Source organism: Pseudomonas sp. MT3, assembly GCF_054720805.1.
This window is the reverse complement of record NZ_JBTVPY010000020.1, coordinates 57672-115241: the sequence shown is the minus strand read 5'-3', so window position 1 is coordinate 115241 and position 57570 is coordinate 57672. Positions and strand designations below refer to the sequence as shown.

Below are 57570 nucleotides of genomic sequence, written 5' to 3'. Positions count from 1 at the left end.
CACAACTGGGTATCCGCTGGCAACGTGTAATGCCCGTTCGCTTACGACGCGACAGCGGCATTGTGTGCCTTCGAGCGGGCAAAAAGAAACCGCCCCGGAGGGCGGTTTCTTCTACAGCATCACTCGCGATTGCGGGTCAGCAGCGCCGGACGCTCGGTCTTGCGGCGCGGTTCCAGTTCTTCCAACTGCTCGGCGGTAGGGAAGCGGTCGGTGCGGAGCAGGTCGCGCTTGTTGATCACCACCGGCTGACGGGTCGGCTTGGCGGCGCCGTATTCGCTCGGCTCGCGCAGCGGGGCGTCGTTCATGCGCGAGGCCGGTGCCTTGCCGCCGCGCTTGCGCTGGCCCTGCTTGCCCTGGCTGCCACCCTGGCCCTGGCCGCGAGCGCCGCCGGGCTTCTTGGCAGCCTTGCCCTGGCCTTGCCCCTGCCCCTGGCCACGGTTCTGGCTTTGGCCCTGACCCTGACCGCCGCCCTGACCACGGCTGCGCTGCTGTTGGCCTTGCCCCTGGCTCTGTCCTTGGCCTTGGCCGCCACGGCGACGCTGGCCGCGCGGTTGGTCCTTGTCCGGGAACGGGCTGACGTAGTCGGCACGATTGCCGAAGTTGTCGAAATCGTCGTCGAGGAACTCTTCCGGATCGCGATCCGGATCGACCTTCGGTGCGCGCGCCTGCTGCTTGGGCTGTTGTTGCTGGCGGCCCTGGCTCTGTTGGCGCGGTTGGGCGTTGGCATTGGGCTGGGCATCGCCGCCCTGGCCATCACCTTTCTTCTTGCCCCGGCCGCCACGGCGGCGGCGCTTGCCGGCCGGCTTGTCGCCTTCGGCGGCTTCGACTGCGGCAGGAGCGGCGTTGTGTTGCTCTTCGGCCTGCGGCTGCTGGGGTTTGTCCCTGGTGCGCTCCTTGCGCTCGCCACGCTTGGCCTTGTCCTTGCGCGGCTGGCGCTGCGGCGCCTCCTTCGGCTCGGGCTGCTGGACTTCCGGCAGCACGGCGTCAGGGTCGAAGCCCTGCATGTCGCCGTCGGGGATGCGCTGCTTGGTCAGGCGTTCGATGGCCTTGAGCAGCTTGTCCTCGTCCGGCGCCACCAGCGAGATGGCTTCACCGCTACGCCCGGCGCGGCCGGTACGACCGATGCGGTGGACGTAGTCTTCCTCGACGTTGGGCAGTTCATAGTTGACCACGTGGGGCAACTGGTCGATGTCCAGGCCGCGGGCGGCGATGTCGGTGGCGACCAGGATACGCACGTCGTTGGCCTTGAAGTCGGCCAGGGCCTTGGTGCGCGCATTCTGGCTCTTGTTGCCGTGGATCGCGGCGGCCGGCAGGCCGTGCTTGGAGAGGTACTCGGCGAGGCGGTTGGCGCCGTGCTTGGTGCGGGTGAACACCAGCACCTGTTCCCAGGCGCCCACGGTCACCAGGTGCGCCAGCAGGACGCGCTTCTGTACGGCGGGGATGCGGAACACGCGCTGTTCGATGCGTTCGACGGTGGTGTTCGGCGGGGTGACCTCGATGCGCTCCGGGTTGTGCAGGAGCTTGTTGGTGAGGTCGATGATGTCTTTCGAGAAGGTCGCCGAGAACAGCAGGTTCTGGCGCTTGGCCGGCAGCTTGGCGAGGACCTTCTTGACGTCGTGGATGAAGCCCATGTCGAGCATGCGGTCGGCTTCGTCGAGGACGAGGATTTCCACGCGGGACAGGTCGACGCTGCCCTGACCGATCAGATCGAGCAGGCGGCCGGGGCAGGCGACCAGGACATCGACGCCCTTGGACATGGCCTGGACCTGGGGATTCATGCCGACGCCGCCGAAGATGCAGGCGCTTTTCAGGGGCAGGTCGCGGGCGTAGACCTTGAAGCTGTCATGCACCTGGGCGGCCAGTTCGCGAGTCGGGGTCAGTACCAGCACGCGCGCCTGGCGCGGGCCGTGGCGGTGTTCGCGGTCGGGGTGGCCTTCGGGAAACAGGCGCTCGAGCACCGGGAGGGCGAAGCCGCCGGTCTTGCCGGTGCCGGTCTGGGCGGCAACCATCAGGTCGCGGCCCTGGAGCACGGCGGGGATGGCGCGTTCCTGGACGGGGGTGGGGCGCGCGTAGCCGGCGGCTTCAACGGCGCCAGCCAGGGCCTCGGAGAGACCGAGGGAGGAAAAGGACATGCGGGGTTCCTGTAGGCCGGCGACCTGCCGGCTCAAGGGCGCGTGATTTCAAGCTCGGGGCGAGCGCTCAGCCGGTGGCTGGAAGCACCCCGTCCACGATACGCCGGCGTTGCGCTGGCCGGGATCGCGGACGGTAAGCCCGGAGCAATGATCCTCAGCGGGGGAGCTTGAGGTTGTTCCAGAGCGCCAGGCTGGGGTCAGCCTGGTTCAGGGTGTAGAAATGCAGACCGGGTGCGCCGCCTTCGAGGAGGCGTTCGCACATGTCGGTGATGACCTGCTCACCAAAGGCCTGGATGCTGGCGATGTCGTCGCCGTAGGCTTCCAGCTGCTTGCGAATCCAGCGGGGGATTTCCGCGCCACAGGCGTCGGAGAAGCGGGCCAGTTTGGTGTAGTTGGTGATCGGCATGATACCCGGTACGACCGGAATGCTGACACCGAGTTTCTCCGCACGCTCGACAAAATGGAAGTAGCTGTCGGCGTTGAAGAAGTATTGTGTGATGGCAGAGTCGGCGCCGGCTTTGACCTTGCGCACGAAATTCGCCAGATCATCCTCGAAATTACGTGCCTGCGGGTGAACTTCCGGATAGGCGGCAACTTCGATGTGGAAGTGATCACCGGTTTCGGCGCGGATGAATTCCACCAGTTCGTTGGCGTAGCGCAGCTCGCCGCTGGCCATACCCATGCCCGAGGGCAGGTCGCCGCGCAGGGCGACGATGCGGCGGATGCCGGCGTCCTTGTAGTGGGCGAGCAGGGCGCGCAGTTCGGCCTTGGTGTCGCCGACGCAGGACAGGTGCGGGGCGGTGGGTACCTGCACGTCGCCGTCGAGCTGCAGCACGGTGGTCAGGGTGCGGTCGCGGGTCGAGCCGCCGGCCCCGTAGGTGCAGGAGAAAAAGTCGGGCTTGTACGTGGCCAGCTGGCGCGCGGTGGCCAGCAGTTTTTCATGGCCGGCTTCGGTCTTGGCGGGGAAGAACTCGAAGCTGAAACGGCGTTCTTGGGACATAGGAGAAGGTTCTCTTCTCAGCTTCAAGCTGCAAGCTCCAAGCTGCAAGCAGGAGCGACCTGGCTTGCAGCTTGCGGCTTATCGCTTGCAGCTGCTGTTAGTAACGGTAGGTGTCCGGCTTGAACGGGCCTTCCACGGTCACGCCGATGTAATCGGCCTGCTGCTTGGTCAGCTGGGTGACGACGCCACCGAAGCCCTTGACCATCTCCAGGGCGACTTCCTCGTCGAGCTTCTTGGGCAGTACTTCGACGGTCAGGCGCTGGGCTTTCTTCTCGGCGGAGAGGTCGGCGTACTTCTGCTCGAACAGGAAGATCTGCGCCAGCACCTGGTTGGCGAAGGAGCCGTCCATGATGCGGCTTGGGTGGCCGGTGGCGTTGCCCAGGTTCACCAGGCGGCCTTCGGCCAGCAGGATCAGGTAGTCGTCGTTGGCCGGATCGAAGTCGCCGGCGCCGGTGCGGTGGATCTTGTGCACCTGCGGCTTGACCTCTTCCCAGGCCCAGTTCTTGCGCATGAAGGCGGTGTCGATCTCGTTGTCGAAGTGACCGATGTTGCACACCACGGCGCGCTTCTTCAGCGCTTTCAGCATGCCGGCGTCGCAGACGTTGACGTTGCCGGTGGTGGTGACGATCAGGTCGATCCTGCCCAGCAGGGCGGCGTCAACGCTGGCTTCGGTGCCGTCGTTCAGGCCGTTCTTGTACGGGGAGACCAGCTCGAAGCCGTCCATGCAGGCCTGCATGGCGCAGATCGGGTCGACTTCGGAAACCTTCACGATCATGCCTTCCTGGCGCAGGGACTGGGCGGAGCCCTTGCCCACGTCGCCGTAGCCGATCACCAGGGCCTGCTTGCCCGACAGCAGGTGGTCGGTGCCGCGCTTGATGGCGTCGTTCAGGCTGTGACGGCAGCCGTACTTGTTGTCGTTCTTGCTCTTGGTCACGGCGTCGTTGACGTTGATCGCCGGGACTTTCAGGGTGCCGGCCTTGAGCATGTCGAGCAGGCGGTGCACGCCGGTGGTGGTCTCTTCGGTGACGCCGTGGATGCGCTCGAGCATCTGCGGGTATTTCTTGTGCAGGATCTCGGTCAGGTCACCGCCGTCGTCCAGCACCATGTTGGCGTCCCACGGCTGGCCATCTTTCAGGATGGTCTGCTCGATGCACCACTCGTACTCCTGCTCGGTCTCGCCTTTCCAGGCGAAGACCGGGATACCGGCGGCGGCGATGGCGGCGGCGGCCTGGTCCTGGGTGGAGAAGATGTTGCAGGACGACCAGCGCACTTCGGCGCCCAGCGCGGTCAGGGTCTCGATCAGCACGCCGGTCTGGATGGTCATGTGGATGCAACCGAGGATCTTCGCGCCTTTCAGCGGCTGGCTGGCGGCGTACTTGCGGCGCAGGCCCATCAGAGCCGGCATTTCGGACTCGGCGATGATCAGCTCGCGGCGGCCCCAGGCGGCCAGGGAAATGTCGGCGACTTTGAAGTCGGTGAAACCGGCAGGCGTCATGACAGCGCTCATGAAGAGTTCTCCATTCGTTTGTGTGCGAATGGGCGCCGTTGGTGCGTTGACAGGGCGGGGAAACGGCCCTGTGAGCGCGCTCCGTTCGAGCCTGACAGGTGGAGCCTGATTCGGATCTGCTCGGGCGGCGCAGAAAAAACTCTGCGGCCTACAAGATCCGAAACAGGCGCTAGCCTGCTGCAGCGCCCCTCGAACGGAAGGCGGGAGCGGCCGGACGGCCGCTTGAAGGGGCGATTATAGCGGCGTCGGCGGGATCGCCCAAGCCTGGCGTTGGCCATTGATCTGCTAAGAAGGGGAACTGCTCGATCCCACACACCGGCGGACGCTCCTGCGCCCGAGCACAGATCGTACGCGGCCACAAACCTGCAGGAGCCAGATTGCTCGCGAAGCTCCTTTCGCCAGCAAGCTGGCTCCTGCAGGGATCGGCGTCGGGGGAAACAAAAAAATACGCCACGGGGCCGTGACTACCCGTGGCGCAAGAACCGGCCTTGGGAAAGCCGGGCTGATCGTTCGCAAGGGGGCGAACAGTCTGTCAGATCACTTTGCTTTCCCGCAGTTTCACTTGCGCGGCACCGTCGAGCCCGAGCACGCCTTCGAGAATTTCCGCCGTGTGCTGGCCGAGGGTCGGCGGGGCGTTGCGGTATTCAACCGGCGTTTCGGACAGGCGGATCGGGCTGGCCACCTGCGGCACGCTGCCGGCCAGCGGATGCGGCAGGTCCACGCGCAACTGGCGGGCGATCACCTGCGGGTCGGCGAAGACCTGCGACAGGTCGTTGATCGGGCCGCACGGCACGCTGGCGCGCTCGAGGATCTCGATCCATTCGGCGGTGGTGCGCATCACGGTGGACTGGCGGATCAGCGGGATCAGCACGTCGCGGTTGGCGACCCGCGCCTTGTTGGTGGCGAAGCGCTCGTCGTCGGCCCACTCGGGGTGGCCGGCCAGTTCGGCGAACTTGCGGAACTGCCCGTCGTTGCCGACGGTGAGGATGAAGTCGCCATCCGCGGTCGGGAAGTCCTGGTACGGCACGATGTTCGGGTGCGCGTTGCCCAGCCGGCGCGGCGGGATGCCGGTGGTCAGGTAGTTCAGGGTCTGGTTGGCCAGGCAGGCGACCTGTACGTCGAGCAGGGCCATGTCGATGTGCTGGCCGATGCCGCTGACGTCGCGATGGGCGAGGGCGGCGAGCACGGCGGTGGCGGAGTACAGGCCGGTGAGGATGTCGGTCAGCGCCACGCCGACCTTCACCGGACCCGCGCCTTCCTCATGCTCGGAGCGGCCGGTGACGCTCATCAGGCCGCCGAGGGCCTGGATCATGAAGTCGTAGCCCGGGCGCTTGGCGTAGGGCCCGCTCTGGCCGAAGCCGGTGATCGAGCAGTAGATCAGCTTCGGGTTGATCTGCTTCAGCGATTCGTAATCCAGGCCATAGGCCTTGAGGCCGCCGACCTTGAAGTTTTCCAGCACCACGTCGGATTTCGCCGCCAGTTCGCGGACGATGCGTTGGCCTTCCGGCTGGGTGAAGTCGACGGTGACGGACTTCTTGTTGCGGTTGGCCGACAGGAAGTAGGCCGCCTCGCTGGTGTCGCGCCCGTCGGCGTCCTTGAGGAACGGCGGGCCCCAGTGGCGGGTGTCGTCGCCGACTTCCGGGCGCTCGATCTTGATCACCTCGGCGCCGAGGTCGGCGAGGATCTGCCCGGCCCAGGGGCCGGCGAGTACGCGGGAGAGGTCGAGGACGCGGATATGGGAAAGGGCACCGGACATCGCGGGATTCCTTTGCTGGGTGACGAGCACTTTGTAGGAGCGAGCTTGCTCGCGAAGCCGGTGATTCACCGATCGCCAGCAAGCTGGCTCCTACAGGCGGGGCATTGGCTTTAGAAGAAGGCCTGGATGCCGGTCTGGGCGCGGCCGAGAATCAGTGCGTGGACGTCGTGAGTACCTTCATAGGTGTTCACCACTTCCAGGTTGACCAGGTGGCGGGCTACGCCGAACTCGTCGGAGATGCCGTTGCCGCCCAGCATGTCGCGGGCCATGCGGGCGATGTCCAGGGCCTTGCCGCAGCTGTTGCGCTTCATGATCGAGGTGATTTCGACGGCGGCGGTGCCTTCGTCCTTCATCCGGCCCAGGCGCAGGCAGCCTTGCAGGGCGAGGGTGATCTCGGTCTGCATGTCGGCCAGCTTCTTCTGGATCAACTGGTTGGCGGCCAGCGGGCGGCCGAACTGCTTGCGGTCCAGGGTGTACTGGCGAGCGGTGTGCCAGCAGGCTTCGGCGGCGCCCAGGGCGCCCCAAGAGATGCCGTAGCGGGCGGAGTTCAGGCAGGTGAACGGGCCGCGCAGGCCGCGCACTTCGGGGAAGGCGTTCTCTTCGGGGACGAACACGTTGTCCATCACGATCTCGCCGGTGATGGAGGCGCGCAGGCCGACCTTGCCGTGGATCGCCGGTGCGGACAGGCCTTCCCAGCCCTTCTCGAGGACGAAGCCGCGGATCTGGCCTTCGTCATCCTTGGCCCAGACCACGAAGACGTCGGCGATCGGGCTGTTGGTGATCCACATCTTGTTGCCGGTCAGGCGGTAGCCGCCGTCGACCTTGCGGGCGCGGGTGATCAGCGAGCCCGGATCGGAGCCGTGGTTCGGTTCGGTCAGGCCGAAGCAGCCGATATATTCGCCGCTGGCCAGTTTCGGCAGGTATTTCTGCTTGGTGGCTTCGTTGCCGAACTCGTTGATCGGCACCATCACCAGGGAGGACTGCACGCTCATCATGGAGCGGTAGCCGGAGTCGACACGCTCGACTTCACGGGCGATCAGGCCGTAGCACACATAGTTCAGGCCGCTGCCGCCGTATTCGGTGGGGATGGTCGCGCCGAGCAGGCCGGTCTCGCCCATCTCGCGGAAGATCGCCGGGTCGGTCTGCTCGTGGCGGAAGGCTTCCAGCACGCGGGTGGCCAGCTTGTCCTGGGCGAACTGGTAGGCGCTGTCGCGCACCATGCGCTCTTCTTCGGTGAGTTGCTGATCCAGCAGCAGCGGATCTTCCCAGTTGAAGCTTGCTTTGGTGGCCATTGGAGAACCTCGAACAGACAATGAAGGACCCGACAAGTCTAGGCGGGTGCGGTGTGGGCCATCCTAGTCAGCCGTCGGGAAGCCGGGCAACCGACTAATTCGCACGCTGTTGTGCTATTTTGTCACTCCGTAATTGCATGATTGATGTGCTGCTCCACGCTTATGCCTATGTTTAAGGCATTCGCAGCGAATCCTGTGCATCACGATATTCCGAAGAGGCATTCGATGCGACGCAAGATTCCGACCACCGCGGCGTTGGTCGCCTTCGAATCCGCCGCCCGCCACGAGAGTTTCACCAAGGCCGCCGACGAGCTGTCGCTGACCCAGAGCGCCATTTGCCGGCAGATCGCCGCGCTGGAGGAGTTCCTCGGTGTCGAGCTGTTCCGCCGCTCGCGGCGCGGGGTGAAGCTGACCGAGGCGGGGCTCAACTACAGCCGCCGCGTCGCCCAGCGCCTGGATGCCGTGGAGCGCGACACCCTGGCGGTGATGGGCCAGCAGGGCGGCGGTACGCTGGAACTGGCGGTGGTGCCGACCTTCGCCACCCAGTGGCTGCTGCCGCGGCTGAAGGACTTCAAGCGCCTGCACCCGGAAATCACGGTCAACCTGACCAACCGCACCCGGCCCTTCCTCTTCGCCGACACCGAGTTCGACGCCGCGCTGTATTTCGGCGATGGCGCGTGGTCCGGTACGGTGGCCAACTTCCTCATGCACGAGAACCCGGTGCCGGTGTGCAGCCCGGAGCTGCTGGGCGGGCGCATGGCGCTGTCGGCGGCGCAGATCGCCGAGTTGCCGCTGATGCAGCAGACCACCCGGCCCTACGCCTGGCGCCAGTGGTTCGGGTCGCTGGGCATGAGCGTGGCGCACGACATGAGCGGCACCCGCTACGAGCTGTTCTCCATGCTCGCCCAGGCGGCGATGCACGGCATGGGCGTGGCGCTGATCCCGCCGATGCTGATCCAGCACGAGCTGGCCGATGGAAGACTGATCGTGCCGATGCAACATGCCTATTTGAGCGAAAATGCCTATTACCTGATGATTCCCGAGCGCAAGGTGGAATCGGCGACCCTGGGCGCTTTCCGCGACTGGCTGGTCGACGAGGCGGCCAGGTACCGAGCCGAAGCCGGCCTCGGCTGAACATCTGCTGCGCGTCGGCATAACTGCGTTGGAAACAGTCTCGGGCGCGAGTCCGATGAAAATACTCATTTACAGAACGTAAACTCCGCTTTTTCAGCCTGTTTGATTCGCTGGCGCTCACCCTTCGGGCCAGCCTTCGGCTGTTACTCCCGCTGGTCGTTGCGCCTTGTTCTGCTCTAGCTCGCAAGATGTTGAAGAGGCTCTGAGTCATGGCAAGGTGCCTGGCGCCGGCCGGGTCCAGACTTGCATAGTCGGCGGGGCTTTCCCCGTCATCGCGCCCACAAGGCGCAACCTCCAAGGAGTTCACATGAATTTCCACACCCGCAAATGGGTAAAACCCGAAGACCTCAACCCGAACGGCACCCTGTTCGGCGGTAGCCTTCTGAAGTGGATCGACGAAGAAGCGGCGATCTACGCCATCGTCCAGTTGGGCAACCAGCGCGTGGTCACCAAGTTCATCTCCGAGATCAACTTCGTCAGTTCCGCGCGCCAGGGCGACATCATCGAGCTGGGCATCACCGCCACCGAGTTCGGCCGCACCTCGATCACCCTGACCTGCGAAGTGCGCAACAAGATCACCCGCAAGAGCATCCTCACGGTGGACAAGATGGTCTTCGTCAACATCGGTCCCGACGGCCAGCCGGCGCCCCACGGCCGCACCGAGATCAAGTACATCAAGGACCAGTTCAAGGACGACGCCATTCCGCAGCCCTGAGCGGTTCCGGCATCTTTCCCTGCGGGCCCGGAGCGCGGCGAAAACCTTTGCATTTGCGTCGATACGATGTGAGCCTGTGCCCGCCCACGGCGGGCCCGGGCCGACGCAGCCTCCCCGCCGCTCCAGCAGGACCTGTATCTGCAAAACAATGACCGGGGAGAGACCATGCACACCACCTTCGCCTCCGCGCTGCGCCACCTGGCCGTGGCCACCTGCGCCAGCCTGTTGCTGGCCGGCGCCGCGCACGCCGCGCCGATCAAGGCCGACACCAAACCCGAGGCCGGCACCTTCAAGATGGGCATGCAGCCCTGGCTGGGCTACGGCCAGTGGTATGTCGCCGAGCAGACCGGCGCCTTCAAGGCCAACGGCCTGGAGCAGGTCGAGCTGGTCAACTTCACCGAAGACAAGGACATGAACGCCGCCCTGGCCAGCGGCCAGATCGACGGTGGCAACCTCGCCACCCACACCGCGATGGCAATGGTCGCCGCCGGCCTGCCGGTGAAGATCGTCCTGCTGCTGGACCAGAGCACCAGCGCCGATGCGCTGATCGTCGACCCGTCGATCAAGACCCTGGCCGACCTCAAGGGCAAGCAGGTCGCCTACGAAGAAGGCACCACCAGCGACATCCTCCTGCACAGCGCCCTGCGCAAGGCCGGCCTGACCATCGCCGACGTGCAGCCGGTGCCGATGCCCGCCGCCAACGCCGGCAGCGCGTTGATTGCAGGGCAAGTCCCGGCCGCCGTGACCTACGAGCCTTACCTGTCCGCCGCCAAGCAGCAGAACCCCAAGGTCAACCTGCTGTACAAGGGCTCGGATGATCCGGGCATCATCAGCGACGTGTTCGTGGTGCGCGATGAGGTCCTGAAGGAGCGTCCTGGCCAGGTGCTGGCGCTGATCAAGAGCTGGGAAGCCGGTCTTGCGCACTACAACGAGAAGGGCGCCGAAGGCCGCGCCGCTATCGCCAAGGGCGTGGGCGCCGACGAGTCCGAGCTGACCAGTGCCTTCGACGGCGTGCACTTCTACTCGGTGAAGGAAAACCAGGCCGAGCTGAAGGGCGCCTTCCAGAAGGGTTCCTTCGAGCACATCCAGAAGGCCGCCAGCGAAGCCGGCATCCTCCAGCAGCCGGTCACCCCGGCGCAGGCCATCGACGCGCGCTTCGTCGAGGCGCTCTGATCCTCTGAAACACCCTGCGCGCCGGCCCTGAGCCGGCGCGCGTCTTTCTCCGTTCGACGAGCCCGACATGAAAGCCCGCAAATCCAACCCGCTGTTCACCATCGGCAAGCCGATCGCGCAGCGCCACTTCCTGCTCATCGGCGGCGCCGTGTTCGTCCTGCTGGCGCTGCTCTGGTGGCTGGCCGGGGCGAGCGGGGCGGTACCGAAGATATTCCTGCCGGCGCCCGGCGACGTCTGGGCGCGCATGCTCAAGCTGGCCGCCGACGGCACCCTCTGGTCGGACCTGAAGGTCAGCGTGTACCGCATCGCCGTGGCCTTCCTGGTGTCCTCGGCGATGTCCATCGTGATCGGCGTGTTCGCCGGCTGCTACGGCTTCTGGAAGGCCGCCACCGAGCCGCTGGTGGACTTCGTGCGCTACATGCCGGTGGTCGCCTTCGTCCCGCTGACCATCCTCTGGGCCGGCACCAGCGACTTCCAGAAATTCCTCATCATCTGGATCGGCACCTTCTTCCAGCAGGTGCTGATGGTGATGGACGCGATCAAGCGGGTGCCGGCGGACTTCGTCGGCCTGGGCCGCACCCTCGGCATGCCGGATCGCCGCATCCTCCTGAAGATCGTCCTGCCCAGCGCGTTGCCGGGCATCTGGGATGCCCTGCGGATCAGTCTTGGTTGGGCCTGGACCTGGCTGGTGCTGGCCGAACTGGTGGCCGCGACCTCGGGCCTGGGCTACCGCATCACCGTGTCCCAGCGCTTCTTCCAGACCGACACCATCATCGGCTACATCCTTCTGCTGGGCTTCCTCGGGCTGGTCACCGACCAGGCCATGCGCGCCGGCGAGAAGGTCCTGTTCCGCTACAACCGGAGGCGCAGCTGATGGCGACCCTGGAAATCTCCGGCCTGAACAAGAGCTTCGCGGTCGGCAAGGAGCGCCGCGAGGTGCTGTGCAACATCGACCTGACCCTGGCGGACAACGAGTTCGTCTCCATCGTCGGCACCTCGGGCTGCGGCAAGAGCACGCTGCTGTCCATCGCCGCTGGCCTTGAGGAGTTCGACAGCGGCAGCGTGAAGGTGGATGGTGTGCCGATCGCAGGTCCCGGCCTGGACCGTGGCGTGGTGTTCCAGTCCTACACCCTGCTGCCGTGGCTCACCGCGCGGCAGAACGTCGAGTTCGCCCTGAAGGCGGCCGGCCTGTCCCGCGCGCAGTGCCGCGAGATCGCCGACGAGCACCTGGCGCTGGTGAAGCTGACGAAGTTCGCCGAGGCCTATCCGAACGAGTTGTCCGGCGGCATGAAGCAGCGCGTGGCGATTGCCCGTGCGCTGTCCTACCGGCCGAAGATCCTGCTGATGGACGAGCCCTTCGGTGCGCTGGATGCGATGACCCGCCACCAGATGCAGGAACTGCTCACGCGCATCTGGGAAACCCACCGGCTGACGGTGATGTTCGTCACCCATGACGTGGAAGAGGCGGTTTATCTGTCCGACCGCATCGTGGTGATGGGCCTGGGCCCTGGGCGGATCAAGACCACCTTCGACGTGAAGCTCGGTCGTCCGCGCCACGAGGACATGGCCGCCAGCGCCGAGTTCATCGACCTGCAGCGCCAGGTGCTGCGTTCGATCCGCGAGGAAGAACAGGGCGTCGCCGCCCTGTAATTCTCAAGCGTGCATGGGCTTACCAGCGGCCGGAGGCACCGCCGCCGCCGCTGGAGCCACCGCCGCCACGGAAGCCACCGCCTCCGCCGCCCCCACGCCCACCGCCGCCACGGCCGATCGAGCTGATGATCATCAGCAGCAGTTGCAGTACGCCCGAGGTCAGCCACATCGGCGGCAGGAAGAAGATGTACAGCACCAGCGGAATCGAGAAGGAACCGATCATCTGTTGCTGCAGGGCTTCGGGGTTGGCTTCGCTGAACAGCAGTACCGCCGAGGCGACGCCGCCGACCAGCGCGCTGCACAGCAGGTAGCGGCCCATGCTGCGCTGGCGCAGCCACTGCACCGGGAACAGCAGGCAGAGCAGCGGCACACCGATCAGCAGGGCGAGCAGGCCGAGCAGGCGCGCGGGCGGGATTTCCCCGGCGGCGCTGGCGTTACGGTTGGAGTAGGCGTCGCTGTAGCCCGTCACCGGGCCCGTCTGCGGCAACTGGTCCGCTGTGCTCTCATCGGGTTCGGCAGGGGCCGCCGCTGGCGGTTCAATCAGCGCGACCAGGCTGTCCACGCCGGCCTGGATGCCGCCGGCGAAGTCGCCGGTCTTGAAGTGCGGGACTATGGTGTCGCGGATGATGCGCCCGGCCTGCACGTCGGTGATGGTGCCTTCCAGGCCGTAGCCGACTTCGATGCGCAGCGTGCGGTCGTTCTTGGCGACCACCAGCAGCACGCCGTCGTCCACGCCCTTGCGGCCCAGCTTCCACTGTTCGAAGGCGCGGACCGCGTAGTCCTCGATGCTGTCCTCGCCGGTGCTGGGGATCAGCAGCACGGCGATTTGCGCGCCCTTGCGCTGCTCCAGGCCGGCGAGCTGGCTTTCCAGCTGTGCGCGCTGGCCCGCGTCGAGGGTCTGGGTGAGGTCGGTGACGCGGGCGCTGAGTGGCGGGATGGCGACCGGCGCCGCCTGCAGCACGGCCGCCCAGCACAGCAGCAGGGCGGCCAGCAGCCAGCGCGGCAGGGTCATTGCGCGGGCTGCGCCGGCGCGTTGCCGAAGTCCACTTTAGGCGCGGTGGAGATGGCGGCTTCGTTCTCCACGCTGAAGTTGGCCTTGGGCTGGTAGCCGAAGATCTTCGCGGTGATCACCTGGGGGAACTGGCGAATCATCACGTTGTACTCCTGCACGGCCTTCACGTAGCGGCCACGGGCGACGGTGATGCGGTTCTCGGTGCCTTCGAGCTGGGTCAGCAGGTCCTTGAACAGGCCGTCGGCCTTGAGCTGCGGGTAGTTCTCGGTGACCACCAGCAGGCGCGAGAGCGCCGAGCTGAGCTCGCCCTGGGCTTGCTGGAAGCGCTTCACGGCGGCCTCGTCGCCGAGCTGGTCGGCGTTGAGCGTGGTGCTGCCAACCTTGGCGCGGGCCTCGGTCACCTGGGTCAGTACCGCGGCTTCATGGGAGGCGTAGCCCTTTACGGTGCTGACCAGGTTGGGAATCAGGTCCGCGCGGCGCTGGTACTGGTTGAGCACTTCCGACCAGGCGGCCTTCACCTGTTCGTCGCCGGCCTGCATGGCGTTGTAGCCGCAGCCGGAAAGAAGGGAGACGAGAATATAAGCAGTCAGGAATTTGAACAGGCGTGGCATAGCAGGTGCTCGTGCTGGCGAAAAGCCCCAGTCTAGGCCAGTTCCGGCTGAAGAGTCAGATGGAAATGTCCGAAACAGCTGGCGCTTGCCGGCCACGGGGTCGCTCGGGGTAGAATCGAGCTGGTCTATACCAGGAGTTCGTTTTCGTGCTCGCCACTACCCTGGTGCTGCTGGCCGCCCTGCTGCACGCCACCTGGAACACCCTCGTCAAATTCAGCAATGACCGCCTGCTGGTGGTGGCCTGCATGGACATGGTCGGCCTGATCGCCGGACTGGCCCTGCTGCCCTGGATCGAGATTCCGCCCGCCGAGGTCTGGCCCTGGCTACTGGCTGCCGTGTCGCTGCAGTTGGTCTACCGGGTACTGCTGATCCAGGCCTACAAGGTCGGCGACCTCGGTCTCGTCTACCCGCTGATGCGCGGCCTGTCGCCGCTGGTGGTGCTGGCGCTGACCCTGTACTTCGGCGGCGAGCACCTGACCGACAAGCAGATCCTCGGCATCCTGCTGATCCCGGTCGGCATGCTGTTCCTGCTCAAGGGCGGCGGTGGCGCGCGGCTGCCGTGGATTGCCTATCCCGTCGTGCTGCTGATGGGGCTGTGCATCGGCAGCTACACCTGGACCGACGGCAACGCGCTGAAGCTCTGGCCCAAGCCGCTGGACTACCTGGTCTGGCTGTCGCTGCTGTCCGGTCTGCCATTCCCGCTGGTGGCGCTGGTCGGGCGAACGCGAGCCTTCGCCAGGTTCTGGATCAACGACTGGAAGCTCGGCCTGAGCGTCGGCTTCTGCGTGCTGCTCAGCTACGGGCTGGTGCTCTGGGCCATGCAACTGGGTTCCATCGCCGAGGCTGCCGCGTTGCGCGAAACCAGCGTGCTGCTGGTGGTGCTGTTCGGCATGCGCTTCCTCAAGGAGCCCTTCGGCCTGCCGCGCCTGGCGGCGTGCAGTCTGGTGCTGGCGGGCATGCTGGTGATGAAGCTGTGAGGATTGGCCCGCGCTACGGGGCGTATCGCCCAGCCGGTCAAGGACGCGGCGTGGGACGATGACCTAAGCTGCGTGCTTCCTCCCCCGACGAGACATTTGCCATGCCCATTGCCTTCTGGTGCGTCCTGATCGCGATCTTCCTGCCCTACGTCGGTACCAGCCTCGCCAAGTTCACCGGTGGCGGCTTCGGCCCCCGGCAGAACCACGACCCGCGCACCTTCCTCGCCACCCTGGAGGGCTACCGCAAGCGCGCCAACGCCTTCCAGATGAACAGCTTCGAGGTCACCCCGGCCTTCGCCGCGGCGGTGATCATCGCCTACCTGGTGAACAACGCCGAGCCTGCCACCATCGACCGCCTGGCCATTGCCTGGGTTACCAGCCGCCTGCTTTACCTGATCTTCTACATCGCCGACCTGGCGCTGCTGCGCTCGCTGGTGTGGTTCCTCGGCATGGGCCTGATCATCGCGATCTTCGTCGTTTCGGCCTGACCTGGGTGCGCCTGAACGGCGGCTGAACGAAAGGTACGCGGCTGCGGCGGATGGCCGCAGTCGCTCCGGCGTGGTCTGGATCATTCGGACATCGGGGCGGATAATCCGGCGCTTCCGTGTCTGGCCGTCCTACAAGAGTCCCCCATGAAGTTGAAGACCCTGCTCGTTCTGCTGCTCGCTGGCGCGGCGCTCGCCGGTTGCCATCGCCTGGATCCCAACTCGCCGGAGTACAAGCGTCAGGCGGTGTTCAAGGAGATGCTCAAGACCAGCGAGGACATGGGCGGCATGCTGCGCGGGCGGATTCCCTTCGACGCGGACAAGTTCCGCGCGAATTCGACCAAGCTCGGCGAGCTGGCCGACAAGCCCTGGCAGTATTTCCCCACCACCCAGCCGCCGGCGGACAAGGTGGAAAGCGACGACACCCGCGCCAAGGCCGAAATCTGGCAGCGTCAGCTGGAGTTCCAGGCCGACGCCAAGACCTTCGAGCAGGCCGTCCGCGCCCTCGGCGACAATACCCGCAACGCCGCGCCGACGCCCGAGGGCGTACGCAAGGACTTCGCCGCGGTGGAAGACGCCTGCGAAGCCTGCCACAAGAAATTCCGCGCACTCTGACGCGGCATTTCCGGTAGGAGCAGCTGTCTTCTACCGGGTTAATCCCCGCCTGCGCTTCCCTCACCCCGCCCTCTCCCTCAGGGGTGAAGGGCCTTTGACCTTGTAGGAGCGAGCTTGCTCGCGAACCACCTCGCAACGCGAGCAAGCTCGTTCCTACCCGTATTGGTTCACTCCTCCAGTTCGCGCTTGGCCTGCTCCAGCTCCGCGCGTGCTTCGGCCAGCTTGTTCTTGCGCGTGTCGACCTTCTCGGCGTTGCCCTGGTTCAGGGCCTTGCGCAAGTCCTTCTCGCGCTGGGCGACTTCCTTCTCGGCCTCCAGCACGCGCTGCTTGCGTTCCTGCGTCAGGCTGCCATCGGTGCAGTAGGTCTTCACCTTTTCCAGGGCGGTCTGCAGACCGGCGACCCGGTTGCGGTTGCCCTGGGCCTTGGCTTCTTCGAGCTGGCGCTCGATAGCGTCCTGCTTGGCGGCACAGCCGGTCAGCGGCCTGGACGCCTCGCCGGCGAGCAGTGGCGAGGCACAGCCGAGAGCGAGAAGGGCGGCCATCAGAGCAGAGCTTCGGAACATTTTCGGAATCCTTGGTTACCAAACACTAAGACGTTCGTATGCGACGGCTAGAGTGTGTCATGGAGTGGCGTCGCGAGGGATGTCCTGGAACATGGTCGACGTTCACGAAGCCCGCAAGGCGGGCGAGGAGAGGCGGGATGCGTATGGCGATTCGCGTCGTGCAGGGACTCATCGCGTTGCTCGTGCTGGCACTGCTGGTCGGGGCCTGGTGGTACCTGCCGGGAGAGTTGCGGCAACGCCCCGCGCTGGGGGGAACCAGCGAGGATTCCTCGATCCGCGTAGGCGAACGGCGCCGCAGCTACGTGCTCTATGCGCCGCGCCAGCTCGCCGAGCGCCCGGCATTGCTGGTGGTGCTGCACGGCTCCCGGAGCAACGGCGAGCGGATGCGCCGCGACAGCGGCTATCGCTTCGATGCGCTGGCGGATCGCGACGGTTTCCTGGTGCTCTACCCCGATGGGGTCGAGGGGCACTGGAACGATTGCCGAAAAGCCGCGGCCTACAGCGCGCGGCGCCTGAATATCGATGACGTCGGCTTCCTCTCGATCATGATCGAGCGCCTGCAGCGCGCGCGCGGGGTCGACCCCGCGCGCGTCTTCGTCGTCGGCTACTCCAATGGCGGGCAGATGGCGCTGCGCATGGCGGCCGAGGCTGCCGACAAGGTCGACGGCGTGGCGGCGATTGCCGCCAGCCTGCCGAGTGCGGACAACGATGCCTGCCGGCCCGCGCAGCAGCCCAAGGCGACCTTGCTGATGAATGGCACGCGTGACCCGATCAATCCCTACGCCGGCGGTGTGGTGACGCTGTTCGGCTTCGGCAACCGGGGCAGGGTGCTGTCGGCGGAGGAATCCGCGCTGGCGCTGGCGCGCCGCAATGGCCAGAGCGGTGAGCCCAGCCGGGACCGGTTGACCTCGATCGGGCCGGTCTGGACGGAGCGGCAACGCTGGAACGCCGCCGGCTCGGCGCCGGTGGAGCTGGTGACGGTGCACGGCGGCGGACATCTGCTGTCGCAGTCGGTGTATCGACCGCCGCGTCTGTTCGGGCGGGCTGACCCGGAGCTGGATGGTCCGGCGGAGATCTGGCGGTTCTTCAGCGAACTGCCGCACTGAGAGTCAGAGGTCGATCACCCAGCAGGGATCGAAGCCGCTGTCCTCCCCCGGATAGGCGCCGGGATTGGCCACGACCCGGGCATTGCCGATGCGGTAGTCCTGGCGCTCGTGGACATGCCCATGCACCCACAGGTCGCAACGCTCCACCAGGGGGGCGAGGTTCGAGGCGAAGGCCGGCGACAGGCTGTCGCCGACGTAGGGCTCGGGAATCGAGCGTCCGCAGGGCGCGTGATGGGTGACCACCACGGTGCGGCCGGCAAAGGGCTGCGCCAGTTTCGCCGCCAGCCATTCGCAGGAGGCTTCGCAAAGGTCCCGGCTCATTTCCGGGGTAAAGGGCTGGGTGAAGTAATCCACGCAGCGGAAGTCCGGCATCAGCAGCAGCGCCTGCTCCACGGCAAGCTGCGCCCCACGTTCGCCATAGAGCTGGAAGTCGGTCCACAGGGTGGCGCCGAGCACGCGCACATCGCCGAGGACCACGGCGTCGTTTTCCAGGAAATGGATATCCAGCGCGCGCGCCAGGTTGCGCATGGCCTGGGTCAGTTCCGGCAGGTCGGAGTGGTAGAACTCGTGGTTGCCGGCGACGTAGACGATCTCCGTCTCGGGAAATGCCTCGCGGGCCCAGTGCAGCCCCTGCAGGTGCTCATGGATATCGCCGGCGAGGATCACCAGGTCGGCGGCCGCCTCGGGCAGTTCGCGGCCGCCGGGGAAGTGTTCGTGGTGGAGGTCGGAGAGGATACGCAGGCGCATGGTCGGTCACGGGGTATCGGTGGGGTGTTCATTCTGCGCGCGGCGTGTCGCTATTGCCCAGTCCTTGACCTGGGTCATGGCATGGCCGGCCAGGCAGAAATTGTCCTGCCAAATTAAGGGATGATTCAGAGGAATCCTTCAGTTTCCGCCTGGAAAAGCAGTCTGGGAGGACCCCATGAAACTCATCTGGATCATCCTGGCCGCCGTCGCGGCGGCCTTCGGCCTGGCCCTGTTCCTCGACCCTCCGTCCACCCTGGACATCTGGGTCATCCGCAAGCAGGCGATTCTCTTCACAGGCGTCGCGGCATTCGCCCTGATGTCGCTGATCATGCTGCTGGCGGTGCGCCCGGCCTGGCTGGAGCGGCCGCTGGACGGGCTGGACCGCATGTACCAGGCGCACAAGTGGGCGGGTATTCTCGCCATCGTGCTGGGGCTTGCGCACTACCTGATGGAGCTGGGCGGGCCGTTGCTGGCGAAGTTCATCGCCAAGCCGGCCAAGGGGCCACGGGTGGAGACCTTCCTCGACGTCTTCCGCGGTTCGGCCAAGGACCTGGGCGAATGGTCCGCCTGGCTGCTGGCGGTGATGCTGGTGATCACGCTCTGGCAGCGTTTCCCCTACCGCCTGTGGCGCTACGTGCACAAAACCCTCGCGGTGGTCTACCTGGTGCTGGCCTTCCACGGCGTGGTGCTGGCGCCGGCGGGTTACTGGTCGCAGCCGATCGGTTGGCTGGTGGCGCTCTGTGCGCTCGTGGGCAGCGTCTGCGCGGTCTGGTCCCTGAGCGGGCGGATCGGCCGCAAGCACACCCATGAGGGGGTCGTGGTGGCGGTCGAGCGTCCCGGCGAACGCATGCTCGAGGTCACCTGCAAGCTGAAGGGGCGCTGGCGGCATCGCGCCGGGCAGTTCGCCTTCCTGACCTGCGATCGGCTGGAAGGGCAGCATCCCTTCACCCTGTCCTGCGCCGACCGGGGTGATGGCGAGGTGCGCTTCAGCATCAAGGCGCTGGGGGACTACACGCAGCGCCTGCAGGACAGTCTGCGGGTCGGCGACCCGGTGAGCGTGGAGGGGCCCTATGGTCGCTTCGATTTCCGCCGCGACAAGGGCGGGCGCCAGGTGTGGATCGCCGGCGGGATCGGCATCACACCGTTCCTGGCCTGGCTCGAGTCCCTGCAGGAGCGGTGCGACGACTGCCCCGAGGTGACGCTGCTGTACTGTGTGCGTTCCCCTTCCGACGCCATCTACGCGGGGCGTTTGCGCGAGTTGTGCGCGAAGCTGCCACGCATTGACCTGCGCGTGCATTACAGCGAAAGCGAAGGCTATTTGCAGGCCGCCGACCTCGAACTGCAACCCGGACCGCAAGGCCGCTGGCCGAGCGTCTGGTTCTGCGGCCCGCAGGGCTTGGCCGAGCTGCTGCGGCGCGACCTGCGCCGCCAGGGCATGCCGCGCAACCGCTTCCACCAGGAAGCCTTCCAGATGCGCTGAGGCACCTGGTGGCCTGTGTGGCTAATTCGGCACTCGAACTTCAATTGCCGAATTAACCGTACAGGCCACTAGAAACCGGCGATGCCGACGTCGTGCAGTTGCTGTTGCAGCTGCACGACGTCCGTTGTGTGGAAGAACCGCTCCAGTTGTGCGCCGCGAACCGTACCGATCCCAGGGCGGGCCTGCCATTGCTCCGCACTGCGTTGGGCCAGGGCGGCCCAGTCTTCGTCGGGCGGCAGGGCGTCGGCGGAGGGGACGCCGAGGGCGCGCAGCCAGGTCGCGAAGGGCCGCTGGCGCGCCAGTTGGAACTGCCGGTGCAGGTTCGCCGCACTGCGCTCGCCCAGGCCGGGCACCGCGAGCAATTGCCCGGGGGTCAGGAGTAGCCAGTCGAGCAGCCCCGCCAGCAGCCCGGCCTCGTCGAGCTGCCGCCAGGTCCCCGGTCCCACTCCGGAGAGTGCGAGCCCTCCCTTGCCGCTCAGCCACTCCAGCCGGGCAAGGAACTGCTGCCGGCAATCGGGCGTTGCGTGCCAGCAGGTCAGGGCGCTGTACTGCCCGTCCAGCGGTGCGGCAACGTCGGTGCGCGTGGGCGAGCGCCAGACCACACCGTCCAGGCGCGGGATGGTCAGGCCGGCGAGGGTGACGGCGACCTGGTCGCCGGGACGGACGTCGAGGTTGCGCCAGCGCTTCAGGGAACCGCTGCTGACGCGCTGGATACTACGTCCGTCCAGTTCCACCGGCGCCAGGTGCAGCACCGGCGTGACCCGACCACTGCGTCCGACCTTGAACTCCACCCGGCGAACTTCGGCCAACGCCTGTTGATACGGGTACTTCCAGGCCACCGCCCAGCCCGGTGCCTGTGCGCTCCAGCTGCGGCCCGGAGGGCGGCGGCCCTGACGAATGACGATGCCGTCGCTGGCGAAGGGCAGCGGCTGCTTGTACCAGCGTTCGCGCCAGGCTTCGATCTCGGCGAATCCGCTGACGGGCTCCGTCCGCTCGGCGCTGTCGGAAAAGCCCAATTGCCGCAGACGCTGCTGGCGCGCCGGCATGTCCAGAGGACCGTCGGGAAGCTCCCAGACGAACAGGCCGATCCGCTCGCCCTCGCTGCCGAGCGACTTGCGCGCCATCAGCCCGGCAACCTTGCCGCGCGCCCCCAGGCCGCCCTGGCGGGCCTGCACGTGGTCCGGCAGGCGCCAGTACAACTCGCCCTGCAGCACCAGCCGGCCGTGTTCACCGGGTAACTGCCGGGGAATCGCGGGCACCTGCCGGGCATTGGCCGTCCAGTCCTGTCCCGCGAGGCCATCGCCACGGCTGATCGCCTGGTGCAGCCGCCCCTCCTGGTAGACCAGGGTGACCGCAACGCCATCGACCTTGGGCTGCACCCAGAGGTCGCTGCGGTTCGTCAGCCACGCGCGCACGGCGGCGGCATTGGGGAGCTTGTCGAGCCCGGTGTGGGGGACCGGGTGGCGGACGTCGCCGGCGCTGCTGGCCAGGGGCGCATCCGTGGCTGTGGGGGTTTGCGGATGACAGGACTGCCACTGCCGCAGCCGCTCGCGGGCCTGGTCGTACAGCTCGTCCGCGACAGGAGAGGTCCCCTGCCGGTGATAGGCGTCGTCCCACTGCGCCAGTTGGGCTTGCAGGGCATGTATCTCGTCGCGTGTCCGTTCGGTACAGGCGTAGGTGGCAAGCGGCGGGCAAAGCAGTAGGGCGAGGATCAGGCGTGGCATGGCGAGCGTCCGTGCTGCGGGGGAGTCCGTCAGCCTAGAAGCGGCTCGTGGTGGGCGACGCCGAGGTGGGCGCGGATTATTCGGCGTGGTGTGTCGGACGCTGGAAATGAGTTCGCCCGCGGGTGCAGGGCTTTTCAGACGTTGGGGGGTGGCGCCAACCGGCGTCTTGTGTCGTGCCGTGCGCTTCGCGAGCAAGCTCGCTTACAGGGAAACGCCAGATTGCGTTTCGCAGGAGCGGACTCCGTCCGCGATAGGCCTCCCAGCAGAAACGAAAAAGCCCCGCCGAGGCGGGGCTTTTTCTGCTACCGGACCTTACAGGCCGGCGGCGTCACGCAGGGCGGCGGCCTTGTCGGTGCGCTCCCAGGTGAAGGCGGTGAAGGTGTCTTCGCCGTAGGTCATTTCGAACGGGTTGCGACCGAAGTGGCCGTAGGCCGCGGTCGGCTGGTACATCGGGTGCAGCAGGTCGAGCATCGTGGTGATCGCGTACGGACGCAGGTCGAAGTGCTCGCGGACCAGCTGGACGATCTTCTCGTCGCTGATCTTGCCGGTACCGAAGGTGTTGACCGAGATGGAGGTCGGTTGGGCCACGCCGATGGCGTAGGACACCTGGATCTCGCAACGCTCGGCCAGGCCGGCGGCAACGATGTTCTTGGCCACGTAGCGACCGGCGTAGGCAGCGGAGCGGTCGACCTTGGACGGGTCCTTGCCGGAGAACGCGCCGCCGCCGTGACGGGCCATGCCGCCGTAGGAGTCGACGATGATCTTGCGGCCGGTCAGGCCGCAGTCGCCCACCGGGCCGCCGATCACGAAGTTGCCGGTCGGGTTGATGTGGAACTGGGTGTCCTTGTGCAGCAGCTCGGCCGGCAGCACGTGCTTGATGATCAGCTCCATCACGCCTTCGCGCAGGTCCTTGTAGCTGACCTCCGGGTTGTGCTGGGTGGACAGGACGATGGCGTCGATGCCGACGACCTTGCCGCCTTCGTAGCGGCAGGTGACCTGGGATTTCGCATCCGGGCGCAGCCACGGCAGCAGGCCGGACTTGCGGGCTTCGGCCTGGCGCTCCACCAGCCGGTGGGAGAAGCAGATCGGCGCGGGCATCAGCACGTCGGTTTCGTTGCTGGCGTAGCCGAACATCAGGCCCTGGTCGCCAGCGCCCTGGTCTTCCGGCTTGGCGCGGTCGACGCCCTGGTTGATGTCCACCGACTGCTTGCCGATGATGTTCAGCACGCCGCAGGTGGCGCCGTCGAAGCCGACTTCGGAGCTGTTGTAGCCGATGTCGATGATGACCTTGCGCACCAGCTCTTCCAGGTCGACCCAGGCGGAGGTGGTGACTTCGCCGGCGATGATCGCCACACCGGTCTTCACCAGGGTTTCGCAGGCCACGCGGGCGTACTTGTCCTTGGCGATGATGGCGTCGAGCACCGCATCGGAAATCTGGTCCGCGATCTTGTCCGGATGGCCTTCGGAGACGGATTCAGAGGTGAAGATCGAGTATTCGCTCATCTAACGGTTCCTATCATTTACCGGTGGGTGAGGACGCTTCGCGAATCCGGTTTGGCGAAGTGCCGTACCTGGATCTGAAAGCCATTACGTAAACCAATGTACAAACTTTCGCCGGGCGCGAGCCCCGCGGAATCGGCCCAACGGGCCAGGTCGTCCTGTTCGAACCCCAGCCAGAGATCGCCACAGGCCTCCCTGGCCCAACTCTGGTCGTGGCTGCAGAGCTCCGTCACCAGCAGGCTGCCACCGGGTTTCACCAGGTTCGCCAGCTGTTTCAGCGCTTCCGCCGGCGCCGCGAAATGATGCAGCACCATGTTCAGCACCACGCAGTCCGCCGCGTCGTCGGCGTCCTGCAGGGCATCGGCCAGCCGCAGCCGGACGTTGTTCAAACCTTCGCTGGCGCAACGTTGCCGCGCCATGTCGAGCATCGCCTCGCTGTTGTCCAGCGCGGTGACCTCATTGAAGCGCCGGGCCAGCTCGGGGAGGAATCCGCCGTCGCCGGGACCGACTTCCAGCGCCGTGGCACCGGGGGCGAAGCTCAGCGCGTCGAGCAGCGCCAGTACGCTTTCGCGGTATTGCGGAAGGCCCGCGATCAGGTCCTGCGTGGCCTGGAACTTCTCCGCGCTGCGGGCGAAGTAGTCGCGGCTCACGGCGGCGCGCTGGGCGTGCACGCTGACAATGCGCTCGCTGACATCCTCCGGCAGCTCCAGGCCGTCGACCTCTTCGAGCAGCGCGCCGTGCAGCGTGCCGCCAAGGCTCTCGGCCTGGGGCAGGGCGCGGCGATAGAAGATCGCGTTGCCTTCGCGGCGGGTGGCCACCAGGCCGGCCTGGGCCAGCACCTTCAAGTGGTGGCTCATGCCCGACTGGCGGGTGCCGAAGATATGCGCCAGTTCCAGCACGCCGAACGAGTCGTTGGTCAGGGCGCGCAGCACGTTCAGCCGCAGCGGATCGCCGCCGGCCTTGCACAGGGCGGCCAGCTGGTCGCAGTCGTCGTGGCGGATTTCGGGCAGGCGCAGGCTCATAGGTCGCGCAGTCTAGTCGTGGCTTGCAGGGTGGGGCAATAGCTGTATCAAAAAGTTTTGATATTGACGGATGAGCGGTTTTTGATCAGTTGCCCGGCCCGCTCGGATGCTCTGCATCAGGCTTCTGCCGATCTGTCATTGCCCCACGGGGCCCGGCTGGGCGAAAATACCGGCCTTTTTTCATTCCCTTCGAAGTTTCGAAGCAGCCCCCGCAGGAGATTCAGCGATGCCCAGCCGTCGTGAGCGAGCCAATGCCATCCGCGCACTGAGCATGGACGCCGTGCAGAAAGCCAACAGCGGCCATCCAGGCGCCCCGATGGGCATGGCGGATATCGCCGAAGTGCTCTGGCGCGACTACCTCAAGCACAACCCGGGCAACCCGCAATGGGCCGATCGCGACCGCTTCGTGCTGTCCAACGGCCACGGCTCGATGCTGATCTACTCGCTGCTGCACCTCACCGGCTACGACGTCACCGTCGATGACCTGAAGAATTTCCGCCAGCTCAACTCGCGCACCCCGGGCCACCCGGAATACGGCTACACCGCCGGCGTCGAGACCACCACCGGCCCGCTGGGCCAGGGCATCGCCAACGCCGTGGGCATGGCGCTGGCCGAGAAGGTGCTGGCTGCGCAGTTCAACCGCGACGGTCATGCCATCGTCGACCACTACACCTACGCCTTCCTGGGCGACGGCTGCATGATGGAGGGCATCTCCCACGAGGTGGCTTCGCTGGCCGGCACCCTGCGCCTGAACAAGCTGGTCGCCTTCTACGACGACAACGGCATCTCCATCGACGGCGAAGTCGAAGGCTGGTTCACCGACGACACTCCCAAGCGCTTCGAAGCCTACGGCTGGCAGGTGATCCGCAATGTCGACGGGCATGACGCCGACGAGATCAAGACCGCCATCGAAACCGCCCGCAAGAGCGACGCCCCGACCCTGATCTGCTGCAAGACCGTGATCGGCTTCGGTTCGCCGAACAAGCAGGGCAAGGAAGAGTGCCACGGCGCTCCGCTGGGCAACGACGAAATCGCCGCCACCCGCGCCGCGCTGGGCTGGAACCACGGTCCCTTCGAAGTCCCGGCCGAGATCTACGCCGAGTGGAGCGCCAAGGAAGCCGGCGCCAGCCACGAGAGCGAATGGAACCAGCGCTTCGCCGCCTACCAGGCCGCGCACCCGGAACTGGCTGCCGAGTTCCTGCGCCGTGTCGCCGGCGAGCTGCCGGCCGACTTCGCCGAGAAGGCCGCGGCCTATGTCGCCGACGTTGCCACCAAGGGTGAGACCATCGCCAGCCGCAAGGCCAGCCAGAACGCGCTGAACGCCTTCGGCCCGCTGCTGCCGGAGTTTCTCGGCGGCTCGGCCGACCTGGCCGGCTCCAACCTGACCCTGTGGAAGGGCTGCAAGGGCGTGAGCGCCGCCGACGCCAGCGGCAACTACATGTTCTACGGTGTGCGCGAGTTCGGCATGAGCGCCATCATGAACGGCGTCGCCCTGCACGGCGGCTTCATCCCCTACGGCGCGACCTTCCTGATCTTCATGGAATACGCCCGCAACGCGGTGCGCATGTCCGCCCTGATGAAGCAGCGCGTGCTGTACGTGTTCACCCACGACTCCATCGGTCTGGGCGAAGACGGCCCGACCCACCAGCCGATCGAGCAACTGGCCAGCCTGCGCCTGACCCCGAACCTGGACACCTGGCGCCCGGCCGATGCCGTGGAATCCGCGGTGGCCTGGAAGTACGCCATCGAGCGCGCCGACGGTCCGTCCGCCCTGGTGTTCTCCCGCCAGAACCTGCCGCACCAGCCCCGCGACGCCGGCCAGCTGGCGGATGTCGCCCGTGGTGGCTACGTGCTCAAGGACTGCGACGGCGAGCCGGAACTGATCCTGATCGCCACCGGCTCCGAAGTCGGCCTGGCCGTGCAGGCCTTCGACAAGCTCAGCGCCGAAGGTCGCAAGGTGCGCGTGGTTTCCATGCCGTCCACCAGCGTCTTCGACCAGCAGGACGCCGGCTACAAGCAGGCCGTACTGCCGGTGCAGGTCGGTGCGCGCATCGCCATCGAAGCCGCCCACGCCGACTACTGGTACAAGTACGTGGGTCTGGAAGGCCGCGTGATCGGCATGACTACCTTCGGCGAATCGGCCCCGGCCGCCGCCCTCTTCGAGCACTTCGGCTTCACCGTCGAAAACCTGCTGGAAGTGGCTGCCGAGCTGCTCGACGCCTGATCCGGCTCTTGTAGGAGCGAGCTTGCTCGCGAAGGGTTTTGCTCGGTTCGCGAGCAAGCTCGCTCCTACGAAGATCGACAAGGGATAACAATGTCCAAGCGCCCTTACCGAGTTGCCCTCAACGGCTACGGCCGCATCGGCCGCTGTGTGTTCCGTGCCCTGCACGAGCGCCGCGCGAAGGCTGATTTCTCCATCGTCGCGCTGAACGACCTGGCCGACCTCGCCAGCCTGGAATACCTGACCCGCTTCGACTCCACCCACGGCCGCTTCCCCGGCGAAGTGAGCGTGGCCGACGGCTGCCTGCACGTCGGCGGCGATTGCGTGAAGGTGTTCCGCGAGGCGACGCCCGAAGCCATCGACTGGCGCGCGCTGGACGTCGACCTGGTGCTGGAGTGCTCCGGCGTCTACCACACCCGTGCCGATGGCGAACGCTTCCTGGCCGCCGGTGCGCCGCGCGTGCTGTTCTCCCAGCCGATGGCCAGCGAGACGGACATCGATGCCACCGTGGTCTTCGGCATCAACCAGCAGGGCCTGGCCGGCGCCGAGAGGCTGGTCTCCAACGCCTCCTGCACCACCAACTGCAGCGTGCCGCTGCTCAAGCTGCTGAACGAGGCCGTGGGCATCGAGTACGTCTCGATCACCACCATCCACTCGGCGATGAACGACCAGCCGGTGATCGACGCCTATCACCACGAAGATCTGCGCCGCACGCGCTCGGCCTTCCAGTCGGTGATCCCGGTGTCCACCGGTCTGGCCCGTGGCATCGAGCGCCTGCTGCCGGAACTCGCCGGGCGAATCCAGGCCAAAGCCATTCGGGTGCCGACGGTGAACGTCTCGGCGCTGGACATCACCCTGCAGGTCTCCCGCGACACGTCCGCCGAGGAGATCAACCGCGTGCTGCGCCAGGCCGCCACCGAAGGCCCGCTGAAAGGCCTGCTGGCGTATACCGAACTGCCCCACGCCAGTTGCGATTTCAACCACGACCCGCACTCGGCCATCGTCGATGGCAGCCAGACCCGCGTTTCCGGCCCCCGGCTGGTGAACGTGCTGGCCTGGTTCGACAACGAGTGGGGGTTCGCCAACCGCATGCTCGACACCGCAGGGCATTTCCTGCGGGTCGCCGCTACCGAACGTTAATCAAACAGCCCCAACAGGACTGACTGTCATGACCGTGTTGAAGATGACCGACCTCGACCTCCAAGGTAAGCGCGTGCTGATCCGCGAAGACCTCAACGTTCCGGTGAAGGACGGTGTGGTCAAGAGCGACGCGCGCATCCTGGCCTCGCTGCCGACCATCAAGCTGGCCCTGGAGAAGGGCGCGGCGGTGATGGTCTGCTCGCACCTGGGCCGCCCGACCGAGGGCGAGTTCTCCGCGGAGAACAGCCTGCAGCCGGTCGCCGACTACCTGTCCAAGGCCCTGGGCCGCGCCGTGCCGCTGGTCAAGGACTACCTGGGCGGCGTCGACGTGAAGCCGGGTGAAGTCGTGCTGTTCGAGAACGTGCGCTTCAACAAGGGCGAGAAGAAGAACGCCGACGAACTGGCCCAGCAATACGCCGCCTTGTGCGACGTGTTCGTCATGGACGCCTTCGGCACCGCCCACCGGGCCGAGGGTTCGACCCACGGCGTGGCCAGGTTCGCCAAGGTTGCCGCGGCCGGCCCGCTGCTGGCCGCCGAGCTGGAAGCCCTGGGCAAGGCCCTGGGCAACCCGGCGCGCCCGATGGCCGCCATCGTTGCCGGCTCCAAGGTCTCCACCAAGCTCGACGTGCTGAACAGCCTGGCGCTGATCTGCGACCAACTGATCGTCGGCGGCGGCATCGCCAACACCTTCCTCGCTGCGGCGGGCCACAAGGTCGGCAAGTCGCTGTACGAAGCCGACCTGGTCGATACCGCCAAGGCCATCGCCGCCAAGGTCAGCGTGCCGCTGCCGGTGGATGTCGTGGTTGCCAAGGAATTCGCCGAGACTGCCGTCGCCACCGTCAAGGACATCGCTGACGTGGCCGACGACGACATGATCCTGGACATCGGTCCGAAGACCGCCGCCCAGTTCGCCGAGCTGCTCAAGACCTCCAAGACCATCCTGTGGAACGGCCCGGTCGGCGTGTTCGAGTTCGACCAGTTCGGCGAAGGCACCAAAACCCTGGCCAAGGCCATCGCCGAAGGCTCCGCCTTCAGCATCGCCGGTGGTGGTGACACCCTGGCTGCCATCGACAAGTATGGCATCGGCGAGCAGATCTCCTACATTTCCACCGGTGGCGGCGCCTTCCTCGAGTTCGTCGAGGGCAAGGTCCTGCCGGCCGTCGAAGTGCTGGAGCAGCGCGCCAAGGCCTGAGGCATTCGCCGACGAGAGCGGCGACGCTTCGTCGGTGCGCTCCCATCCGTACAGCGCCGCCCTCGTCTGATCGTGGGCGGCGCTGGCGCTCCAGCACTGGGGCAGGCAAGCTGGCGTATTGGATACTCGGCGGGGATGCCGCCTCAAGGGGGAGTTGCCTGATGCTGCGTTATGTTGTCCCGCTCCTCGCGCTGTCACTGCTGGCGGGATGTTCGAGCCATTCGTCCGGTGGCGCCGGCGGCAAGGCGTCCGGCTGGAGTCGCTGGACCTGCGACAGCCAGGCTGAAGTCATCTGGCGTTACGTGGATGCCAGCAGGTCGGTGGTCGACCTTCGCCTGGGCGAGGATGACGTGGTTCATCACCTGGAGGAGGAACCCGGCGGATCCGGCGCTTTCTATAGTGACGGACTGGTCGGATTCAGCATTACCGGCGAGCAGGGATTGATCTACTGGGTCGAGAGCAACGATCTCATCGGCCGAGGTTGCAAGGCGCGCTGACGCGCCGACTGTCCGGCCACGGCCTGGGCACTTGAACACCGCCTGCCCCTGGGGCAGGCTTTTGAACAACTGAACGAGCCCGACTTCTGGGAGAAGCAAAAATCATGGCACTCATCAGCATGCGCCAAATGCTGGATCACGCCGCCGAGTTCGGCTATGGCGTTCCGGCCTTCAACGTCAACAACCTCGAGCAGATGCGCGCCATCATGGAAGCGGCCGACAAGACCGATTCTCCGGTGATCGTGCAGGCCTCCGCCGGTGCTCGCAAATACGCCGGTGCGCCCTTCCTGCGCCACCTGATCCTCGCGGCCATCGAAGAATTCCCGCACATCCCGGTGTGCATGCACCAGGACCACGGCACCAGCCCTGACGTCTGCCAGCGCTCCATCCAGCTGGGCTTCAGCTCGGTGATGATGGACGGCTCGCTGAAGGAAGACGGCAAGACCCCGGCCGACTACGAGTACAACGTCCGCGTTACTCAGCAGACCGTTGCCTTCGCCCACGCATGCGGTGTGTCCGTGGAAGGTGAACTGGGCTGCCTGGGCTCCCTGGAAACCGGCATGGCCGGCGAGGAAGACGGCGTTGGCGCGGAAGGCGTGCTGGACCACAGCCAGCTGCTGACCGACCCGGAAGAAGCCGCCGACTTCGTCAAGAAGACCCAGGTCGACGCCCTGGCCATCGCCATCGGCACCAGCCACGGCGCCTACAAGTTCACCAAGCCGCCGACCGGCGACATCCTCGCCATCGACCGCATCAAGGCGATCCATGCGCGTATCCCCGGCACCCACCTGGTGATGCACGGTTCGTCCTCCGTCCCGCAGGACTGGCTGGCGATCATCAACGAGTTCGGCGGTGAGATCCCGGAAACCTACGGCGTGCCGGTCGAGGAAATCGTCGAAGGCATCAAGTACGGCGTGCGCAAGGTCAACATCGACACCGACCTGCGCCTGGCCTCCACTGGCGCTATCCGTCGCTTCCTGGCGAAGAACCCCAGCGAGTTCGACCCGCGCAAATACTTCGCCAAGACCGTCGAAGCCATGCGCGATGTCTGCATCGCCCGCTACGAAGCCTTCGGCACCGCCGGCCACGCCTCCAAGATCAAGCCGATCTCCCTGGAAGGCATGTTCCAGCGTTACGCCAAGGGTGAGCTGGAAGCGAAGATCAACTGATTCCGGCCCGCTTCCGAAGAGCCCCGCCCCGCGGGGCTCTTTCGTATTTGCCAGAAGGAGATTGATGGCATGTCGATGCTGCGTGCCGGGCTTGCCGCTCTGTCGCTGGTGCTGCTGGCCGGTTGTTCGCTGCTTCCTCCCGGGGCCTCGGCGCCACCGCCGAAGCCGCCGGTAAACCTGCCGGTGGATGCGCAGAACTGCCTGACCCATGAAGAGTGCACGCTGAAGACCTCGCGTACCCTGCTGTTCGTCTTCGACTATGCCGAAGCGGGTGCCGCCCTGGTGGAGAACGAGAACCGCGTGCTCAGTACGCCGGACAAGGCGCCGAAGAAGGGCTGGCCGGCGATCCGTATCCAACTGGCCGCCCCGGATGGCGGCCGCTTCGAGTTCACCGGTGAATGCCGGCAGAAGCGCTGCCGTATCAAGGAATCGAGGCTGCTCAGCTGCTACCGTAGTTACCTGGATGGCAAGAGCAAACTCGACAGCAAGGCCTGCCGGTTCCTCTGAGCGCTGGTGCTCGGGTCGGACGGGCTCTGGAGGCACGATGACGGATGTACATGGCAGTGCGCGGGATGGCTATGCCCGTGAAGCGAAAGCCTATGCCCACGGGCGTCCGGACTATCCGGATGAGCTGTTGGGCTGGCTGGGCGAGGCCCTGGAGATCGCTCCCGGCAAGGCGGTGGCCGATCTCGGCGCGGGGACTGGGAAGTTCACCGCCTTGCTGCTGCGCACGGGGGCGCAGGTCACGGCGATCGAGCCGGTGGCGGCGATGCGTGAGCAATTGAGCGCGACCCTGCCGGCGGTGAAGGCGCTCAACGGTACCGCCCAGGCGATCCCCCTGGAGACGGGGAGCCTGGATGCGCTGACCTGCGCCCAGGCTTTCCACTGGTTCGCGGACGAGCGGTCGCTGGCCGAGATCCATCGGGTGCTGCGCCCGGGCGGTCATCTCGGTCTGGTCTGGAACGTCCGTGACGAGCGGGTCGACTGGGTAGCCGAGGTGGCCCGCATCGTCGAACGCTACGAGGGCAGTACGCCGCGCTTCCACACCGGCGAATGGCGACGCGCCTTTGCAGGCGCGCGATTCGCGCCGTTGCGCCTGCGCGAGTTCAACTACCAGCACATCGGCCCGCCGGAACAGGTGATCGTTTCGCGTGTCCTGTCGGTCAGCTTCATCGCCGCGTTGCCGGATGAGCAGAAACGACGGGTGGCCGAGCAACTGCGAGAGCTGATTGCCAGCCATCCGGCATTGAAAGATTGCGCGGAGGTCGCGTTCCCGTACCGCACCGAAGCCTATAGCACCTGCGCGCTGGATTGAGTGGTGAATGAGGTAGACTGGCGGTCGAACGTCCCGCCAGTCGCCTCGCCCATGCAGCCGCTCCGTTATCTCCAGGCCTACCCGCAGCAGCTTCAGGACCAAGTGCGCCAGCTCATCGAGCAGGACCGTCTCGCCCAGTACCTGGAGCGCCGCTATCCCGGTCGCCATGACGTGCAGAGTGACAAGGCGCTCTACAGCTATGCGATGGACCTCAAGCAGCAGTTCATGCGCACCGCGCCGGCGGTGGACAAGGTGCTCTACGACAACAAGCTGGACGTGGTACAGCGCGCCCTCGGCCTGAACACGGCGATCTCGCGGGTTCAGGGCGGCAAGCTCAAGGCGAAGAAGGAAATCCGTGTCGCCTCGCTGTTCAAGGATGCGGCTCCCGAGTTCCTGCAGATGATCGTGGTCCACGAACTCGCGCACCTGAAGGAGCGTGACCACGGCAAGGCCTTCTACCAGCTCTGCGAGCACATGCTGCCGGGCTACCATCAACTGGAATTCGACCTGCGCGTCTACCTGACCTGGCGCGATCTACCTCAGTAGTACAGTCGCATCAGGTAGAACAGGCCAAGGCCCCAGGGCAGCAGCAGTAGCAGGCCGAGGCAGCGCAAGGCTGTCCGTACTCCGCCTTCCCGCCTGGCGAGCCATTCGATGCCGGCCAGCAGAAGGGCATATCCCGTCAGTCCCGCCAGTACCAGCCGGAATTGCTCCGGTGTGGGGGAGCTGGGCTCGAGCGCGGGATGGGTGAGGCGCCAGATGCAGAGCGCCCCGGCGGGCAGCAGCAGAAGGATTGCGGTGAATGCGCGAGCGGGCAGGCGGAGCAGGCAGGCGATGAGTAGGCCGGAAAGTCCCGCGCAGGCGATCAACGTGGCGAGCAACTGGTCGAGGTAGACGAGGTCAGGCGCGGGGGCGAGGACGCGGGATGTGGCCAGCAGGCGCAGTAACGGCGCACCGAGCGACAGTGCGATCAGGCAGAACAGCCAGCCAGACAGTTTGCGTAGCATCCGGGCGTCCTGATGACGTTGCCGCGGGAAGCCCCTGACGCGCCGGATGGGGTCGGTCGTCCGGGGCTGTTCACCGCCGCAAACGGCAGATTAATCAATGATTTGGCGAAATGCCATGATTTATTCGGGAAACATTCCGTTCGATGCAAAAGCCCCTCTTGCGACGGGCCTGTGCCTGCCTGTCAGAACAGGTCGATCGGGGCTTCTTCTTCCGCCGGCATACCGCTTCCCGGCGCGCTTCCCGGTGCCAGTTCGCTCATCGAAGGCGGCGTATCCTCGTTCTTGAACAGTTCGAAATAGGCGCCCGGCGTGCCTGGCGCCGCTGCGCGGCCAGTCACCGGATCGATGCGCAGGCTGACCATGCCGGCGGGCTCGGGCAGCAGGTGCGAGGGCTTGTCCTTCAGGGCGGCGCCCATGTAGCGCATCCAGATCGGCAGGGCCACGTTACCGCCGTACTCGCTGCGGCCGAGGCTTTCCGGCTGGTCGAAACCGACCCAGACGGTGGTCATGTAGTCGGCGTTGTAGCCGGAGAACCAGGCGTCCTTGGACTCGTTGGTGGTACCGGTCTTGCCGGCCAGGTCGTCGCGCTTGAGCGCCAGGGCGCGACGGCCGGTGCCGCGCTTGATCACGTCCTGCAGCATGCTGGTCATGATGTAGGCGGTGCGCGAGTCGATGATGCGCTCGGCGGCGGCCGGCTCGATGGTGGTCTTGGCCAGGCTCGGGTCGTCGTTGCCCAGTTCGTTGGTGCCGGTGGGCTGTGCCTGTTCGACCTGCGCCTCGTCATTCGTCACGCGGGGCGGGTTGGCCTGGTAGATGATCTGGCCGTCGCGGCTTTCGATGCGCTCGATCACATAGGGCGAAATCTTGAAGCCACCGTTGGCGAAGGTGCTCCAGGCGGTGGCGATCTCCAGCGGCGTCAGGGTCGCGGTGCCGAGGGCCATCGACAGGTTCGGCGGCAGTTCGTCCTTGTTGAAGCCGAAGCGGCTGATGTAGTTGCGCGCGCGTTCGACGCCCAGCCCCTGGAGGATGCGGATCGACACCATGTTGCGCGACTTGTACAACGCCTCGCGCATCGGGATCGGGCCGAGGAAGGTGTTGGTGTCGTTCTTCGGTCGCCAGACCTTGTCCAGGTACTCATCGTAGAACACCACGGGGGCGTCGTTGATCAGCGAGGCGGCGGTGAAACCGTTGTCCAGCGCGGCGCTGTAGATGAACGGCTTGAAGCTGGAACCGGGCTGGCGCTTGGCCTGGGTCGCGCGGTTGTAGTTGCTCTGCTCGAAGGAGAAACCACCGACCAGTGCCATGATCGCGCCGTCCTGCGGGTTCAGGGAAACCAGCGCGCTCTGTGCGGCCGGCACTTGGCTCAGGCGCAGCGAGCCGTCGTCGCGGCGCTGCACGCGGATCACGTCGCCTGGTTGGACCACGTCGCTGGGCTGGCGAGGCATCGGGCCCATGCTGTTGTTGCTGAGGTAGGGGCGCGCCCATTTCATGCCGTCCCAGGCGAGTGCTTCTTCCTTGCCGTCGCGGGTCATCACCAGGGCGCCGCTCTTCTCCACCTGGATGACGATGGCCGGCTCCAGGCCGCCGAGCGGGCGTTGCTGGGCGATCGCCTGGCGCCAGGCATCGCGGGTCTTGCCGGGCAGGCGGGTCTCCGGGCCACGGTAGCCGTGACGCTGGTCGTAATCCTGCAGGCCGTCGCGCAGTGCGTTGTTGGCATCCTCCTGCAGATCGCTGCGCACGGTGGTATAGACGCGGTAGCCCTCGGTGTAGGCATCGCCGCCGAAGCGGCCGACCAGCTCGGCGCGCGCCATCTCGGCGATGTAAGGGGCGGTCAGCTCCGGGCTTTGTACGTGATAGGACGCCGCGATGGGTTCCTTGACCGCGGCTTCGTAGCGAGGCTGGTCGATGAAGCCCAGCTTGAGCATGCGCTCGAGGATCCAGTTGCGGCGTTCCAGGCTGCGGGCGGGGTTGGCCAGCGGGTTGTAGCGCGACGGCGCCTTGGGCAGACCGGCTATCATCGCCATCTGGGCCAGGCTCAAGTCTTTGATCGATTTGCCGTAATAGACCTGGGCGGCGGCTTCTACACCGTAAGCGCGGTTGCCCAGATAAATCTTGTTGACGTACAGCTCGAGGATCTCGTCCTTGGTCAGCGAGCGCTCGATCTGAAGTGCCAGCAAGATCTCGTTGATCTTCCGGGAGAAGCTGCGTTCGTTGGTGAGGAAGTAGTTCTTCGCCACCTGCATGGTGATGGTGCTGCCGCCCGTCTGGATATGTCCCGTCTTCAATAATTGCGCGGCAGCACGCATCAGGCTCTTGACGTCCACGCCATAATGATTGGCGAAGTTGTCATCCTCGGCCGATAACAGTGCGTGGGTGAAGTCTTGGGGGATTTCAGCAAAGCGAATCGGCGTACGGCGCATCTCGCCAAACTCTGCTATCAATCTGTTATCACTGCTGTACACGCGCAACGGCATCTGCAAACGCACGTTGCGCAAGGCCTCCACGGACGGGAGGTTTGGGCTGAGGTAGAGGTAGGCGCCGCTGAAACTGAGCAGCAATCCACAGATTATGGTGACGCAGGTCCACCACAGAAACTTCAGCAGGCGCATTGGAAGGTCTTGGATTTCCAGAGAAAAGAAAGAGTTAAGCGGATGGCGCGGTAAAAAGGGAAAAGCTGATCACATTATAAGCAGTTTTTTTCCCGGTGAGCCATTTGCGCGGGTGTCAAGTCTGGTATCTAATGTGAAAAAACATAAATCGTCCGTAAGTCTCGGATGCTGATAGGAAATCAGTCGTGCTAGGGCTCTTCAATAAGAAAGCGAACACGCTGCTGGGGATAGACATCAGTTCGACTTCGGTCAAACTCCTCGAATTGAGCCGCTCTGGAGGCCGCTACAAGGTAGAGGCCTATGCCGTCGAGCCGCTCCCGCCCAATGCAGTGGTAGAAAAGAACATCGCTGAGCTGGAGGGTGTCGGCCAGGCGTTGTCACGCGTGATCGCCAAGGCGCGAACCGGCGTGAAGACGGCTGCTGTCGCTGTTGCCGGCTCGGCGGTCATTACCAAGACCATCGAGATGGATGGCGGTCTCTCGGAAGACGAGCTGGAGAACCAGCTCAAGATCGAGGCCGACCAGTACATCCCCTATCCGCTCGAAGAAGTCGCGATCGACTTCGAAGTGCAGGGAGTTTCCGCACGAAACGCCGAGCGCGTCGACGTACTCCTTGCCGCCTGCCGAAAGGAAAACGTTGAAGTGCGCGAGGCGGCCCTGGCGCTGGCCGGCGTGACGGCCAAGGTTGTCGATGTCGAAGCCTACGCGCTGGAAAGAGCGTTCAGTCTGCTCGGAGATCAGTTGGGCGGCAATGCCGACGAGCTCACAGTTGCGGTCGTCGACATCGGCGCCACCATGACCACGCTGAGCGTGCTGCACCACGGACGCACTATCTATACCCGCGAGCAATTGTTCGGCGGACGCCAGCTCACCGAGGAGATTCAGCGCCGCTACGGTTTGTCCGTGGAGGAAGCTGGTCTTGCCAAGAAGCAGGGTGGTCTTCCGGATGACTACGACAGCGAAGTTTTGCAACCGTTCAAAGATGCCGTCGTTCAGCAGGTATCTCGTTCGCTGCAGTTCTTCTTCGCGGCCGGGCAGTTCAACGACGTGGATTACATCCTGCTGGCGGGCGGAACGGCTTCGATCCCGGACCTGGACCGGCTGATCCAGCAGAAGATCGGTACTCCGACACTCGTGGCCAACCCGTTCACCGACATGGTGCTGAGCGGAAAGGTCAATGCGGGGGCGCTGGCCAGTGACGCGCCGGCGCTGATGATTGCCTGCGGTCTGGCGATGAGGAGTTTCGACTGATGACTCGCATCAACCTACTGCCGTGGCGGGAGCAACTGCGCGAAGAGCGCAGGCAACGGTTCCTGGTGACCCTGGGCGGCGTGCTGTTGCTGTCTGCCGGCCTGGTGTTCCTGGGCGACCAGTACCTGAGTTCGACTATCGAGAACCAGAACGCCCGCAACGATTTCCTGCGCAAGGAAATCGCTGTGCTCGATGCGCGAATCAAGGAAATCAGCGAACTGAAGGCTCGCCGCCAGCAGTTGCTGGAGCGCATGAAGATCATTCAGGACCTTCAGGGCAACCGTCCGATCATTGGTCGTGTGTTCGACCAGTTGGTGCGCACGTTGCCCGATGGCGTCTTTTTCACCGACCTGAAGATGACCGGGAAGTCCATCTCCATCGCAGGGGCGGCCGAGTCGAATAACCGGGTCTCCAACCTGATGCGCAACCTGGATGCCTCCGAGTGGCTGATGGCGCCGAACCTGACGGAAGTGAAGGCGGTGACCCAGGGAGGGCTGGATCAGGCGAACCTCTTCCAGTTGACGGTTCAGCAGACTCAGCCCGGGGCGGATGAGGCGGAGCAGAAGAACGTTGCGCAAGGAGCCAAGAAATGAGTCTGGCCAGTTCCCTCGAGAGCTTGCGCAAGATCGACATCAACGATCTTGACCTGAACAACCTCGGCTCCTGGCCGGCGGCCGTCAAGGTCATCGCCTGCATCCTGCTGATGGCCGTGGTGCTCGCGCTTGGCTACAACTTCCATCTGAAGGACATGCAGGACCAGTTGGACCGGCAGCGCGCGGAGGAGGAAACGCTCAAGCAGCAGTTCTCTGCCAAGGCCTTCCAGGCGGCGAACCTGGATGCCTACAAGGTTCAGATGAAGGAAATGGAGGAGTCCTTCGGCGCCTTGCTGCGGCAACTGCCCAGCGATACCGAGGTGCCGGGGCTGCTCGAGGACATCACCCGCACCGGTCTGGGAAGCGGGCTCGAGTTCGAAGAGATCAAGCTGCTGCCGGAAGTGACCCAGCAGTTCTATATCGAGCTGCCTATCCAGATCAGCGTCGTCGGCGGCTATCACGACCTGGCGACCTTCGTCAGCGGCGTGTCCAGTCTTCCGCGGATCGTTACCTTGCACGATTTCGAGATCAAACCTGCCAGCGTCGACAGCACGTCCAGGCTGAGGATGAGCATCCTGGCCAAGACCTATCGTTACAACGACAAGGGCGTGAAGGTCGATGCCCCGAAAAAAACGGGAGCCAAGAAATGAGGGGGCGCCTGATCATTTGCGGTTTTCTGCTCCTGAGTCTGAACGGGTGCGGCGCGGGAGGCGATTTCAGCGATCTGCAAGCCTATATGGATGAGGTGCGTGCGCGTCCCAAGGGGGCTATCGAGCCGCTGCCCAAGTTCCAGCCGTATGAAGCGTTCACTTATAGCGCCTCGGCGCTGCGTAGCCCGTTCCAGCCACCGGTCAAGATCGATCTGGCGGTGAAACAGAAGGGCAACAAGGTGGTCAAGCCGGACGAAACCCGGGTCAAGCAGTTCCTCGAGGGCTTCAATATAGAAACCTTCGAAATGGTGGGGACCTTGTCCAGGGAGAGCCAGATGTTCGCGCTCGTGAAAGGTGCAGGAGGGGTGCACCGGGTACGAATCGGCGACTACCTGGGACGCAACGACGGCAAGATCGTTGCGATCAGCGAAGGCAAGATCGACGTGATTGAAATCGTTCCTGATGGTGAGGGCGGCTGGCTCGAACGTCCGCGCAGTCTGACTCTCAAGGAACGTTCATAAGGGCGGGGATGAACATGGATAACAAACAGCAGTCTGCACGACGGATTCAGACGATGAACAGAACACTTTCCCGCCTGAGCATCTCCTTGCTCGCGGCTGTCTTTGCGCCGGCTTTGCTGGCCGCCAACCTGCAGAGCGTCGATGTGGCGGCGCTGCCGGGTGATCGGGTCGAGCTGAAGCTGGGCTTTGACGGGCCGGTGGCCGCTCCGCGCGGCTACACCATCGAGCAGCCGGCGCGCATCGCGCTGGACCTGCCGGGCGTGCAGAACAAGCTGGGCAGCAAGAACCGGGAACTGGGTGTGGGCAATGCCCGCAGCCTGACGGTGGTCGAGGCCAAGGATCGCACCCGCCTGATCGTCAACCTGAGCACGCTGGTGCCTTACACCACCCGGTCGGATGGTTCGAACCTGTACGTCGTGGTGGGCGGAAGCGGTGCTTCCAGCACGGTCGCCTCGGCGGCGCCGGTATCTTCGGCGATCGCCAAGCCGGCCCAGCCCAAGCCGTACATTCCCGCAGGCAAGGCGATTCGCAATATCGACTTCCAGCGCGGCGAGCAGGGTGAAGGCAATGTCGTGATCGACCTGTCCGATCCGACGCTCAGCCCGGACATCCAGGAGCAGGGTGGCAAGATTCGCCTGGACTTCCCGCGCACCCAGTTGCCGGACAATCTGCGGGTGCGCCTGGATGTGAAGGACTTCGCCACGCCGGTGCAGTTCGTCAATGCTTCGACTTCGGGTGACAAGGCCAGTATTTCCATCGAACCGACCGGCCTGTACGACTACCTGGTCTATCAGACCGACAATCGGATGACCGTCAGCATCAAGCCGATGACGATGGACGATGCCGAGAAGCGCAAGAAGGATACCTTCGCTTATACCGGCGAGAAGCTGTCGCTGAACTTCCAGGACATCGACGTGCGCTCGGTGCTGCAACTGATCGCTGACTTCACCGACCTGAACCTGGTCGCTTCCGATACGGTTCAGGGCAACATCACCCTGCGCCTGCAGAACGTGCCCTGGGATCAGGCGCTGGACCTGGTGCTCAAGACCAAGGGCCTGGACAAGCGCAAGGTGGGCAACGTACTGCTGGTTGCCCCGGCGGAGGAGATCGCGGCGCGCGAGCGCCAGGAGCTCGAAGCCCAGAAGCAGATTTCCGAGCTGGCTCCCCTGCGGCGCGAGCTGATCCAGGTGAACTACGCCAAGGCGTCCGACATCGCCAAGCTGTTCCAGTCGGTAACGGGTGTGGGCGGCGCTCCGGGCGCTCCGGCGGCGGGTGCGGATACTCGTGGCTCGATCACCGTCGATGATCGGACCAACGCGATCATCGCCTACCAGACCCAGGATCGCCTGGATGAGCTGCGTCGTATCGTTGCCCAGCTGGATATTCCGGTGCGTCAGGTGATGATCGAGGCGCGTATCGTTGAAGCCGCCGTGGACTACAGCAAGGCCTTGGGCGTTCGCTGGGGTGGCGCGTTCAGAGGGGGGAACTGGGATTTCTACGGCAAGGACGGTGCGCGTACAGTTAGTGATGGACAGCTATTCCTGCCCGGCACCGACACGATCGGCAACTGGACAGCACAGGATGGTGTGGCACCGGTTCCCTTTGTGGATATGGGTGTGGCCGAGAGCACCTCGGGTATCGGTATCGGCTTCCTGAGCGATCACGCCATGCTTGACCTGCAGCTTTCCGCTATGGAGAAGAGCGGCAACGGTGAAGTGGTTTCCCAGCCGAAGGTCGTCACCTCCGACAAGGAAACCGCGAAGATCCTCAAGGGCTCGGAGATTCCCTACCAGGAAGCCAGTTCCAGCGGCGCGACCTCGGTGTCCTTCAAGGAAGCTGCACTGGCGCTGGAGGTGACGCCGCAGATCACTCCGGACAATCGCATCCTCATGGAAGTGAAGGTCAACAAGGACGAGCCGGACTACGCCAACCGGCTGAACGGTGTGCCGCCGATCAAGAAGAACGAAGTCAATGCCAAGGTGCTGGTCAACGATGGCGAAACCATCGTGATCGGTGGTGTGTTCTCCAACACCCAGACCAAGGCTGTGGACAAGGTTCCGTTCCTGGGCGACGTGCCCTTCATTGGCCGGCTGTTCCGTCGCGACTCGATAACCGACAGCAAGAACGAGCTCTTGGTTTTCATTACTCCGCGGATTATGAATAATCAGGCCTTTGCAGTCGGCCGTTGATCAATGTCGTGTCCAATTTGATTCTGGTAGGCCCGATGGGAGCTGGGAAAAGCACCATCGGGCGTCTTCTCGCCAAAGAGCTTCACCTCGTTTTCAAAGATTCGGATAAAGAGATCGAGCAGCGCTGCGGAGCCAACATCCCCTGGATATTCGATGTCGAGGGCGAGGCGGGTTTCCGTGAGCGTGAGCAGGCGATGCTCGCCGAGCTGTGCGACGAAGGCGGCATGGTCATCGCCACCGGCGGTGGCGCGGTCATGCGCGACGCCAATCGCCTGATCCTCAAGGCCGGCGGCAAGGTGATCTACCTGCATGCCTCGGTCGAGCAGCAGATTTCCCGCACGGCGCGCGACAAGAATCGCCCGCTGCTGCAGAAGCCCAATCCGGAGCAGATCCTCCGTGACCTCATGCAGATGCGCGATCCGCTGTACCGCGAAATCGCCGACGTGATCATCGAAACCGACGAGCGGCCACCGCGCCTCGTGGTTCTGGAGATTCTGGAGCGTTTGCGTGAGTTGGAGCGCCATTAACGGCGCTGCAATCTGCGGTATCCTAGTCCCCTTTCTTGCCTGGGGGTTTCATGCGCACACTCAACGTCGATCTGGCCGATCGCAGCTACCCGATCTACATCGGCGAGGGGCTGCTGGATGATCCGCGCTACTTCGAACCGCACATTCGCGGCCGTCAGGTAGCCATCGTCACCAATGAAACCATCGCGCCGCTGTACCTGGATCGACTGCAGAAGACCCTGGCCGGCTACCAGGTCACCACGGTCGTGCTCCCCGACGGCGAGGCCTACAAGCAGTGGGAAACCCTGCAACTGATCTTCGATGGCCTGCTGACCGCGCGCCATGACCGCAAGACCACCCTGATCGCCCTCGGCGGCGGCGTCATCGGCGACATGACCGGTTTCGCGGCGGCCTGCTACCAGCGTGGCGTCGACTTCATCCAGGTGCCGACCACGCTGCTGTCCCAGGTGGACTCGTCGGTCGGAGGCAAGACCGGCATCAACCACCCGCTGGGCAAGAACATGGTCGGGGCCTTCTATCAGCCCCGGGCGGTGGTCATCGATACCACCACCCTGCGCACCCTGCCGCCGCGCGAGCTGTCCGCCGGGCTGGCAGAAGTCATCAAGTACGGTTTCATCTGCGACGAGCCGTTCCTGACCTGGCTGGAAGCGCATGTGGATGACCTGCTGGCGCTGGAGCCCAGCGCGCTCACCGAGGCGATCGAGCGCTCCTGCGCCGCCAAGGCCCGCGTGGTCGGCGCCGACGAGAAGGAAACCGGTGTCCGCGCGACCCTCAATCTGGGCCACACCTTCGGTCATGCCATCGAGACCCACATGGGCTATGGCGTCTGGCTGCACGGCGAAGCCGTGGGGGCGGGAACCGTGATGGCACTGGAGATGTCGCATCGGCTGGGATGGCTGACAAATACCGAGCGCGATCGCGGCATTCGCCTGCTCGCCAAGGCGAAGCTGCCGGTCGTCCCGCCGCAGGAAATGAATGCCGAGCATTTTCTTGAGCACATGGCCGTCGACAAGAAAGTGCTCGATGGACGTTTGCGTCTGGTCTTGCTCCAAGGGCTGGGGGCTGCGGTCGTGACCGCCGAATTCCCCCGTGAGATTCTGGAAGAAACGCTGCGCACTGACTACCAGGCACTGGTCGGTCAGGCAGGAGAGCATTGAGGTCCCATGTCCAGTTTGCATGCCGATGAGGCCTTTCTGGCCCACTACCAGTTCAGTCATGACCCGTTCGCACCGCGGGTTCCCGGCTTCAAGTTCTTCCCTGCGCAGCGCAAGCCTGTGCTGGGGCAACTGCACCACCTGGCGCGCTACAGTCACCTGCTGCTGGCCGTAACCGGCCCGCTGGGCAGCGGCAAGACGCTGCTGCGCCAGGCATTGGTGGCCAGCACCAACAAGGATGCGGTGTCCAGCGTGGTGATCTCCGGTCGCACGGTGGCCGACGAGGCGACCCTGTTGCGCCAGTTGGCGCAGGGCCTGGGCATTACCCAGACCAGCCTCGAAGCCATCCTGGCCAAGGTTGCCCAACTGGCGATCACCGGGCAGGACGTCTATCTGCTGGTGGACGATGCCGAGCAACTGCGCGATGACGCCCTGGAAGTGCTGCTGCTCCTGGCTGCCGGCAACACCGAGGCGCGCCTGCATGTCTTCCTGTTCGGCGAGCCGGCGCTGCTGTCGCGCCTGGACGTGCTGTCCGAAGGCGAGGAGCGTTTCCACGCCATCGAGTTGCAGCCCTACAGCGAAGAAGAGACGCGCGAGTACCTGGCGCAGCGCCTGGAAGGCGCCGGGCAGGGCATCGAGCTGATCTCCGCCGACTTGCTGGCCGACATCCACGAACAGTCCGGCGGCTGGCCGGGAGCGATCAACCAGACGGCCCGCGACGCCATGATCGAGGCGATGCTGGCTGACCGTGGCGGCGCCCGCAAGGCCGCTGGCCCCGGCTTCAAGCTGCCGAAGAAGCACCTGGCGATCCTTGGCGTGGTCGCCATCGGCGTGATCGCCGCCTGGTTCATGCAGGGCAAGACCAGCAAGCCGGACGCTCCGAGCACCGCCGCGCAAACCTCCTCGCAATTGCCGCTCAACGGTGCCGCCCCGCAGCCAGACGCCCAGGGCGCCGGTCCCTCGGTCGAATTCGCCGGTTCCAACCAACCGTTGCCGCTGCCACTGGTGGGTGAAAGCCAGCCGGTGATTCGCGAGCCGTTGGCCCAGGCCGGCGGGCAGGAAGATGCCGACGAAGGCGGTCTGCCGTCCGCGGCAATTCCTCCGACCGTGACCAGCACCGCGCCGCCGGTGACGCCGCTGGCCAACAACGGCCCGACGCCACTGAATCCGGTGCCGCCGGCGTCGACCCAGCAGCAGGCCGCCGCGCCGCAACCGGCTCCGACGCCCGCGCCGCGTCCGGAACCGGTCAAGCCCACCGCCTCCGCCAAGCCCGTCCAGGCCGCAAAGCCGGCAGCCAGCAAGCCGGCAACCACCGTCGCCAGCGCCAAGCCGGCCACGGCAAGCAAGCCTGCCGCATCCCGCGGTAGCGCCGGTAGCAGCAGCTGGTACCAGTCCCAGGCCGGATCGCGCTACTCCGTGCAGGTGCTGGGCACCGGCTCGGAAGCCAGCGCCAAGGCCTTCATCAGCCAGCAGGGCGGCGGCGAGTACCGCTACTTCCGCAAGAACCTGCAGGGCAAGCCGTTCTACGTCGTGACCTACGGCAGCTTTGCCGATCGGGCTTCGGCGCAGGCCGCGATCAAGAAGTTGCCGGCGAAGATCCAGGCCTCCAAGCCCTGGTCGCGCACCTTCTCCAGCATCCAGCAGGAGATCGCTGGCGCACGCTGAAAACCCGCGACGTCGCAAAAATGAAAATGCCGAAACCCGCTTCTGCGGGTTTTGGCATTTTTCTTTCAGAAATGCGACATCGGATTTCGATGGTGCGTCACAAAAATTAGTGACGTCGCTTTCGCCATGTGTACAATGACCTCCCTTTGCCTATCGGAAACTTGCCGCTTGAGCGAGTAGACAGGCGAAGTGCTTGAAGATGGGTCTGCTGACGTTGAGTCATGGCCAGGGCGGAACCGCCGCCGCGTAGGGTAAGACGCGGCAAACAACGCGGTTTGCGTCATTCCAGGTGAACCAGGGGCTGAGCGGCACTGCACGAAGAGGCAGCCCGCGCCTTTGGAGTGCGCGGGAAACGGCCAGCCTGAGCGAACAGGGCGCGGCAATGCGGCGCATGGCGAAACATCAACAGCCCCTGGAAATTTAAAAAGTTTTGCCGGTGAGAGTTCCCTATGAAAGCAGGTCTGTACCATCCTGAGACGTTCAAGGATAACTGCGGATTCGGTCTGATCGCCCATATGACGGGCGAGGCAAGCCACGAACTTCTGCAAACCGCCATCGAAGCACTGACCTGCATGACCCACCGAGGTGGGATCAACGCGGACGGAAAAACCGGGGACGGCTGTGGGCTGCTGATCCAGAAGCCCGACCAGTTCCTGCGCGCCGTGGCCAAGGAGTCCTTTGGCGTCGAGCTGCCCGGCCAATATGCCGTGGGCATGGTGTTCTTCAACCAGGACCCGGTGAAAGCCGAAGCCGCCCGCGCGAACATGAATCGCGAGATCGAGCGCGCCGGCCTGAAGCTGGTCGGTTGGCGCAAGGTGCCGATCGACACCAGCGTCCTGGGTCGCCTGGCGCTGGAGCGCCTGCCGCAGATCGAGCAGGTGTTCATCGGCGGTGAAGGCCTGTCCGACCAGGAATTCGCGGTCAAGCTGTTCAGCTCCCGTCGCCGCTCCTCCGTGGCCAACGCCGAGGACGCCGACCACTACATCTGCAGCTTCTCGCACAAGACCATCATCTATAAGGGCCTGATGATGCCGGCGGACCTCGCCGCCTTCTATCCGGACCTCTCCGACGAGCGCCTGAAGACCGCCATCTGCGTCTTCCACCAGCGCTTCTCGACCAACACCCTGCCGAAGTGGCCGCTGGCCCAGCCGTTCCGCCTGCTGGCGCACAACGGCGAGATCAACACCATCACCGGCAACCGCAACTGGGCCCAGGCCCGTCGCGGCAAGTTCGCCAACGAGTGGATGCCCGATCTCGACGAGCTCGGCCCGCTGGTCAACCGCGTGGGTTCGGACTCCTCCAGCATGGACAACATGCTCGAGCTGATGGTCACTGGCGGCATGGACATGTTCCGTGGCCTGCGCATGATCATTCCGCCGGCCTGGCAGAACGTCGAGACCATGGACGCCGACCTGCGCGCGTTCTACGAATTCAACTCGCTGCACATGGAGCCGTGGGACGGCCCCGCCGGCGTCGTGCTGACCGACGGCCGCTACGCCGTCTGCCTGCTCGACCGCAACGGCCTGCGTCCGTCGCGCTGGGTCACCACCAAGAACGGCTACATCACCCTCGCCTCGGAAATCGGCGTGTGGGACTACAAGCCAGAGGACGTCATCGCCAAGGGCCGCGTCGGTCCGGGCCAGATCCTCGCGGTGGACACCGAGACCGGCCAGCTGCTGCAGACCGAGGATATCGACAACCGTCTGAAGTCGCGCCACCCGTACAAGCAGTGGCTGCGCCAGAGCGCGCTGCGCATCCAGGCCACCCTGGACGACGACCAGGGCGTGGCCAGCTACGACGGCGACCAGCTCAAGCAATACATGAAGATGTTCCAGGTCACCTTCGAGGAGCGTGACCAGGTGCTGCGCCCGCTCGCCGAGCAGGGCCAGGAAGCGGTCGGCTCGATGGGCGACGACACCCCGATGGCGGTGCTGTCCAAGCGCATCCGCTCGCCCTACGACTACTTCCGCCAGGTCTTCGCGCAGGTCACCAACCCGCCGATCGACCCGCTGCGCGAAGCGATCGTGATGTCCCTGGAAACTTGCCTGGGCATCGAGCAGAACATCTTCGAAGAGTCCCCGCACCACGCCAACCAGGCGATCCTGACCAGCCCGGTGATCTCCCCGGCGAAGTGGCGGACCCTGATGAACCTGGAGCGTCCGGGCTTCGACCGTCACCACATCGACCTGAACTACGACGAGTCCGTCGGCCTCGAAGCGGCCGTGCGCAACATCGCCGACCAGGCCGAGGAAGCCGTGCGCGCCGGCAAGGTGCTGCTGGTGCTCTCCGACCGTCACATCGCCCCCGGCAAGCTGCCGGTGCATGCGGCCCTGGCCGTCGGCGCCGTGCACCATCGCCTGGTGCAGACCGGTCTGCGCTGCGATTCCAACATCCTGGTGGAAACCGCCACCGCCCGTGATCCGCACCATTTCGCCGTGCTGGTGGGCTTCGGTGCGTCCGCGGTCTACCCGTTCCTCGCCTACGAAGTGCTGGCCGACCTGATCCGCACCGGCGAAGTGCTGGGCGACCTCTACGAGGTCTTCAAGTACTACCGCAAGGGCATTTCCAAGGGGATGCTGAAGATCCTCTCGAAGATGGGCATCTCCACCATCGCCTCCTACCGTGGCGCCCAGCTGTTCGAAGCCATCGGCCTGTCCGACGAAGTCACCGGCCTGTGCTTCCCGGGTACCCCGAGCCGCATCCAGGGCGCGCGCTTCCTCGACATCGAGAACGAGCAGAAACTGCTGGCCTTCGAGGCCTGGAACAACCGCAAGCCGATCCAGCAGGGTGGCCTGCTGAAGTTCGTCTACGGCGGCGAGTACCACGCCTACAACCCGGACGTGGTCAACACCCTGCAGGCCGCCGTGCAGCAGGGCGACTACGCCAAGTTCAAGGAATACACCGCGCTGGTCGACCAGCGTCCGGTGTCCATGCTGCGCGACCTGCTCAAGGTGAAGACCTCCGAGCAGCCGCTGAGCCTGGACGAGATCGAGCCGCTGGAATCCATCTTCAAACGCTTCGACGCCGCCGGCATCTCCCTCGGCGCGCTGTCGCCGGAAGCCCACGAGGCCCTGGCCGAAGCCATGAACCGTCTGGGCGGCCGCTCCAACTCCGGTGAGGGTGGCGAAGACCCGGCGCGCTACGGCACGCTGAAGAGCTCGAAGATCAAACAGGTGGCCACCGGCCGCTTCGGTGTAACCCCGGAATACCTGGTCAACGCTGAAGTCCTGCAGATCAAGGTGGCCCAGGGCGCCAAGCCTGGCGAGGGCGGCCAGCTGCCCGGCGGCAAGGTCAACGGCCTGATCGCCCGCCTGCGCTACGCGGTTCCCGGCGTGACCCTGATCTCGCCGCCGCCGCACCACGACATCTACTCCATCGAAGACCTCGCCCAGCTGATCTTCGACCTCAAGCAGGTCAACCCGCAGGCGCTGGTGTCGGTGAAGCTGGTTTCCGAGCCGGGCGTCGGCACCATCGCCGCCGGCGTGGCCAAGGCCTATGCCGACCTGATCACCATCTCCGGCTACGACGGCGGTACCGGCGCTTCGCCGATCACCTCCATCAAGTACGCCGGTTCGCCGTGGGAACTGGGTCTCGCCGAGGCACACCAGACCCTGCGCGGCAACGACCTGCGCGGCAAGGTGCGGGTACAAACCGACGGCGGCCTGAAGACCGGCCTGGACGTCATCAAGGCGGCCATCCTCGGCGCCGAGAGCTTCGGCTTCGGCACCGCGCCGATGATCGCCCTGGGCTGCAAGTACCTGCGCATCTGCCACCTGAACAACTGCGCCACCGGCGTCGCCACCCAGAACGACAAGCTGCGCAAGGACCACTTCATCGGCACCGTGGACATGGTGGTGAACTTCTTCACCTTCATTGCCAGCGAAACCCGTGAGTGGCTGGCCAAGCTCGGCGTGCGCAGCCTGGAAGAACTGATCGGCCGCACCGACCTGCTGGAAATCCTCCCGGGCGAGACGCCCAAGCAGGGCAACCTCGACCTCACGCCGCTGCTGGGCAGCGACCTGATCCCGGCCGAGAAGCCGCAGTTCTGCGAAGTCGAGAAGAACCCGCCGTTCGACCAGGGCCTGCTGGCCGAGAAGATGGTCGAGCTGTCGCGTGCCGCCATCGAGGGCGCCAAGGGCGGCGAATACGAACTGGATATCTGCAACTGCGACCGTTCCATCGGCGCGCGGATTTCCGGTGAGATCGCCAAGGTCCACGGCAACCAGGGCATGGCCAAGTCGCCAATCACCTTCCGCTTCAAGGGCACCGCGGGGCAGAGCTTCGGCGTGTGGAACGCCGGCGGCCTGCACCTGTACCTGGAAGGCGACGCCAACGACTACGTGGGCAAGGGCATGACCGGCGGCAAGCTGGTCGTCACTCCGCCCAAGGGCAGCCCGTTCAAGTCGCAGGAATCGGCCATCGTCGGCAACACCTGCCTTTACGGCGCCACCGGCGGCAAGCTGTTCGCCGCCGGCACCGCGGGCGAGCGTTTCGGCGTGCGCAACTCAGGCGCCCATGCCGTGGTTGAAGGCACCGGTGACCACTGCTGCGAATACATGACCGGCGGCTTCATCTGCGTACTGGGCAAGACCGGCTACAACTTCGGCTCCGGCATGACCGGCGGCTTCGCCTATGTCCTCGACCAGGACAACACCTTCGTCGACCGCGTGAACCATGAGCTGGTGGAAATCCAGCGCATCAGCGGCGAGGCGATGGAGGCCCAGCGCAACCATCTGCGCAAGGTGCTGGTCGAGTACGTGGCGGAAACGGCGAGCGAGTGGGGTGCACATCTGCTGGAGAACCTCGACGACTACTTGCGTCGGTTCTGGCTGGTGAAACCGAAGGCCGCAAGCCTGGGTTCCCTGCTGACCAGCACTCGTGCCAACCCGCAATAAGCGCCTGAAGTTTGATGAGGTCTGAAAATGTCTGAACGTCTTAACAATGACTTCCAGTTCATCGAAGTCGGGCGCAAGGATCCGAAGAAGAAGCTTCTTCGCCAGCGCAAGCGCGAGTTCGTGGAAATCTACGACCTGTTCAAGCCGCAGCAGGCGGCTGACCAGGCCCACCGTTGCCTGGGCTGCGGTAACCCTTACTGCGAGTGGAAGTGCCCGGTACACAACTTCATCCCCAACTGGTTGAAGCTGGTTTCCGAGGGCAACATCCTTGCCGCCGCCGAGCTGTCCCACCAGACCAACACCCTGCCGGAAGTCTGCGGCCGGGTGTGCCCGCAGGACCGCCTGTGCGAGGGTGCCTGCACCCTGAACGACGGCTTCGGCGCGGTCACCATCGGCTCGGTGGAGAAGTACATCACCGACACCGCCTTCGCCATGGGCTGGCGCCCGGACATGTCCAAGGTCAAGCCCACCGGCAAGCGCGTCGCCGTGATCGGCGCGGGCCCGGCGGGCCTGGGCTGCGCCGACGTGCTGGTGCGCAACGGCGTGACCCCGGTGGTGTTCGACAGGAACCCGGAAATCGGCGGCCTGCTGACCTTCGGCATCCCCGAGTTCAAGCTGGAGAAGCAGGTGCTGTCGCGCCGTCGCGAAGTCTTCACCGGCATGGGCATCGAGTTCCGCCTGAACACCGAGATCGGCAAGGATGTCACCCTGCAGCAACTGCTCGACGAGTACGATGCCGTGTTCATGGGCATGGGCACCTACACCTACATGAAAGGCGGCTTCCCCGGCGAGGACCTGCCCGGCGTGCACGATGCGCTGGACTTCCTGATCGCCAACGTGAACCGCAACCTGGGCTTCGAGAAGTCGCCGGAAGACTTCGTCGACATGAAGGGCAAGCGCGTCGTGGTACTGGGCGGTGGCGACACCGCGATGGACTGCAACCGCACCTCCATTCGCCAGGGCGCCAAGAGCGTGACCTGTGCCTACCGCCGTGACGAAGAGAACATGCCCGGCTCGCGCAAAGAGGTGAAGAACGCCAAGGAAGAAGGCGTGAAATTCCTCTTCAACCGCCAGCCCATCGCCATCGTCGGCGAGGACAAGGTGGAAGGCGTGAAGGTGGTCGAGACCCGTCTCGGTGAGCCGGACGCCCGTGGCCGTCGCAGCCCCGAGCCGATCCCGGGTTCCGAGGAGATCATCCCGGCCGAAGCCGTGCTGATCGCCTTCGGTTTCCGCCCGAGCCCGGCGCCGTGGTTCGACCAGCACCAGGTGGAAATCGACAGCCAGGGCCGCGTCATCGCCCCGGCGGCCTCGCAGTTCAAGCACCAGACCAGCAACCCGAAGATCTTCGCCGGTGGCGACATGGTCCGCGGTTCCGATCTGGTGGTGACCGCGATCTTCGAGGGCCGTACCGCCGCCGAAGGTATCCTCGACTACCTCGGCGTCTAAGCCGGACCTGTAGGAGCGAGCTTGCTCGCGAACCCTGAGCCCACAGCGGGGCCTTGTTCGCGAGCAAGCTCGCTCCTACAAAGAACTAAAACCACTGCGGCAGAATGCCGCGATGGACAAAAGGCACGGCACCCGCCGTGCCTTTTCTTTTGGGCTTTGCGAAAATACCCGCACTTTTTTGCCGGATGCCGTTATGACTGCCTTGAAGAACGATCGCTTCCTCCGCGCCCTGCTCAAGCAGCCCGTCGATGTCACCCCCGTCTGGATGATGCGCCAGGCCGGCCGCTACCTGCCGGAATACCGCGCCACCCGCGCCAAGGCCGGTGACTTCATGAGCCTGTGCATGAACCCGCAGCAGGCCTGCGAGGTGACCCTGCAGCCGCTGGACCGTTACCCGCAGCTGGACGCGGCGATCCTCTTCTCCGACATCCTCACCATCCCCGACGCGATGGGCCAGGGCCTGTTCTTCGAGACCGGCGAAGGCCCGCGCTTCAAGAAGGTCGTGACCACCCAGGCCGACATCGATGCCCTGCCGATCCCCGATCCGGAGAAGGACCTGGGCTACGTGATGGACGCCGTGCGCACCATCCGCCGCGAACTGAACGGTCGCGTGCCGCTGATCGGTTTCTCCGGCAGCCCCTGGACCCTGGCCACCTACATGGTCGAAGGCGGCTCCAGCCGCGACTTCCGCAAGACCAAGGCGATGCTCTACGACAACCCGCAGGCCCTGCATGCTCTGCTGGACAAGCTGGCGCAGTCGGTCACCAGCTACCTGAACGGCCAGATCCTCGCTGGCGCGCAGGCGGTGCAGATCTTCGATTCCTGGGGTGGCGCACTGTCGGCGGCGGCGTACCAGGAGTTCTCCCTGGCCTACATGCAGAAGATCGTCGACGGCCTGATCCGCGAACACGAAGGGCGCCGTGTGCCGGTGATCCTCTTCACCAAGGGCGGCGGGCTGTGGCTGGAATCGATGGCCGACACTGGCGCCGAGGCCCTCGGCCTGGACTGGACCTGCGATATCGGCAGCGCCCGTGCCCGCGTCGGCGACAAGGTCGCCCTGCAAGGCAACATGGACCCGTCGGTGCTCTACGCCAAGCCGGAAGCCATCCGTGCCGAGGTGGCACGCATCCTCGGCGCCTTCGGTAATGGCGATGGCCACGTGTTCAACCTCGGTCATGGCATTACCCCTGAAGTCGACCCGGCCCATGCCGGCGCCTTCTTCGAGGCGGTGCACGAACTGTCGGCACGGTATCACTGAGCCTGACGTTTCACTGAAAAGCCCCGCATCCGCGGGGCTTTTTTGTATCCGCCAGCGAGCTCCCTGTAGGAGCGGGCCATGCCCGCGACCGGCCAGCAGGGCCGGTGCTTTCTGTTGCTCTGGTGTTGCAGGTTTGCTGCGTTGGCTTGGGAGTTTCTGCGCCGCTTCGGCGTGCGCGTGGACTCTGAGTTTCGCCCCCTCGGGCGAGTTACTTTGGCAAACGCCCCAAAGTAACCAAAGGTCTTGCCCCGGACATCCGGTTTTTCGCTTGGGGCGAAAAATACCCTCGTTGAAGCGGAGTTTCAGGGGCACGCTGCGAAGGGCCATCCCTGGCCCATCGCAGCTCTCGCGACATCCATGTCGCTCAACCCCTGAAACTCCGCTTCAACGAGGCCTCCTGAACGGGGCATTCGGCGTGCGCGGATATTTCTCTGGCAGACCTTAAGAGCCAGAGCCAGAGCCAGAGCCAGAGCGGAGCATCGGCTCTTCGTAGGACCGAGGGGGACGCCCAGTCCTTGCTCGCGAACCGCACGGCACGGTGCTCCACGACGCAATGAAAAAAGCCCCGCTCTGCAGCGGGGCTCATTTCCTCAAAGAGCCTCAAGCCCCATCAGAGTGCATCACGCAGCATCGCCCACCAGGCCGGCGGCGCGCTGGGACTTGCGGCGGTTGGACACCAGCAGGCCGGAGCAGACCACCACGACGGTCAGCAGGGTGGTGGCGACCACTTCCATGCGATGGTCCGGACGGATCAGCATGGTCACCAGGGCGCCGACGATGAAGAGGATTACCGCCCAGGTCAGCCACGGGAACAGCCACATCTTCAGCTTCAACTGGTGGCCCTGGGAGAGCAGCTTCTTGCGCATGCGCAGCTGCGACAGGGCGATCACCAGGTACACCAGCAGAGCGATGGCGCCGGAGCTGGCCAGCAGGAAGTTGAACACTTCGGCCGGGGCCAGGTAGTTGGCGAAGGTGCAGAGGAAGGCCATGGCGGTGGACAGCAGCACGGCGTAGACCGGGGTGCGGCTGGCGCTGGTCACCTGGGCGATCTTCGGTGCGTCGCCACGCTTGCTCAGGGAGTACATCATGCGCGAAGCGGTGTAGAGCGCCGAGTTCAGGCAGCTGGTCACCGAGACCAGCACGATGATGTCGACGATCAGCTTGGCGTACGGGATGTGCAGGTGTTCCAGCACGGTCTGGTAGGAGCCCATGCTCACCAGGCGCGGGTCGTTCCACGGTACCAGGCAGACCACGATCAGGATCGACAACAGGTAGAACAGCGCGATACGCCAGATCACCGAGTTGGTGGCGCGGGTGATCTGCTGCTCCGGGTCCTTGGACTCGGTGGCGGCGATGGTGACGATTTCCGAACCCATGAAGGAGAACATGGTGGTCAGCAGCGCGGCGAGCACGGCACCCCAGCCCTTGGGCAGGAAGCCTTCGCTGGTCAGGTGGCCGATGCCGGAGACTTCGCTGTTGGGCGAGAAGCCGAAGATGGCGGCGCAGCCCAGGACCAGGAAGGCGATGATCGAGACGACCTTGATCAGCGCCAGCCAGAATTCGAACTCACCGTAGTTCTTCACGCTGAACAGGTTGGTCACGGTCAGCGCGGAGGTGATCACGAAGGCCAGGATCCAGATCGGTGTGCCGGGGAACCAGGCGTGGATGATCGCGGCGGCGGCGTTGGCTTCCAGCGGGATCACCAGGACCCAGAACCACCAGTACAGCCAGCCGATGGTGAAACCGGCCCAGTGGCCGATGGCGCGATCGGCGTAGGTGGAGAAGGAGCCGCTGTCCGGCTGCGCGACGGCCATTTCGGCCAGCATGCGCATCACCAGCACCACCAGCAGGCCGGCGATCAGATAGGAAACCATGACGGCCGGGCCGGCCTCGGCGATGGCGTGGCCGGAACCGACGAACAGGCCCGCGCCAATGGCACCGGCGATCGAAAGCATCGTGACGTGACGATTTTGCAGGCCCTGGGAGAGCCCGGAAGAGGGGGTGCTGCTCATGCTTTACCTACAACTACAGGAGGGAATTGCGTACTGCGGGAGCCGAGGTCCGTTTCAGGATTCCAACAAGTCGTGCGTTATTCTTTACGCAAGGATCGAGCCACATTTTGTTACGACTTTGGTCGTAGGGTGGGAAGAAGCGCTACAACGCCCGCATGAAAGGCGTTGTAGGGAGAGAGGGATTTATCTTGGTACGACCGTCATATGTCGTTTTTGGATAAATTTTACAAAGTGTGTGTAGAAACTACCCGCGCCTGGCAAGTGCTGGGAGATCGCGCGGTAACACTGTCAGGCGTGCCAGGTGCAGCGCCACCAGGACGGCGATCACCAGCAGGCCGGCGATGAACAACCCCACGCCATTCCAGCCGTACTGGTGCCAGAACAGACCGCCGGCAGTACCGGCGACGCTGGAGCCGACGTAGTAGCTGAACAGGTACAGCGACGACGCCTGGCCCTTGGCCTTCAGGGCACGACGGCCGATCCAGCTGCTGGCCACCGAATGCGCGCCGAAGAAGCCGAAGGTGAACACCAGCAGGCCGACCAGTACCAGGGCCAGCGGTTGCAACAGGGTGACCAGCACGCCGCCGAGCATCAGCGCGATCATCGCCCAGAGCACCTTGCGCCGGCCCAGGCGATCCGCCAGGGAGCCGACCCACGCCGAGCTGTAGATGCCCGACAGGTAGACCACCGACAGCACGCCGACCAGTGCCTGGCTCAAGTGATACGGATCGGCCAGCAGACGGTAGCCGATGTAATTGAACAGGGTGACGAAGGCGCCCATCAGCAGGAAGCCCACGAGGAACAGCCAGGGCAGGCCGGCATCACGGAAATGGCCGCGGAAGCCTTCGGCCAACTGGCGCGGTCTGAGCGGCGCCGGGCGGAAGTTCCTCGACTCGGGGAGGATGCGCCAGAACAGCAGCGCTGCGGCCAGGGCGAGCACGCCCAGCGTGGCCAGCGCCACATGCCAGTTCACGTAGTCCACCAGCACGCCGCTGATCAGCCGGCCGCTCATGCCACCGATGGCGTTGCCGCCGATGTACAGCCCCATGGACAGGCCGATGTGCTGCGGGTGGATTTCCTCGGCGAGGTAGGTCATCCCCACCGCCGCCAGGCCGCTGAGAGCCAGGCCGAGCAGCGCGCGCATCAGCAGGACGCCGTGCCAGGTCGGCATCACCGCGCTGCCGAGGGTGAACAGGGCGGCGAAGATCAGCGAGGCGACCATGATCGACTTGCGCCCGATGGCATCGGAGATCGGCCCGGTGACCAACAGGCCGAAGGCCATGGTGATGGTCGAGATCGACAGCACCAGGCTGCTCTGCGCGGCGGTCAGGCTGAAGGCTTTGGATAGCACCGGCATCATCGGCTGCACGCAGTAGAGCAGGGCGAAGGTAGCGAAGCCGCCGGAGAACAGCGCAAGCGACGTGCGCATGAATTCCGGGGTGCCTTTCTCGATGTAGGTTTCGATCTCTTCGACGACGCGCGCCATGTCGCCGTTGGCTTCGCGCGCGCCCATCAGTAGACCAGGCGACAGGTCGGCTGGATCGTTCGCGGCCGATGGCTCTTGTACGACGGCCGGCTTGGCCGCAATGGAAGGTTCTTCCCGCAAAGCCCGCAGGGCAGGTTGACTCACGACACACCTCGGATAGGCGACAGCAGAGCGCCTGGAGTGGCGGCAAGGGCCCGCGCGGCCAGGCAAGGAGCAGGTTGGTAGTCGTTATTGGGCTTGTGTGGAAAGGATAAGGAGCGGGCTTTATTATTTCCAATATATTAATCGACACGTTTGATTCGTTTTACGAATCACTGACGGAGCCACGGTGCTTGAACAGGTTCGCGAGCAAGCTCGCTCCTGCAGTTCGGCGGCGGTGCTCCTTGTAGGAGCGAGCTTGCTCGCGAACCGCACGGCACCCAGCCGATCGCGGACAGAGTCCACTCCTACTGAGTGCCGACACTTCAGCGAGGGCTTCATGGAACTGCGACACCTGCGTTACTTCATCGCCGTGGCCGAAGAGCTGCACTTCGGGCGCGCCGCCGAGCAACTGGGGATTTCCCAGCCGCCGCTGAGCCAGCAGATCCAGGCGCTGGAAGAAGAGATCGGTGCGCGCCTGCTGGAGCGTACCAACCGCCGCGTGGCGCTCACCGAGGCGGGGCAACTGTTCCTCGCCGAGGTGCGGCTGGTGCTGCAGCAGGTCGATCGTGCGGTGCTGCTGGCGCGCCGGGCGCACCAGGGCGAACTCGGCGAACTGAAGATCGGCTTCACTGCCTCCGCCCCCTTCACCTCGACCCTTCCGCGCAGCATCCTGGCCTTCCGCCAGGCCTATCCGGATGTCCACCTGGATCTGCAGGAGCTGAGCAGCGGCCAGGCCGTCCAGGCGTTGCTGGAGGAGCGTGTACAGGTTGGCCTGATCCGGCCGGTGCCGCTGCCGGAGACCCTGGAGGCGGTGGAGCTGTTCAGCGAGCCGTTGGTGGCGGTGCTGCGCGCCGATCACCCGCTGGCCGAGTCCAGCCAGGACGGCCTGGAGATCGCCGCGCTGGCAGACGAGCCTTTCGTGTTCTTCCCCCGCAACTACGGCACCGGCCTCTACGCCCAGTTGCTCGCCCTGTCGCGGCAGGCCGGCTTCAGCCCGCGCATCGCCCAGGAGGCCGGCGAGGCGATGACCATCATCGGCCTGGTGGCCGCCGGGCTGGGCGTCAGCATGCTGCCGGCCTCGTTCCGCCGTACGCGGGTGGACGGTGTGGTCTACCGCACGCTGCTCGATCCGGGGGCGACCAGCTCGGTCTGGCTGGTGCGCCGGCGCGACGAACGCTCGCCGCTGGCGCAGTCCTTCATCGACCTGCTGACCCGCGAGGTAGCCGCCTTGCGCGCGGATGGCTGAACCGTTCGACGGAGGGCTCGCCGTTGTCATGGGCATTGCATAGAATCCGGAGCACTCGAATGGCTTCCGGAGGCAGGCTCATGCGGCGCGTGGTGTTCAATCAGAAAGGTGGAGTGGGCAAGTCGAGCATCGCTTGCAACCTGGCGGCGGTCAGCGCGGCGGAGGGGTATCGCACGCTGCTGGTGGACCTGGATGCCCAGGCCAACTCGACCCACTACCTCACCGGCCTGACCGGCGAGGACCTGCCGGTGGGAATCGCCGATTTCTTCAAGCAGACCCTCGCGTCCGGCCCCTTCAGCCGCAAGGGCAAGGTCGATATCTACGAAACTCCGTTCGACAACCTGCATATCGTCACCGCGAGCCCGGAACTGGCCGACCTGCAGCCCAAGCTCGAGCAGAAGCACAAGATCAACAAGCTGCGCAAACTGCTGGACGAACTGGCCGACGACTACGATCGGATCTACCTGGATACCCCGCCGGCGCTGAACTTCTACACCGTTTCGGCTCTGATAGCCGCCGATCGCTGCCTGATTCCCTTCGATTGCGACAGTTTTTCCCGCCAGGCGCTGTACGGGCTGCTGCAGGAGATCGAGGAACTGAAGGAAGACCACAACGAAGACCTGGAAGTCGAAGGCATCGTGGTCAACCAGTTCCAGCCGCGTGCCACCCTGCCGCAGCAGTTGCTGGATGAACTGGTCGAGGAGGAACTGCCGGTGCTGCCGGTCTACCTGATGAGCTCGGTGAAGATGCGCGAGTCGCACCAGGCGTGCACTCCGCTGATCTTCCTGGAGCCGCGGCACAAGCTGACCCAGCAGTTCGTCGAGCTGCACAACCTGCTGGAAGCCTGATGTCCTGACGGTCGAGCGGCGCTTCCGGCCCGGGAGCGTGCGCAGTGCCGCCTCATTGCGAAATGAGGATGTCGCACGGTGGCCGGCGCAGGAAATAGCGGGTCGAGCTGCCGAGCATGGCCTGCTCGATGGCGCCCCGGCTGCGGCTGCCGAGGACCAGCAGGTCCGGCATCCATTCCTTCAGGGCGGTTTCCAGCGCCTGCTGGAAGTTCCCCGATTGCACCGCACAGAGCAACTGCGGCCCTTCGGCCGGCAACTGCGTGCGCTCGTCCTGTAGCGTCTGGCGCAGCAGCGCGCGCTGGGTTTCCAGATGTTCGTCGGCGCGGCCGGTCTTGCCT

The 57570-nt window shown here is 65.1% G+C and carries 48 protein-coding genes and 1 riboswitch (1 of these 49 cut by a window edge); of the genes, 31 read left to right on the top strand and 17 right to left on the bottom strand.

Annotated features, from left to right (window positions below; translation table 11 throughout):
* Positions 1–119: 119 nt before the first annotated feature.
* The 5 genes from ACYCAX_RS20015 to ACYCAX_RS19995 all read right to left on the bottom strand — a co-directional run bounded on the left by ACYCAX_RS20015 (position 120) and on the right by ACYCAX_RS19995 (position 7687).
* Entirely contained in the window at positions 120–2132 is a 2013-nt protein-coding gene (locus ACYCAX_RS20015) for a DEAD/DEAH box helicase (protein WP_460248690.1), read from the bottom strand.
* A gap of 154 nt (positions 2133–2286) precedes the next feature.
* Entirely contained in the window at positions 2287–3132 is an 846-nt protein-coding gene (gene metF, locus ACYCAX_RS20010; protein ID WP_460248689.1) for a methylenetetrahydrofolate reductase [NAD(P)H], read from the bottom strand.
* Positions 3133–3229: 97 nt separating this feature from the next.
* Positions 3230–4639 carry an adenosylhomocysteinase gene (gene ahcY, locus ACYCAX_RS20005; protein ID WP_460248688.1) on the bottom strand — a complete coding sequence of 470 codons (1410 nt, stop codon included), beginning with the start codon at positions 4637–4639 and terminating at the stop codon, positions 3230–3232.
* A 23-nt stretch (positions 4640–4662) separates the two neighbouring features.
* Positions 4663–4836, bottom strand: a riboswitch (S-adenosyl-L-homocysteine riboswitch).
* A gap of 335 nt (positions 4837–5171) precedes the next feature.
* A complete protein-coding gene (locus tag ACYCAX_RS20000) occupies positions 5172–6395 on the bottom strand; it encodes a CaiB/BaiF CoA transferase family protein (protein WP_460248687.1) in 1224 nt (407 codons plus the stop codon).
* A gap of 110 nt (positions 6396–6505) precedes the next feature.
* Positions 6506–7687, bottom strand: coding sequence for an acyl-CoA dehydrogenase (locus ACYCAX_RS19995; RefSeq protein ID WP_015479271.1), 1182 nt, complete (start codon positions 7685–7687; stop codon positions 6506–6508).
* Between the two features lie 225 nt (positions 7688–7912).
* On the opposite strand from ACYCAX_RS19995, the gene gcvA reads away from it, so the two are divergent.
* The 5 genes from gcvA (at position 7913) to ACYCAX_RS19970 (ending at position 12359) form a co-directional block, all read left to right on the top strand.
* The gene (gene gcvA, locus ACYCAX_RS19990; RefSeq protein WP_015479270.1) at positions 7913–8821 is read left to right on the top strand and encodes a transcriptional regulator GcvA; all 909 of its coding nucleotides are present in this window, start codon (positions 7913–7915) and stop codon (positions 8819–8821) included.
* Between the two features lie 307 nt (positions 8822–9128).
* The gene (locus ACYCAX_RS19985) at positions 9129–9536 is read left to right on the top strand and encodes an acyl-CoA thioesterase (RefSeq protein ID WP_015479269.1); all 408 of its coding nucleotides are present in this window, start codon (positions 9129–9131) and stop codon (positions 9534–9536) included.
* Positions 9537–9701: 165 nt separating this feature from the next.
* Entirely contained in the window at positions 9702–10709 is a 1008-nt protein-coding gene (locus ACYCAX_RS19980) for an ABC transporter substrate-binding protein (protein ID WP_015479268.1), read from the top strand.
* Positions 10710–10776: 67 nt separating this feature from the next.
* Complete coding sequence (locus ACYCAX_RS19975) at positions 10777–11583, top strand: ABC transporter permease (protein ID WP_184588097.1); 807 nt, start codon at positions 10777–10779, stop codon at positions 11581–11583.
* Entirely contained in the window at positions 11583–12359 is a 777-nt protein-coding gene (locus ACYCAX_RS19970; RefSeq protein ID WP_460248686.1) for an ABC transporter ATP-binding protein, read from the top strand. The genes ACYCAX_RS19975 and ACYCAX_RS19970 overlap by 1 nt, the downstream gene beginning before the upstream one ends.
* 19 nt (positions 12360–12378) lie before the next feature.
* On the opposite strand, the gene ACYCAX_RS19965 is transcribed toward ACYCAX_RS19970, so the two are convergent.
* Positions 12379–13371, bottom strand: a complete 993-nt coding sequence (locus ACYCAX_RS19965; protein WP_460248685.1) for a TPM domain-containing protein — start codon at positions 13369–13371, stop codon at positions 12379–12381.
* Positions 13368–13982, bottom strand: coding sequence for a LemA family protein (locus ACYCAX_RS19960; RefSeq protein WP_460248684.1), 615 nt, complete (start codon positions 13980–13982; stop codon positions 13368–13370). The genes ACYCAX_RS19965 and ACYCAX_RS19960 overlap by 4 nt, the downstream gene beginning before the upstream one ends.
* A 146-nt stretch (positions 13983–14128) precedes the next feature.
* Here ACYCAX_RS19960 and ACYCAX_RS19955 point away from each other — a divergent pair, with 146 nt between their 5' ends.
* The 3 genes from ACYCAX_RS19955 (at position 14129) to ACYCAX_RS19945 (ending at position 16059) form a co-directional block, all read left to right on the top strand.
* Positions 14129–14959, top strand: a complete 831-nt coding sequence (locus ACYCAX_RS19955) for an EamA family transporter (protein ID WP_015479263.1) — start codon at positions 14129–14131, stop codon at positions 14957–14959.
* Positions 14960–15060: 101 nt separating this feature from the next.
* The gene (locus ACYCAX_RS19950) at positions 15061–15447 is read left to right on the top strand and encodes an MAPEG family protein (protein WP_460248683.1); all 387 of its coding nucleotides are present in this window, start codon (positions 15061–15063) and stop codon (positions 15445–15447) included.
* Positions 15448–15591: 144 nt separating this feature from the next.
* Entirely contained in the window at positions 15592–16059 is a 468-nt protein-coding gene (locus tag ACYCAX_RS19945) for a c-type cytochrome (protein WP_015479261.1), read from the top strand.
* Between the two features lie 167 nt (positions 16060–16226).
* Here the strand turns inward: ACYCAX_RS19945 and ACYCAX_RS19940 are convergent, their stop codons facing one another.
* Positions 16227–16622, bottom strand: coding sequence for a DUF1090 domain-containing protein (locus ACYCAX_RS19940; protein WP_294972738.1), 396 nt, complete (start codon positions 16620–16622; stop codon positions 16227–16229).
* Between the two features lie 137 nt (positions 16623–16759).
* Here ACYCAX_RS19940 and ACYCAX_RS19935 point away from each other — a divergent pair, with 137 nt between their 5' ends.
* A complete protein-coding gene (locus ACYCAX_RS19935) occupies positions 16760–17728 on the top strand; it encodes a CE1 family esterase (protein WP_460248682.1) in 969 nt (322 codons plus the stop codon).
* Between the two features lie 3 nt (positions 17729–17731).
* On the opposite strand, the gene ACYCAX_RS19930 is transcribed toward ACYCAX_RS19935, so the two are convergent.
* Positions 17732–18475 (bottom strand): metallophosphoesterase family protein, encoded by a 744-nt coding sequence (locus tag ACYCAX_RS19930; protein ID WP_460248681.1) that lies wholly within the window; start codon positions 18473–18475, stop codon positions 17732–17734.
* 175 nt (positions 18476–18650) lie between these two features.
* On the opposite strand from ACYCAX_RS19930, the gene ACYCAX_RS19925 reads away from it, so the two are divergent.
* Positions 18651–19955, top strand: a complete 1305-nt coding sequence (locus ACYCAX_RS19925; protein WP_460248680.1) for a ferredoxin reductase family protein — start codon at positions 18651–18653, stop codon at positions 19953–19955.
* Between the two features lie 68 nt (positions 19956–20023).
* Here ACYCAX_RS19925 and ligB read toward each other — a convergent pair whose 3' ends face one another.
* The 3 genes from ligB to ACYCAX_RS19910 all read right to left on the bottom strand — a co-directional run bounded on the left by ligB (position 20024) and on the right by ACYCAX_RS19910 (position 24201).
* Positions 20024–21679, bottom strand: coding sequence for an NAD-dependent DNA ligase LigB (ligB, locus tag ACYCAX_RS19920; RefSeq protein WP_460248679.1), 1656 nt, complete (start codon positions 21677–21679; stop codon positions 20024–20026).
* A 312-nt stretch (positions 21680–21991) separates the two neighbouring features.
* Positions 21992–23182, bottom strand: a complete 1191-nt coding sequence (gene metK / locus ACYCAX_RS19915; protein ID WP_015479255.1) for a methionine adenosyltransferase — start codon at positions 23180–23182, stop codon at positions 21992–21994.
* Between the two features lie 17 nt (positions 23183–23199).
* Positions 23200–24201: an ArsR/SmtB family transcription factor gene (locus ACYCAX_RS19910; protein ID WP_294972747.1), complete on the bottom strand. Its 1002-nt coding sequence runs from the start codon at positions 24199–24201 to the stop codon at positions 23200–23202.
* A 226-nt stretch (positions 24202–24427) separates the two neighbouring features.
* On the opposite strand from ACYCAX_RS19910, the gene tkt reads away from it, so the two are divergent.
* The 8 genes from tkt (at position 24428) to ACYCAX_RS19870 (ending at position 32281) form a co-directional block, all read left to right on the top strand.
* Positions 24428–26425 (top strand): transketolase, encoded by a 1998-nt coding sequence (gene tkt, locus ACYCAX_RS19905; protein WP_460248678.1) that lies wholly within the window; start codon positions 24428–24430, stop codon positions 26423–26425.
* A gap of 90 nt (positions 26426–26515) precedes the next feature.
* Positions 26516–27562, top strand: coding sequence for an erythrose-4-phosphate dehydrogenase (epd, locus tag ACYCAX_RS19900; protein ID WP_015479252.1), 1047 nt, complete (start codon positions 26516–26518; stop codon positions 27560–27562).
* 28 nt (positions 27563–27590) lie between these two features.
* Entirely contained in the window at positions 27591–28754 is a 1164-nt protein-coding gene (locus ACYCAX_RS19895) for a phosphoglycerate kinase (protein WP_460248677.1), read from the top strand.
* 161 nt (positions 28755–28915) lie between these two features.
* Complete coding sequence (locus ACYCAX_RS19890; protein WP_460248676.1) at positions 28916–29251, top strand: MliC family protein; 336 nt, start codon at positions 28916–28918, stop codon at positions 29249–29251.
* 104 nt (positions 29252–29355) lie between these two features.
* Positions 29356–30420 carry a class II fructose-bisphosphate aldolase gene (gene fba, locus ACYCAX_RS19885; RefSeq protein WP_460248675.1) on the top strand — a complete coding sequence of 355 codons (1065 nt, stop codon included), beginning with the start codon at positions 29356–29358 and terminating at the stop codon, positions 30418–30420.
* Positions 30421–30489: 69 nt separating this feature from the next.
* Entirely contained in the window at positions 30490–30927 is a 438-nt protein-coding gene (locus ACYCAX_RS19880) for a hypothetical protein (RefSeq protein WP_460248674.1), read from the top strand.
* Between the two features lie 37 nt (positions 30928–30964).
* The gene (locus ACYCAX_RS19875; protein ID WP_294972759.1) at positions 30965–31735 is read left to right on the top strand and encodes a class I SAM-dependent methyltransferase; all 771 of its coding nucleotides are present in this window, start codon (positions 30965–30967) and stop codon (positions 31733–31735) included.
* A gap of 51 nt (positions 31736–31786) precedes the next feature.
* Positions 31787–32281 (top strand): YgjP-like metallopeptidase domain-containing protein, encoded by a 495-nt coding sequence (locus tag ACYCAX_RS19870; RefSeq protein WP_015479246.1) that lies wholly within the window; start codon positions 31787–31789, stop codon positions 32279–32281.
* Here ACYCAX_RS19870 and ACYCAX_RS19865 read toward each other — a convergent pair.
* Positions 32275–32742, bottom strand: a complete 468-nt coding sequence (locus ACYCAX_RS19865; RefSeq protein WP_460248673.1) for a hypothetical protein — start codon at positions 32740–32742, stop codon at positions 32275–32277. The two genes, ACYCAX_RS19870 and ACYCAX_RS19865, sit on opposite strands and share 7 nt — an antisense overlap.
* A 182-nt stretch (positions 32743–32924) precedes the next feature.
* Positions 32925–35351: a penicillin-binding protein 1A gene (locus tag ACYCAX_RS19860; protein WP_015479244.1), complete on the bottom strand. Its 2427-nt coding sequence runs from the start codon at positions 35349–35351 to the stop codon at positions 32925–32927.
* A 185-nt stretch (positions 35352–35536) separates the two neighbouring features.
* On the opposite strand from ACYCAX_RS19860, the gene ACYCAX_RS19855 reads away from it, so the two are divergent.
* The 11 genes from ACYCAX_RS19855 (at position 35537) to hemE (ending at position 51499) form a co-directional block, all read left to right on the top strand.
* On the top strand, positions 35537–36601 hold the full coding sequence (locus tag ACYCAX_RS19855; RefSeq protein ID WP_015479243.1) for a pilus assembly protein PilM: 1065 nt from the start codon (positions 35537–35539) through the stop codon (positions 36599–36601).
* Entirely contained in the window at positions 36601–37194 is a 594-nt protein-coding gene (pilN, locus tag ACYCAX_RS19850) for a type 4a pilus biogenesis protein PilN (RefSeq protein WP_015479242.1), read from the top strand. The genes ACYCAX_RS19855 and pilN overlap by 1 nt, the downstream gene beginning before the upstream one ends.
* Positions 37191–37844, top strand: coding sequence for a type 4a pilus biogenesis protein PilO (gene pilO, locus ACYCAX_RS19845; RefSeq protein WP_460248672.1), 654 nt, complete (start codon positions 37191–37193; stop codon positions 37842–37844). The genes pilN and pilO overlap by 4 nt, the downstream gene beginning before the upstream one ends.
* The gene (gene pilP / locus ACYCAX_RS19840; RefSeq protein ID WP_015479240.1) at positions 37841–38365 is read left to right on the top strand and encodes a type 4a pilus biogenesis lipoprotein PilP; all 525 of its coding nucleotides are present in this window, start codon (positions 37841–37843) and stop codon (positions 38363–38365) included. The genes pilO and pilP overlap by 4 nt, the downstream gene beginning before the upstream one ends.
* Before the next feature lie 53 nt (positions 38366–38418).
* A complete protein-coding gene (gene pilQ, locus ACYCAX_RS19835; RefSeq protein WP_460248671.1) occupies positions 38419–40554 on the top strand; it encodes a type IV pilus secretin PilQ in 2136 nt (711 codons plus the stop codon).
* A gap of 8 nt (positions 40555–40562) precedes the next feature.
* Positions 40563–41081, top strand: coding sequence for a shikimate kinase AroK (gene aroK, locus ACYCAX_RS19830; protein ID WP_080636280.1), 519 nt, complete (start codon positions 40563–40565; stop codon positions 41079–41081).
* A 50-nt stretch (positions 41082–41131) separates the two neighbouring features.
* Complete coding sequence (gene aroB / locus ACYCAX_RS19825; RefSeq protein WP_460248670.1) at positions 41132–42238, top strand: 3-dehydroquinate synthase; 1107 nt, start codon at positions 41132–41134, stop codon at positions 42236–42238.
* Positions 42239–42244: 6 nt separating this feature from the next.
* Complete coding sequence (locus tag ACYCAX_RS19820) at positions 42245–43900, top strand: AAA family ATPase (RefSeq protein ID WP_015479236.1); 1656 nt, start codon at positions 42245–42247, stop codon at positions 43898–43900.
* A gap of 449 nt (positions 43901–44349) precedes the next feature.
* Entirely contained in the window at positions 44350–48795 is a 4446-nt protein-coding gene (gene gltB / locus ACYCAX_RS19815) for a glutamate synthase large subunit (RefSeq protein WP_460248669.1), read from the top strand.
* A 27-nt stretch (positions 48796–48822) separates the two neighbouring features.
* A complete protein-coding gene (locus ACYCAX_RS19810) occupies positions 48823–50241 on the top strand; it encodes an FAD-dependent oxidoreductase (RefSeq protein ID WP_460248668.1) in 1419 nt (472 codons plus the stop codon).
* Between the two features lie 193 nt (positions 50242–50434).
* Positions 50435–51499 carry a uroporphyrinogen decarboxylase gene (gene hemE / locus ACYCAX_RS19805; RefSeq protein WP_460248667.1) on the top strand — a complete coding sequence of 355 codons (1065 nt, stop codon included), beginning with the start codon at positions 50435–50437 and terminating at the stop codon, positions 51497–51499.
* Between the two features lie 620 nt (positions 51500–52119).
* Here hemE and gabP read toward each other — a convergent pair.
* A complete protein-coding gene (gene gabP, locus ACYCAX_RS19800) occupies positions 52120–53511 on the bottom strand; it encodes a GABA permease (protein ID WP_460248666.1) in 1392 nt (463 codons plus the stop codon).
* Positions 53512–53755: 244 nt separating this feature from the next.
* A complete protein-coding gene (locus tag ACYCAX_RS19795; RefSeq protein ID WP_460248665.1) occupies positions 53756–55024 on the bottom strand; it encodes an MFS transporter in 1269 nt (422 codons plus the stop codon).
* A 451-nt stretch (positions 55025–55475) separates the two neighbouring features.
* Here ACYCAX_RS19795 and ACYCAX_RS19790 point away from each other — a divergent pair, with 451 nt between their 5' ends.
* On the top strand, positions 55476–56384 hold the full coding sequence (locus ACYCAX_RS19790; protein WP_294976807.1) for a LysR family transcriptional regulator: 909 nt from the start codon (positions 55476–55478) through the stop codon (positions 56382–56384).
* Between the two features lie 80 nt (positions 56385–56464).
* Entirely contained in the window at positions 56465–57232 is a 768-nt protein-coding gene (locus tag ACYCAX_RS19785; protein WP_015479229.1) for a ParA family protein, read from the top strand.
* Positions 57233–57284: 52 nt separating this feature from the next.
* Here the strand turns inward: ACYCAX_RS19785 and ACYCAX_RS19780 are convergent, their stop codons facing one another.
* Positions 57285–57570, bottom strand: the final stretch of a protein-coding gene (locus ACYCAX_RS19780) for a universal stress protein (protein ID WP_460248664.1). The gene runs 521 nt beyond the window's last position; the window shows 286 of its 807 coding nt (coding positions 522–807); its start codon lies beyond the right edge, outside the window; the stop codon is at positions 57285–57287.

Bases quoted from the DNA above. Each gene is read 5' to 3' on its own strand.
- ACYCAX_RS20015 (WP_460248690.1), bottom strand. From the start codon at position 2,132: ATGTCCTTTTCCTCCCTCGGTCTCTCCGAGGCCCTGGCTGGCGCCGTT.
- metF (WP_460248689.1), bottom strand. From the start codon at position 3,132: ATGTCCCAAGAACGCCGTTTCAGCTTCGAGTTCTTCCCCGCCAAGACC.
- ahcY (WP_460248688.1), bottom strand. From the start codon at position 4,639: ATGAGCGCTGTCATGACGCCTGCCGGTTTCACCGACTTCAAAGTCGCC.
- ACYCAX_RS20000 (WP_460248687.1), bottom strand. From the start codon at position 6,395: ATGTCCGGTGCCCTTTCCCATATCCGCGTCCTCGACCTCTCCCGCGTA.
- ACYCAX_RS19995 (WP_015479271.1), bottom strand. From the start codon at position 7,687: ATGGCCACCAAAGCAAGCTTCAACTGGGAAGATCCGCTGCTGCTGGAT.
- gcvA (WP_015479270.1), top strand. From the start codon at position 7,913: ATGCGACGCAAGATTCCGACCACCGCGGCGTTGGTCGCCTTCGAATCC.
- ACYCAX_RS19985 (WP_015479269.1), top strand. From the start codon at position 9,129: ATGAATTTCCACACCCGCAAATGGGTAAAACCCGAAGACCTCAACCCG.
- ACYCAX_RS19980 (WP_015479268.1), top strand. From the start codon at position 9,702: ATGCACACCACCTTCGCCTCCGCGCTGCGCCACCTGGCCGTGGCCACC.
- ACYCAX_RS19975 (WP_184588097.1), top strand. From the start codon at position 10,777: ATGAAAGCCCGCAAATCCAACCCGCTGTTCACCATCGGCAAGCCGATC.
- ACYCAX_RS19970 (WP_460248686.1), top strand. From the start codon at position 11,583: ATGGCGACCCTGGAAATCTCCGGCCTGAACAAGAGCTTCGCGGTCGGC.
- ACYCAX_RS19965 (WP_460248685.1), bottom strand. From the start codon at position 13,371: ATGACCCTGCCGCGCTGGCTGCTGGCCGCCCTGCTGCTGTGCTGGGCG.
- ACYCAX_RS19960 (WP_460248684.1), bottom strand. From the start codon at position 13,982: ATGCCACGCCTGTTCAAATTCCTGACTGCTTATATTCTCGTCTCCCTT.
- ACYCAX_RS19950 (WP_460248683.1), top strand. From the start codon at position 15,061: ATGCCCATTGCCTTCTGGTGCGTCCTGATCGCGATCTTCCTGCCCTAC.
- ACYCAX_RS19945 (WP_015479261.1), top strand. From the start codon at position 15,592: ATGAAGTTGAAGACCCTGCTCGTTCTGCTGCTCGCTGGCGCGGCGCTC.
- ACYCAX_RS19940 (WP_294972738.1), bottom strand. From the start codon at position 16,622: ATGTTCCGAAGCTCTGCTCTGATGGCCGCCCTTCTCGCTCTCGGCTGT.
- ACYCAX_RS19935 (WP_460248682.1), top strand. From the start codon at position 16,760: ATGCGTATGGCGATTCGCGTCGTGCAGGGACTCATCGCGTTGCTCGTG.
- ACYCAX_RS19930 (WP_460248681.1), bottom strand. From the start codon at position 18,475: ATGCGCCTGCGTATCCTCTCCGACCTCCACCACGAACACTTCCCCGGC.
- ACYCAX_RS19925 (WP_460248680.1), top strand. From the start codon at position 18,651: ATGAAACTCATCTGGATCATCCTGGCCGCCGTCGCGGCGGCCTTCGGC.
- ligB (WP_460248679.1), bottom strand. From the start codon at position 21,679: ATGCCACGCCTGATCCTCGCCCTACTGCTTTGCCCGCCGCTTGCCACC.
- metK (WP_015479255.1), bottom strand. From the start codon at position 23,182: ATGAGCGAATACTCGATCTTCACCTCTGAATCCGTCTCCGAAGGCCAT.
- ACYCAX_RS19910 (WP_294972747.1), bottom strand. From the start codon at position 24,201: ATGAGCCTGCGCCTGCCCGAAATCCGCCACGACGACTGCGACCAGCTG.
- tkt (WP_460248678.1), top strand. From the start codon at position 24,428: ATGCCCAGCCGTCGTGAGCGAGCCAATGCCATCCGCGCACTGAGCATG.
- epd (WP_015479252.1), top strand. From the start codon at position 26,516: ATGTCCAAGCGCCCTTACCGAGTTGCCCTCAACGGCTACGGCCGCATC.
- ACYCAX_RS19895 (WP_460248677.1), top strand. From the start codon at position 27,591: ATGACCGTGTTGAAGATGACCGACCTCGACCTCCAAGGTAAGCGCGTG.
- ACYCAX_RS19890 (WP_460248676.1), top strand. From the start codon at position 28,916: ATGCTGCGTTATGTTGTCCCGCTCCTCGCGCTGTCACTGCTGGCGGGA.
- fba (WP_460248675.1), top strand. From the start codon at position 29,356: ATGGCACTCATCAGCATGCGCCAAATGCTGGATCACGCCGCCGAGTTC.
- ACYCAX_RS19880 (WP_460248674.1), top strand. From the start codon at position 30,490: ATGTCGATGCTGCGTGCCGGGCTTGCCGCTCTGTCGCTGGTGCTGCTG.
- ACYCAX_RS19875 (WP_294972759.1), top strand. From the start codon at position 30,965: ATGACGGATGTACATGGCAGTGCGCGGGATGGCTATGCCCGTGAAGCG.
- ACYCAX_RS19870 (WP_015479246.1), top strand. From the start codon at position 31,787: ATGCAGCCGCTCCGTTATCTCCAGGCCTACCCGCAGCAGCTTCAGGAC.
- ACYCAX_RS19865 (WP_460248673.1), bottom strand. From the start codon at position 32,742: ATGCTACGCAAACTGTCTGGCTGGCTGTTCTGCCTGATCGCACTGTCG.
- ACYCAX_RS19860 (WP_015479244.1), bottom strand. From the start codon at position 35,351: ATGCGCCTGCTGAAGTTTCTGTGGTGGACCTGCGTCACCATAATCTGT.
- pilN (WP_015479242.1), top strand. From the start codon at position 36,601: ATGACTCGCATCAACCTACTGCCGTGGCGGGAGCAACTGCGCGAAGAG.
- pilO (WP_460248672.1), top strand. From the start codon at position 37,191: ATGAGTCTGGCCAGTTCCCTCGAGAGCTTGCGCAAGATCGACATCAAC.
- pilP (WP_015479240.1), top strand. From the start codon at position 37,841: ATGAGGGGGCGCCTGATCATTTGCGGTTTTCTGCTCCTGAGTCTGAAC.
- pilQ (WP_460248671.1), top strand. From the start codon at position 38,419: ATGAACAGAACACTTTCCCGCCTGAGCATCTCCTTGCTCGCGGCTGTC.
- aroB (WP_460248670.1), top strand. From the start codon at position 41,132: ATGCGCACACTCAACGTCGATCTGGCCGATCGCAGCTACCCGATCTAC.
- ACYCAX_RS19820 (WP_015479236.1), top strand. From the start codon at position 42,245: ATGTCCAGTTTGCATGCCGATGAGGCCTTTCTGGCCCACTACCAGTTC.
- gltB (WP_460248669.1), top strand. From the start codon at position 44,350: ATGAAAGCAGGTCTGTACCATCCTGAGACGTTCAAGGATAACTGCGGA.
- ACYCAX_RS19810 (WP_460248668.1), top strand. From the start codon at position 48,823: ATGTCTGAACGTCTTAACAATGACTTCCAGTTCATCGAAGTCGGGCGC.
- hemE (WP_460248667.1), top strand. From the start codon at position 50,435: ATGACTGCCTTGAAGAACGATCGCTTCCTCCGCGCCCTGCTCAAGCAG.
- gabP (WP_460248666.1), bottom strand. From the start codon at position 53,511: ATGAGCAGCACCCCCTCTTCCGGGCTCTCCCAGGGCCTGCAAAATCGT.
- ACYCAX_RS19795 (WP_460248665.1), bottom strand. From the start codon at position 55,024: ATGGGCGCGCGCGAAGCCAACGGCGACATGGCGCGCGTCGTCGAAGAG.
- ACYCAX_RS19790 (WP_294976807.1), top strand. From the start codon at position 55,476: ATGGAACTGCGACACCTGCGTTACTTCATCGCCGTGGCCGAAGAGCTG.
- ACYCAX_RS19785 (WP_015479229.1), top strand. From the start codon at position 56,465: ATGCGGCGCGTGGTGTTCAATCAGAAAGGTGGAGTGGGCAAGTCGAGC.